Origin of the sequence: Bacillus sp. FSL K6-0042 (genome assembly GCF_038006685.1) — a bacterium.
Taxonomy (GTDB): domain Bacteria; phylum Bacillota; class Bacilli; order Bacillales; family Bacillaceae_G; genus Bacillus_A; species Bacillus_A pseudomycoides.
On record NZ_JBBOVS010000001.1, the window covers coordinates 2,825,901 to 2,883,571 of the forward strand.

General features: G+C 35.8%; 51 protein-coding genes, 1 pseudogene and 1 riboswitch (1 of these 53 only partly in view). Of the genes and pseudogenes, 15 read left to right on the top strand and 37 right to left on the bottom strand.

Translation table 11 applies throughout. The features are described from left to right. From MHH45_RS14450 to MHH45_RS14460, 3 genes are all read left to right on the top strand, one after another. On the top strand, positions 1-648 hold the 3' portion of the coding sequence (locus tag MHH45_RS14450; protein ID WP_016112896.1) for an amino acid ABC transporter ATP-binding protein. It extends 75 nt beyond the left edge of the window; only the last 648 of its 723 coding nucleotides appear in the window; its start codon lies beyond the left edge, outside the window; it ends in the stop codon at positions 646-648. A 146-nt stretch (positions 649-794) separates the two neighbouring features. Further along, positions 795-1,580 (top strand): ABC transporter substrate-binding protein, encoded by a 786-nt coding sequence (locus MHH45_RS14455; RefSeq protein WP_016132515.1) that lies wholly within the window; start codon positions 795-797, stop codon positions 1,578-1,580. A 115-nt stretch (positions 1,581-1,695) separates the two neighbouring features. Continuing rightward, a complete protein-coding gene (locus tag MHH45_RS14460) occupies positions 1,696-2,388 on the top strand; it encodes an amino acid ABC transporter permease (RefSeq protein ID WP_016112894.1) in 693 nt (230 codons plus the stop codon). Positions 2,389-2,552: 164 nt separating this feature from the next. On the opposite strand, the gene MHH45_RS14465 is transcribed toward MHH45_RS14460, so the two are convergent. Further along, positions 2,553-3,638: a fatty acid desaturase family protein gene (locus MHH45_RS14465; RefSeq protein ID WP_016112893.1), complete on the bottom strand. Its 1,086-nt coding sequence runs from the start codon at positions 3,636-3,638 to the stop codon at positions 2,553-2,555. Between the two features lie 623 nt (positions 3,639-4,261). Here MHH45_RS14465 and MHH45_RS14470 point away from each other — a divergent pair. Next, entirely contained in the window at positions 4,262-5,788 is a 1,527-nt protein-coding gene (locus MHH45_RS14470; RefSeq protein ID WP_088093914.1) for an FAD-dependent oxidoreductase, read from the top strand. Between the two features lie 28 nt (positions 5,789-5,816). On the opposite strand, the gene MHH45_RS14475 is transcribed toward MHH45_RS14470, so the two are convergent. The 8 genes and pseudogenes from MHH45_RS14475 to MHH45_RS14510 form a co-directional block, all read right to left on the bottom strand. After that, entirely contained in the window at positions 5,817-6,599 is a 783-nt protein-coding gene (locus MHH45_RS14475) for a nucleotidyltransferase domain-containing protein (protein WP_016112891.1), read from the bottom strand. 173 nt (positions 6,600-6,772) lie between these two features. Next, positions 6,773-7,882: a PRK06851 family protein gene (locus MHH45_RS14480; protein WP_077295020.1), complete on the bottom strand. Its 1,110-nt coding sequence runs from the start codon at positions 7,880-7,882 to the stop codon at positions 6,773-6,775. 106 nt (positions 7,883-7,988) lie between these two features. Beyond that, on the bottom strand, positions 7,989-8,369 hold the full coding sequence (locus MHH45_RS14485; protein ID WP_003194716.1) for a hypothetical protein: 381 nt from the start codon (positions 8,367-8,369) through the stop codon (positions 7,989-7,991). A 266-nt stretch (positions 8,370-8,635) separates the two neighbouring features. Continuing rightward, a pseudogene (locus MHH45_RS14490) lies at positions 8,636-9,216 on the bottom strand (ATP-binding protein); the annotation flags it as partial. A 284-nt stretch (positions 9,217-9,500) separates the two neighbouring features. Then, positions 9,501-10,169, bottom strand: a complete 669-nt coding sequence (locus MHH45_RS14495) for a DUF2642 domain-containing protein (protein ID WP_077295016.1) — start codon at positions 10,167-10,169, stop codon at positions 9,501-9,503. Positions 10,170-10,396: 227 nt separating this feature from the next. Beyond that, positions 10,397-10,852, bottom strand: a complete 456-nt coding sequence (locus tag MHH45_RS14500) for a hypothetical protein (protein ID WP_016112886.1) — start codon at positions 10,850-10,852, stop codon at positions 10,397-10,399. A gap of 22 nt (positions 10,853-10,874) precedes the next feature. Then, the gene (locus MHH45_RS14505; protein WP_088093913.1) at positions 10,875-11,411 is read right to left on the bottom strand and encodes a spore coat protein; all 537 of its coding nucleotides are present in this window, start codon (positions 11,409-11,411) and stop codon (positions 10,875-10,877) included. Positions 11,412-11,896: 485 nt separating this feature from the next. Further along, positions 11,897-12,136, bottom strand: coding sequence for a helix-turn-helix domain-containing protein (locus MHH45_RS14510; RefSeq protein ID WP_077295014.1), 240 nt, complete (start codon positions 12,134-12,136; stop codon positions 11,897-11,899). A 178-nt stretch (positions 12,137-12,314) separates the two neighbouring features. Here MHH45_RS14510 and MHH45_RS14515 point away from each other — a divergent pair, with 178 nt between their 5' ends. Next, on the top strand, positions 12,315-12,683 hold the full coding sequence (locus MHH45_RS14515; protein WP_016112883.1) for a hypothetical protein: 369 nt from the start codon (positions 12,315-12,317) through the stop codon (positions 12,681-12,683). A 307-nt stretch (positions 12,684-12,990) separates the two neighbouring features. Here MHH45_RS14515 and MHH45_RS14520 read toward each other — a convergent pair whose 3' ends face one another. Further along, the gene (locus MHH45_RS14520; protein WP_016112882.1) at positions 12,991-14,040 is read right to left on the bottom strand and encodes an NAD(P)/FAD-dependent oxidoreductase; all 1,050 of its coding nucleotides are present in this window, start codon (positions 14,038-14,040) and stop codon (positions 12,991-12,993) included. A 322-nt stretch (positions 14,041-14,362) separates the two neighbouring features. Here MHH45_RS14520 and MHH45_RS14525 point away from each other — a divergent pair, with 322 nt between their 5' ends. The 3 genes from MHH45_RS14525 to MHH45_RS14535 are packed head-to-tail and all read left to right on the top strand — an operon-like array spanning position 14,363 to position 17,367. Beyond that, positions 14,363-15,286 (top strand): iron-hydroxamate ABC transporter substrate-binding protein, encoded by a 924-nt coding sequence (locus MHH45_RS14525; RefSeq protein ID WP_016112881.1) that lies wholly within the window; start codon positions 14,363-14,365, stop codon positions 15,284-15,286. 48 nt (positions 15,287-15,334) lie between these two features. Beyond that, positions 15,335-16,369, top strand: a complete 1,035-nt coding sequence (locus MHH45_RS14530) for a FecCD family ABC transporter permease (RefSeq protein ID WP_140385999.1) — start codon at positions 15,335-15,337, stop codon at positions 16,367-16,369. Further along, entirely contained in the window at positions 16,366-17,367 is a 1,002-nt protein-coding gene (locus tag MHH45_RS14535; RefSeq protein WP_016112879.1) for a FecCD family ABC transporter permease, read from the top strand. Before MHH45_RS14530 ends, MHH45_RS14535 begins: the two co-directional genes overlap by 4 nt. Positions 17,368-17,424: 57 nt before the next feature. On the opposite strand, the gene MHH45_RS14540 is transcribed toward MHH45_RS14535, so the two are convergent. From MHH45_RS14540 to murQ, 15 genes are all read right to left on the bottom strand, one after another. After that, positions 17,425-18,066: an L-fuculose-phosphate aldolase gene (locus MHH45_RS14540; RefSeq protein ID WP_016112878.1), complete on the bottom strand. Its 642-nt coding sequence runs from the start codon at positions 18,064-18,066 to the stop codon at positions 17,425-17,427. 36 nt (positions 18,067-18,102) lie between these two features. After that, positions 18,103-18,297 carry a hypothetical protein gene (locus tag MHH45_RS14545; protein WP_033670964.1) on the bottom strand — a complete coding sequence of 65 codons (195 nt, stop codon included), beginning with the start codon at positions 18,295-18,297 and terminating at the stop codon, positions 18,103-18,105. Between the two features lie 577 nt (positions 18,298-18,874). After that, positions 18,875-19,915 carry an S-methyl-5-thioribose-1-phosphate isomerase gene (gene mtnA / locus MHH45_RS14550; RefSeq protein WP_033670960.1) on the bottom strand — a complete coding sequence of 347 codons (1,041 nt, stop codon included), beginning with the start codon at positions 19,913-19,915 and terminating at the stop codon, positions 18,875-18,877. 12 nt (positions 19,916-19,927) lie between these two features. Beyond that, positions 19,928-21,157, bottom strand: coding sequence for an S-methyl-5-thioribose kinase (gene mtnK / locus MHH45_RS14555; protein ID WP_016112875.1), 1,230 nt, complete (start codon positions 21,155-21,157; stop codon positions 19,928-19,930). A gap of 366 nt (positions 21,158-21,523) precedes the next feature. Beyond that, a complete protein-coding gene (locus MHH45_RS14560; RefSeq protein ID WP_016112874.1) occupies positions 21,524-22,132 on the bottom strand; it encodes a class I SAM-dependent methyltransferase in 609 nt (202 codons plus the stop codon). 450 nt (positions 22,133-22,582) lie between these two features. Next, a protein-coding gene (locus MHH45_RS14565) for an IS3 family transposase (protein WP_098116938.1) occupies positions 22,583-23,739 on the bottom strand; the annotation gives its coding sequence in 2 pieces (ribosomal slippage) (positions 22,583-23,487 and positions 23,487-23,739; 1,158 coding nt in all). Between the two features lie 173 nt (positions 23,740-23,912). Continuing rightward, complete coding sequence (locus MHH45_RS14570; RefSeq protein WP_016112871.1) at positions 23,913-24,782, bottom strand: MurR/RpiR family transcriptional regulator; 870 nt, start codon at positions 24,780-24,782, stop codon at positions 23,913-23,915. Positions 24,783-24,807: 25 nt separating this feature from the next. Continuing rightward, complete coding sequence (locus MHH45_RS14575; protein ID WP_016112870.1) at positions 24,808-25,704, bottom strand: N-acetylglucosamine kinase; 897 nt, start codon at positions 25,702-25,704, stop codon at positions 24,808-24,810. A gap of 209 nt (positions 25,705-25,913) precedes the next feature. Further along, a complete protein-coding gene (locus MHH45_RS14580) occupies positions 25,914-26,996 on the bottom strand; it encodes a DUF871 domain-containing protein (RefSeq protein ID WP_088094321.1) in 1,083 nt (360 codons plus the stop codon). Between the two features lie 33 nt (positions 26,997-27,029). Further along, the gene (locus MHH45_RS14585) at positions 27,030-27,359 is read right to left on the bottom strand and encodes a PTS lactose/cellobiose transporter subunit IIA (protein WP_016132318.1); all 330 of its coding nucleotides are present in this window, start codon (positions 27,357-27,359) and stop codon (positions 27,030-27,032) included. A gap of 116 nt (positions 27,360-27,475) precedes the next feature. Further along, positions 27,476-28,798 (bottom strand): 6-phospho-beta-glucosidase, encoded by a 1,323-nt coding sequence (locus tag MHH45_RS14590; protein WP_016112867.1) that lies wholly within the window; start codon positions 28,796-28,798, stop codon positions 27,476-27,478. A gap of 39 nt (positions 28,799-28,837) precedes the next feature. Then, the gene (locus MHH45_RS14595; RefSeq protein WP_016132511.1) at positions 28,838-29,122 is read right to left on the bottom strand and encodes a hypothetical protein; all 285 of its coding nucleotides are present in this window, start codon (positions 29,120-29,122) and stop codon (positions 28,838-28,840) included. A 73-nt stretch (positions 29,123-29,195) separates the two neighbouring features. Beyond that, complete coding sequence (locus MHH45_RS14600) at positions 29,196-30,485, bottom strand: PTS sugar transporter subunit IIC (RefSeq protein WP_016132510.1); 1,290 nt, start codon at positions 30,483-30,485, stop codon at positions 29,196-29,198. A 239-nt stretch (positions 30,486-30,724) separates the two neighbouring features. Then, entirely contained in the window at positions 30,725-31,036 is a 312-nt protein-coding gene (locus tag MHH45_RS14605; protein WP_016112864.1) for a PTS sugar transporter subunit IIB, read from the bottom strand. A gap of 36 nt (positions 31,037-31,072) precedes the next feature. Further along, the gene (gene murQ, locus MHH45_RS14610; RefSeq protein ID WP_255255002.1) at positions 31,073-31,966 is read right to left on the bottom strand and encodes an N-acetylmuramic acid 6-phosphate etherase; all 894 of its coding nucleotides are present in this window, start codon (positions 31,964-31,966) and stop codon (positions 31,073-31,075) included. A 378-nt stretch (positions 31,967-32,344) separates the two neighbouring features. Between murQ and anmK the strand changes: the two genes are divergently transcribed. Continuing rightward, on the top strand, positions 32,345-33,517 hold the full coding sequence (anmK, locus tag MHH45_RS14615) for an anhydro-N-acetylmuramic acid kinase AnmK (protein ID WP_016112862.1): 1,173 nt from the start codon (positions 32,345-32,347) through the stop codon (positions 33,515-33,517). 242 nt (positions 33,518-33,759) lie between these two features. On the opposite strand, the gene MHH45_RS14620 is transcribed toward anmK, so the two are convergent. Further along, positions 33,760-34,866: a M20 peptidase aminoacylase family protein gene (locus tag MHH45_RS14620; RefSeq protein WP_016112861.1), complete on the bottom strand. Its 1,107-nt coding sequence runs from the start codon at positions 34,864-34,866 to the stop codon at positions 33,760-33,762. A gap of 237 nt (positions 34,867-35,103) precedes the next feature. Here MHH45_RS14620 and MHH45_RS14625 point away from each other — a divergent pair, with 237 nt between their 5' ends. Further along, positions 35,104-36,213: a mandelate racemase/muconate lactonizing enzyme family protein gene (locus MHH45_RS14625; RefSeq protein ID WP_016112860.1), complete on the top strand. Its 1,110-nt coding sequence runs from the start codon at positions 35,104-35,106 to the stop codon at positions 36,211-36,213. 13 nt (positions 36,214-36,226) lie between these two features. Beyond that, complete coding sequence (locus tag MHH45_RS14630) at positions 36,227-36,922, top strand: hypothetical protein (RefSeq protein ID WP_016112859.1); 696 nt, start codon at positions 36,227-36,229, stop codon at positions 36,920-36,922. Positions 36,923-37,059: 137 nt separating this feature from the next. On the opposite strand, the gene MHH45_RS28080 is transcribed toward MHH45_RS14630, so the two are convergent. The 5 genes from MHH45_RS28080 to rlmD form a co-directional block, all read right to left on the bottom strand. Continuing rightward, positions 37,060-37,266, bottom strand: coding sequence for a CPBP family intramembrane glutamic endopeptidase (locus tag MHH45_RS28080; protein ID WP_077295410.1), 207 nt, complete (start codon positions 37,264-37,266; stop codon positions 37,060-37,062). Next, positions 37,259-37,966 (bottom strand): M48 family metallopeptidase, encoded by a 708-nt coding sequence (locus MHH45_RS14635; protein ID WP_016112858.1) that lies wholly within the window; start codon positions 37,964-37,966, stop codon positions 37,259-37,261. The genes MHH45_RS28080 and MHH45_RS14635 overlap by 8 nt, the downstream gene beginning before the upstream one ends. A 180-nt stretch (positions 37,967-38,146) precedes the next feature. Continuing rightward, a complete protein-coding gene (locus MHH45_RS14640) occupies positions 38,147-38,680 on the bottom strand; it encodes a YehS family protein (RefSeq protein WP_016112857.1) in 534 nt (177 codons plus the stop codon). Positions 38,681-39,425: 745 nt separating this feature from the next. Beyond that, positions 39,426-40,415, bottom strand: coding sequence for a tRNA dihydrouridine synthase (locus MHH45_RS14645; protein WP_016112856.1), 990 nt, complete (start codon positions 40,413-40,415; stop codon positions 39,426-39,428). 261 nt (positions 40,416-40,676) lie between these two features. Then, positions 40,677-42,053 (bottom strand): 23S rRNA (uracil(1939)-C(5))-methyltransferase RlmD, encoded by a 1,377-nt coding sequence (gene rlmD, locus MHH45_RS14650; protein ID WP_016112855.1) that lies wholly within the window; start codon positions 42,051-42,053, stop codon positions 40,677-40,679. 121 nt (positions 42,054-42,174) lie between these two features. Continuing rightward, positions 42,175-42,276, top strand: a riboswitch (purine riboswitch). 546 nt (positions 42,277-42,822) lie between these two features. On the opposite strand from rlmD, the gene MHH45_RS14655 reads away from it, so the two are divergent. From MHH45_RS14655 to MHH45_RS14670, 3 genes are all read left to right on the top strand, one after another. Then, positions 42,823-44,019: a NupC/NupG family nucleoside CNT transporter gene (locus MHH45_RS14655; protein WP_016112854.1), complete on the top strand. Its 1,197-nt coding sequence runs from the start codon at positions 42,823-42,825 to the stop codon at positions 44,017-44,019. 539 nt (positions 44,020-44,558) lie between these two features. Further along, positions 44,559-45,677 (top strand): polysaccharide deacetylase family protein, encoded by a 1,119-nt coding sequence (locus MHH45_RS14660; protein WP_016112853.1) that lies wholly within the window; start codon positions 44,559-44,561, stop codon positions 45,675-45,677. A gap of 484 nt (positions 45,678-46,161) precedes the next feature. Next, the gene (locus MHH45_RS14670; RefSeq protein ID WP_016112851.1) at positions 46,162-47,247 is read left to right on the top strand and encodes a polysaccharide deacetylase family protein; all 1,086 of its coding nucleotides are present in this window, start codon (positions 46,162-46,164) and stop codon (positions 47,245-47,247) included. Between the two features lie 157 nt (positions 47,248-47,404). Here the strand turns inward: MHH45_RS14670 and MHH45_RS14675 are convergent, their stop codons facing one another. Next, positions 47,405-48,976 carry a vanadium-dependent haloperoxidase gene (locus tag MHH45_RS14675; protein WP_088094320.1) on the bottom strand — a complete coding sequence of 524 codons (1,572 nt, stop codon included), beginning with the start codon at positions 48,974-48,976 and terminating at the stop codon, positions 47,405-47,407. A 229-nt stretch (positions 48,977-49,205) separates the two neighbouring features. On the opposite strand from MHH45_RS14675, the gene MHH45_RS14680 reads away from it, so the two are divergent. Beyond that, positions 49,206-50,435, top strand: coding sequence for an aminopeptidase (locus MHH45_RS14680; protein WP_016112849.1), 1,230 nt, complete (start codon positions 49,206-49,208; stop codon positions 50,433-50,435). 293 nt (positions 50,436-50,728) lie between these two features. On the opposite strand, the gene MHH45_RS14685 is transcribed toward MHH45_RS14680, so the two are convergent. The 5 genes from MHH45_RS14685 to MHH45_RS14705 form a co-directional block, all read right to left on the bottom strand. Beyond that, complete coding sequence (locus MHH45_RS14685) at positions 50,729-52,180, bottom strand: NAD-dependent succinate-semialdehyde dehydrogenase (RefSeq protein ID WP_033670947.1); 1,452 nt, start codon at positions 52,178-52,180, stop codon at positions 50,729-50,731. 213 nt (positions 52,181-52,393) lie between these two features. Further along, positions 52,394-53,755 carry a sigma-54 interaction domain-containing protein gene (locus tag MHH45_RS14690; RefSeq protein ID WP_016112847.1) on the bottom strand — a complete coding sequence of 454 codons (1,362 nt, stop codon included), beginning with the start codon at positions 53,753-53,755 and terminating at the stop codon, positions 52,394-52,396. A 333-nt stretch (positions 53,756-54,088) separates the two neighbouring features. Further along, positions 54,089-55,450: a 4-aminobutyrate--2-oxoglutarate transaminase gene (gene gabT / locus MHH45_RS14695; RefSeq protein WP_077295404.1), complete on the bottom strand. Its 1,362-nt coding sequence runs from the start codon at positions 55,448-55,450 to the stop codon at positions 54,089-54,091. Between the two features lie 157 nt (positions 55,451-55,607). After that, positions 55,608-56,354 (bottom strand): HAD family hydrolase, encoded by a 747-nt coding sequence (locus MHH45_RS14700; protein ID WP_016132287.1) that lies wholly within the window; start codon positions 56,352-56,354, stop codon positions 55,608-55,610. A 174-nt stretch (positions 56,355-56,528) separates the two neighbouring features. Further along, a complete protein-coding gene (locus MHH45_RS14705) occupies positions 56,529-57,434 on the bottom strand; it encodes a diacylglycerol kinase (RefSeq protein ID WP_003194652.1) in 906 nt (301 codons plus the stop codon). Positions 57,435-57,671: the final 237 nt, after the last annotated feature.

The following is a 57,671-nucleotide window of genomic DNA, read 5'->3' on the forward strand; positions in this document are numbered from 1 at the left end:
GAAAAAGAAGTTGTTGTTTTAATTGGCGCGAGCGGTTCAGGAAAAAGCACTTTACTTCGTTGTCTCAACTTTTTAGAAATGTACGATGAAGGAGAAATTCACTTACAAGGGAAACGAATTAATCCTAAAAGTACAAACTTAAACAAAGTCCGCGAAAATGTTGGAATGGTATTTCAACATTTTAACCTCTTTCCACATATGACCTCATTAGAAAACATCATAGAAGCACCTATTCATGTAAAAAAAATGGACAAAACAAAAGCGAAAGAAATTGGAACCGACCTATTACAAAAGGTTGGATTACAAGACAAAGCAAACGTGACACCTCACCTTTTATCTGGTGGACAAAAACAACGTGTTGCGATCGCACGCGCACTTGCAATGAATCCTAAAATCATGCTATTTGATGAACCTACATCTGCTCTTGATCCTGAACTTGTTGGAGAAGTACTCCAAGTTATGAAAGAGCTTGCTGGTGAAGGAATGACAATGGTAATCGTCACCCATGAAATGAACTTTGCACGAGATGTAGCAGATCGCGTCATTTTTATGGATGATGGACAAATTGTAGAGGATGCACCACCAGAACAATTTTTTTCAGCACCGTCAAATGAGAGAGCAAAACAGTTTTTACGAAACATTTTATAGAGAGGGATTTTACTCTTCATGCATGTTTAAACACTTAAAACTCATACGGGTAGCATAACCGCCTCATCTATAGAAACTTTCTATAGCATATAAAAAAACGTGGCTATACTGCCCATATGTGTAGGATAAATCATAGGAGGGGTTTTATGAGAAAGAAAATACTTACTGTTTTTGCAGCAATTACACTATGTATATCCTTCGTCCTTGGAGCCTGTAGTAAGGAAACTTCAACAAATGAAGGGAAAGAGTTTCGCTACGCAATGAGCGGCTTATATAAACCTTTTAATTTCAAAGAAAATGACGGAAAACTAGTTGGTTTTGATGTCGAAATTGGTGAGGCACTCGCAAAAAAAATGGGAATGAAGCCTGTTCCAGTTACAAATCCTTGGGAAACATTGATTCAAGGTCTAAAAGCAAAAAAATATGACGTCATATTAGGAAGTATGGCAATTACAGAAGACCGCCTAAAAGCCGTTAATTTTACGAATCCATACTATCGCTCTGGTGCACAAATTTTCGTAGCTAAAAAGAACAATTCCATTTCTTCAGTAGAAGACTTAAAAGGAAAAAAAATCGGTGTTGTAAAAGCTAGTACATTTAAAACACTTGTGGAAAAACATACAGATCAAATCACAGAATACGACAGTGACATTACAGCTCTTATGGATTTAGAACCAGGCCGAGTAGATGCTGTTATTACGGATCAAATGGTTGGTCTTCGCATGATAAAAGAAGGGAAATCAAATATAAAAGAAGCTGGCAAACCATTAAATCTTGAGGAAATGGGAATTGCAATTCGCAAAGATGATAAAGAAATGGTGAAGAAAGTAAACAAAGCATTGGAGGAAATTATTAAAGATGGCACATATGAAAAAATCAGTAAAAAATGGTTTGGAAAAAATATTCTTGGAGAAGAGGAAAAGACAAAATAAAATGATTTACCCTTCTAAAAAACAAATCATTTTTAATCCATAAGCGATGCCCCACCTCAGCCGTGGGGTATTTGCATCTATTTCCTAAAATAAATTCTATATTGAGGTGAAATTAATGTTTGAAATTTTCATATCTACGTACCCTACACTTCTAAAGGCTGTTGGCATAACATTACAATTAACATTAACTTCCTTACTACTCGGTTCATTAATCGGACTACTATTTGCCTTCTTTCGTATTTCTAATAATAAAGTATTAAATAGTATTGCACATGTTTACATTGCTATTATCCGTGGTACACCTTTAATCGTACAAATTGCCATTCTTTACTTCGGGATTACATCTATCATTGTCTTCACACCTTTTTGGGCGGGGGCAATCGCTTTAGCTATTCATAACGGAGCATATATTACAGAAATTTTCCGCGGATCTATTCAATCCGTCGATCGTGGACAATTAGAGGCTGCCCGTTCCCTTGGGATGTCTTATCCACTGGCTATGCGACGCATTATCTTACCACAAGCATTTCGTCTCTCTATTCCGCCCCTAGGAAACCAATTTATTATCGGGTTAAAGGATTCTTCACTTGTTGCCTATGTAGGTATGCCAGAATTATGGGGCTCTGGTCTTTCTATAGCGGCTGGGAATTTCCAACAATTAGAAACATATATTGTTGTTGGTATATATTATCTTGCACTCGTCCTTTTATTTACCTATCTCGTAAACCTCTTAGAAAAAAGACTTCAGCGTAAACAGAGTAATTCTTTACAAGTAAATAAAGAGAAAGAAAAAGCAGTCTCTTTATAGGAAGAATTGTAGCAACCCTTTCATCTATTAGATTGAAAAAGGGATCAATGAAAAGTTACTATTACATGCAAAAAAACAATCAAAATACAAACTAAAAAAAGCAAGCTACTTTTTAGGTAGCTTGCTTTTTTTAGTTAAAGGGTTCTAAATAATCTATTCCAGAATCATGGATTCACTTTTTTGATAGTTTCCTGCTCTTTTATATGCTCCTCACGATATGCAATATTATTAGGGTCTAACCCATTCCCTAAAGAACCATAGAAATGTTCCCTATGAGGATCAACTAATTCACTGCCTTGATAATATACGCGAGGTGTGTTCCAAAGTGCTGCCATTGCTTTCGTCATCGGCATTTCATGATAACGCTCCGGCCACATTTCTTTAATTTTTTCTTTTACTAATGGGTAATACTTAGAACTCATAGCAGGGAACAAATGATGTTCCGTATGATATGAGAAGTTAAAATGCAAAACATCAACCCAGCGCGGCACTGTTACAGATAAACAGTTAGCTAATGGATCATTTACAGGAACAATTGGATTTAAGCGGTGATTGGTTGCAATATAGCCCATTACAATAAAGTTTGCAATTAATAATGGAATCACATAAGCAAACAACCACTTCGTAGGCCCCATAATAAATAGCAAACTAATCCAAACCGTCCATGGCAAAAGAAGTTGAAGCCATACAGACTTCTGATTCGATGACTTAAATTCTTTTATAAAATGAAAGAACATACGAGTTGAATGTATTGTAAATTGAATTGTTAGTGACAGAAAACTGAAGAAAGAACGTACATGCAAGGGCATACGATACACCCATCTTAAAAATTTACTCTTCTTCATCTTTTCAAGTGTTGGCCACGCATCAGGGTCATGTTCTTCATGCTGTGTATGAACATGGTGCGTCGCATTGTGCCATTTTCTCCACAATTTCGGTCCTGTAGATAATGGCATAAATGCAATTGCCCCTAAAAAATCACGAAGCCATGCTTTCCTTACAACTGTTCCGTGCAAAATTTCATGTCCTAAAAACCCAAGTGAAGCAAAACATAATCCTAGAACAATTGCAATTCCAAGATTTGCCCACACATTCAAATCGAATAAACCAATCGCTATTAACCCAGCTACCGCCACAAGTAAATAAGCCAGTCCACCAAACAAACGAGTTGGAACTGGTTTAAATGCTTTTTTTGGCAAATGCGGCGATACACGTGCTGCATACCATCCAAACGTATGAAGCTCCTTCATCCTTTTGCCCCTTTCTTATGCCGCGCTTACGCAACTTGCATAAATCAATTCTTGTTTCCAGATTGATAATACTAGTTAATTACAAAAAGCATTTATAATAAGTAAATCATACTCACTCTATCGTCACTCATTTTCGCTTTTATTATCAATGAAAAACATTTCTCTTTTTACTCTTTATCAACCTTTCCACATGATGAATCATATCAATAGACTTTCTACATTGTCAATAGCTTTTATGACCTAGTAATAAAATGTGGTTATATTTTCATAATAATATTTTATTTCACCAAAGGAAAAGCATAGGTTTTATAAGCTTTTATCCATTATATATATATAAATACTTTCACATATAAGAAAGTCTGCTTCACTCAAGAACAGCTTATATATGAACATCAATAATTCTTTATAGAATCGACTGTCATTTAAAATAACCTTATAAAGGAATACTCATTTTTATTATATTAGAATAATATTTATGTTTTGTAAATATTTAAAACTTATTCTTAATTTCTTCTGTTCACTGTACATTATCTCCTTCTCCTAGATTGAAAATAATCTACATGAATTTTATATAAATTGGAAAAAATAAGTAGTAAATTATTTTAAAACAGGAGGGACATACGATGACAAACAATTCATTTCCCCAATTTCCAGAACCGTACTGGCGTGACTCTACTTCATTCCCTATTTTCCCCAAGCTATCAGAAAATATAAAAGCAGAAGTTGCAATTATCGGTGCTGGAATTACAGGCATCACAACTGCTTATTTACTTGCAAAAGAGGGCATGAAAGTTGTTTTAATCGATTCCGGAAATATTTTAAATGGAACGACAGGCCATACGACCGCAAAAATTACTGCGCAACACGACCTTATTTATGATGAGCTCATTGATCATTTTGGAGCTGATCAAGCACGCCTATACTATGAGGCAAACGAAAAAGCATTGCGATTTATAAAAGAAACAGTCCGAACAAATAACATTGATTGTGACTTTACTGAAGAAGACGCCTACTTATATACAACTTGCAATGACGGATTACGGAAATTAACAAAAGAATATGAAGCTTATAAAAAGCTAAATATTCCTTGTGACTATGTAGATTCCATTCCACTTCCTATCTCAGTTCAGGGAGCACTTGTTATGAAAAAACAAGCACAGTTCCACCCTCTTCATTATTTAAAAAATCTTATTGAACAGTTCATTGAAGCAGGTGGAACAATCTATGAGCAAACCACTGCAATCGATATCGAGAAAGGATTCTATCCGCAAGTCATTACAAAAGATGGCCATCGTATTACATGTGGATATGTCGTCTCCTGTTCTCATTTTCCTTTCTATGATGCAAATAGCTTTTTCTTCACAAGAATGTATGCAGAACGTTCCTACGTTCTAGCTATAAAAGCAAAAAAAGATTATCCCGGAGGCATGTATTTAAGCATAGACACTCCTACACGCTCCTTACGTTACACAACAGTAAATGGAGAAAAAATTATTCTTGTTGGGGGTGAAAGTCATAAAACAGGACAAGGAATCAATACAATGCTTCATTATGAAGCATTGTACTCTTTCGCAGAAGAAACATTTGGAATAGATGCAATCCCTTACAGATGGTCAACACAAGACTTAATTACCCTAGATAAACTACCTTACATCGGCCATATTAATGAAAATAATCCAAATATATTCGTTGCAACAGGTTATCGAAAATGGGGGATGACAACAGGAACTGCTGCAGCCCAGCTACTAAAGGACTCTATTACAAAAATAGATAACCCGTATAAAGAACTCTTTGCCCCATCACGATTCCATGCAGATCCAGATATAAAAACATTTGTTTCTCAAAACCTTGATGTAGCAAAACATCTGATTGAAGGCAAGTTAGAATTTGCTCTGCGTAAACCAGAAGATCTTGAAAATGGTGAAGGGGCCGTTGTAAGAGTACATGGAAAACGTGCAGGCGCTTATAAAGACAACGAAGGAAAATTGCATATTGTTGATACGACCTGTACACACCTTGGCTGTGAAGTAGAATGGAATAGCGGTGATTGTACGTGGGATTGTCCTTGTCATGGATCACGCTTTTCAATTGAAGGGGATGTAATTGAGGGGCCGGCGGATGAACCTTTGAAACGGGTTGATGGAGAATAAAATCTGCTAACAGAAACAGAGCACCAAATTATCGGTGCTCTGTTTCCATTACTTCAAATAACATATCGCGAAATAAACCATTCAACTTCTCAACTTCAATGCCCTTCCCTTTTTCAATTCTTTTCACATATTCTTGATAATAGGCAATCTGCTCTTCCAAAAATTCATTTAATAATGTAATGTTCAGACCAATATCCAGCTCAATACCATCTTTTTTCTTTATTAGTAAATCATTAATCTCAGCTAAAATATTTTGTTTTAACACTAGTTCAGTAATTAACTTCTCAAACTCTACAGGCGGCAATGTCCCTTTCTCTTCTAACCATTTGCAAGCTAAAATAGGACGCAATACATAGAAGTACTTTTTCAACTTCACGCTCTCTCCTTGTAGAAATTCACGATAGTTTTTTGAAGCCATATGTAAGTAGTGATAAATCGTTGCTTTAGGATCAAAATCATTTCCGCTCATTTTCTGTAGACGCTCTGGAAGATCAGAGTTCTTAGAATAAAAGATTGGCGAACGAATCCATTCTAATAATGCAGGATTTGATTTTGCAAATAGCTGCAGAGCTTTTCTAATATCCCAACCACTTATGTCTAAAGCATCACTAATTGGATATTCAATAACATCACATTTTTCACTTATAGATAAATACCAATCTACTGGATGAATGTATACAAATCTAACATCATAATCACTATCTTTCGACGGGAATCCCCATGCACGACTTCCAGATTCCACCGCAAATAAAACCTTCACATTATTCGCTTTCTCAATTCTCCTTAATTCCAATTGAATTTTGTCTCTCATATGTATCATCCTCATTTTCTGATCATTTACCTGGAAATTCGACAAATATAATCTACTTATTATTGGCGTGTTATTCTACTTTCAACATCAATATCTCAGTAACTCTATAGTATGTAACATAACTAAATTTAAAAGGAAGCTGCTAGGCCTTCCCTGGCAGCTCTATAAACATTTCATTTTTGTTGCTCGCTAACAAGCTTTGCAATTCGCTCAAACTCACCCTGAATTTCATTTTTATACATATCTACTTTTGTAAAATCCATCGCAGCAATATAAATCCGTTCTAATTTATCTCGAACTGCTTTTGCCTTCGCTAAGAACGACATTGCTTCACTCATTTTTGTTTTATATTGAATGGAAACATCCCGAATTTCTGTTGCATATTTTTCATCCGTTCCTGGCGTAACAATGAGATCATACATATCAATAATCTCATCACCTTCTCGCTCTGGAAAATATTCATGTGGCGCGGTGCTGTCAAAGATCGCAAAACCTAATTCTCTTACAATAATCATATCTAGGCTATTTGGATCAAAGCCGCAATGATATACTTCAACTTCAAATCCTTTCTCTTCCGCTGCCCCTGCTAATTTTTTTAACATCGTTGATTTTCCTGAACCCGGGCGTCCTTTTATAAAATAACGATGCGGGATATCTTCTGTTAAATTTGGAACGAAATCAACCGCCCCTTTTGGTGTTGCTGCCCCTAAGAAACGGTGCTTTACCACCGCTTGTTTTCCTTTGTTATCTGCAAATAGCTTTTGTATAAGCTGCTTTGTTAATTCATTCGCTTTTTGAAAATCAATATTATCAATATAAATTCTCTCCCAATCATCATGTATAGCTAACGCCTCTTTAAAACAAGCATACGCTGATTGAAATGCACCACTTGCTTCAGAAATATAATGTATAATTTCACCTTTATGTTTTCGTAATTTCTCTGAATCCCATGCAACTCCTAAGTTCACGTATTCCTCTACAACTCCAGGTGTTTTTGGCTCAATGACATGTGGTGCTGTTCCATCTACAATTCCTACTTTTAATTTTGGAATAATAACACCATCGATGGATTTATTATCAGAAGAACAATGCAACAGTTCAATATCATATCCTTTTCCAACCCACTCACGCCCAATTGCTTTCATCAATGAGGATTTCCCTGTCCCTGGACCACCTTTCAAAATGAAAAGTCTTTCCAATCCCCTTACATTTTCCTCATATAAACTATAAAAACCTCTCGCGGTATTTCCTCCAGCATAATAATTTAAAATTTTCCCTGTCACTGCCCTCACTCCTTTATAGCAGTCTACTTACATAAGTTACAATATGCTTGAGGCTTTAATTGGGTGAATACCTAATTTCATTCTTGTAACAAAAAAGCAGAGATCATCATTGACCTCTGCTTCGATATTTTCGATTTAAATTAAGAAAAAACTGTTCAATCCGAGGACGAACCCATGCAAAATAATCTTTATCTTTCTTTTTCTTACAAATAATTTCTTTTCCATCAACCATTCCGACAAGCTCTAGTTCTAACAATTGCCTCGTAAATTCTAGAATATTCACTTCTTCTTTTGGATACTCTTCCTTTAGCTTTTCTTCAATTTCTCCCAATAAAAATCCGTCACGCATCATTGCAAGTGCATCAATCCAAAGTGGCGGCATTTCATATTTTTCTCCTGTAATTGTATCCTTTACAATATAATTCTTTTGATCTTTTCGAAATTGAATCGTGTGTAAACATACGGTCGAATTTAATGTTAGTTCCATCGTACCACCTCTGTCATAATATCAGCATAGAAAAAAGGATGCATGTGCACCCCTCTTTTTTAATTCACATAAAACCCAATTCAATATAAACATTCATACAAGTAAAAACTACAAACCGGTACATGAGTAATAAAACTACATGTCGATATTTTCCTCCATTATAAACTAAGTTTTTTATAAAAAAAAGCATTCTTGAAGCTTTTTATAAAATGTTTATATTTACATAACAAGAGCACTTTTCTGAAAAGTACTCTTGTCTTTAAATTCTATATAGTTGGCAATGTTACTTCTACTTTTGTCCCTGTGCCAATGTTACTTTTGAATTGAATCATCCCTTGATGCTCTTCAATAATTTTATGTGTAATGATTAAACCAAGACCTGTTCCATTCTCCTTTGTCGTGTAAACAACTTTTCCAAGTCTCTCTATTCTTTCGCTATCCATACCGCATCCCTGATCTTGAATACAAATAAACAATTTTTTTCTATTGTTTTATAGACAGTAATTTTCAAACTCCCACCATGCATCATCGATTCAATCCCATTTTTTACAAGGTTTAATAAGACTTGCTTTAATTGTTTTTCATCACCCTTTATATCAGGTAAAGCCTCATCTACTTGCATATGAATTTTCACAGCGTACTGCATTGCATAACTTTCCATCAAATGAACAACATATAACAGAACTTTTCGCATATCACATAATTGATACATTGTTGGTTTCGGTTTTCCAAGTAACATTAACTCACTAACAAATCCATCGATTCTCTCAATTTCCTGCAGCATAATATCATAACTAGCATTATCAGCTAGATTGCGCTCTTTTTGAATTTGAGTAAAGCCCTTTAAAGTCATTCCTATCTAACTTTTACGTCATGTGAAATTTCTAGTAATATTATCCTATATTAAATAGCTATACTATTTTTATTCTAACTCCCTTTCATACCACAACACTAAAAAAGAGAGTGAACAAACTCCCCCTGTTAACAATTACATAAAATGAAACCTTAATTAGTGGCGGCCTCATTCCACACTGATAGTTAGCCCTCACCAATCGGGCTTTTAGGGGATAAAAATAGGCTCGACCTTTTCTTTTACACCCATAAAAGAAAAAGCAAGCCTTCTTAACAAACTTACGGAAAATGAACCGATTTTACATGTTGAATATTTAAATATACTTTTTCATCACGCGCCTTGATCAATTCAATATGACCATCTTCAATTTTCGTCATCTTCCCAATTTTATTTGAATGTTCGCCTAAATCAAACACCATAATTTTTCCTGCCATTTTGATTAGTTGTTCTTCAAATGTTCTAGCTAGTGTAATATTTAATGGATTAACAGGAAGCTCATTTTTATTGAGGGAATACGGAATTTGATTTTCTTGGTAGGGGATTAACCATTTTAGATGTTTTAAAGAAATATATACTGTTTTGTACACAGGGCTATAGAATACTAAATAATCATTCATAACACTTGCAACATAACCATGAATAGGATAACCACCAGCTACATAAATCTCCGTAAAAATCCCTTTAGATGTGCTCAGTACTTTTCGAAGGGAAATTGACGGTGACTCTCTTTTAATAGCAGAATCTGTTTCTGGCTTTTGTATTTCGGTCACAAGACTCGCCATAAATTTATAATGTTGAATATGATATAAGGAAATATAGATGTAGTCTTTCCCATCATAAATAACAACAATATCATTGCCTACATCAATTAATAATCCTTTAAACCTTTTCTCGCCAATTAATTTAACATAGATATATTCTCCAATATTTTTGCTTAGTTCGTTCATCTGTATCCTCCTTTCTCCAAAGCGTAACTTCCTCTTTATCTCTCATTCACATGTAGCTAAAAAAGAATAATAGGGGGCTAAAACATGTATGCAAAGTGATACAATGCTCTCTTTCTATCTGTATGAATAGTAGAGGGGGACATTTAGACTATAGTAAAATAATAGCAATTGAACAAAAAACATTCGCCACTACCTATTCCATACTGCCCCCTCTTATTTATCAAACATTACTCTTCTTCATCTTTATTGGTTTTAACGATTTGATTGACGTTTTTAATGTGAAAGTTAATAACGTAAATTACCTCATCGCGGTTCACTAATGTAACGTATTCTTCATTTACATCACTTAATAAACCTTCTACGCTTTCTGGACCACCGCGATTAATTTTGACCCATTTATACTTAAGACTACCTAGTATCTCTTGAAACGTTGCACCATCCGCATAGGATTGCTCAATAAAATAAGGATTTAACTCTATCTCTTTTGCTTTTTTTACAACACCCTTTACATGCTTCTGTTGATAATAAATGACCTCTCCTGTATTTCCTTGCAGAACGAGATAATCATCACCTACTGCCAGCAACACACCTGTACGGCTTTCTGGTCCACCAAGGTTTACTTTTACACCTTGATAAACCAAGCTTTTTATTTGATTTTCAGGAAATATATTTTCCAATTTCATCCCTCCTTCCCCTCTTTTGTTATTATTTGGATCGATTATATCGACTTGATTGTTTTGTTGCTCTTTCTCTTGAATATTGAACATATGCTGTCTGATCGGATTGTTGGTTATTTGACTGATAGTCATCTTCTTCTAGTGCTTGCAGACCATAATTCATACTTTTAATATGGAAATGTGGAATCTGTACAACTTCCTCTTTTACAATTAATGTCACATATTCATAAGAAACATCTTGTAGAATTCCTTCAATCTTTTCTGGGCCGCCGCGGTTAATTTTCACCCAACGATACTTTAAATTTTGAAGCAAACCTTGAAAATCTTCACCTTGTGCAAATGTTGGTAAAACTCCAATGTCTGCAGCAACATCTTTCGCATTTTTTGTAATACTTTTTAGATGTTGAAACTGATAATAGTAAAACGTTCTGTTTTCACTCAATAAAATAAAATGATCCGAATACACTGCGACCACTGTACCTTTTTGAGACTCTGGTCCACCTCGATTCACTCTAACACTCTCTCCAATCAATCCATACAACAAATCACTACTAATCGTGCTCATGAGAAAACCCCTTTCATTGTTTTATAAGTCGTTTGCACTGATAGTATATGTATCTGTACAGGTTACGTTCTCTATGACTGTCCCATTATATAAAAATATGTTTTTAACACGGGGGTACATCTATCCAATATGTATATCTCTGATGTACAAAAGACTAACATGGCTTCTATCAATACCCAGCATGTCATTAGCCGCCATTTATGCACACAATTTTACTATTTCATCATAAAAAAATACCGCTTCAAGATACTTATCCTACAGATCTTGAAACAGTATTTATAAAGTGAAACTTTACTTAGTAGAGGATTTTTCATCCTCCACTAGTATTAGCCCTCACCAATCGGGCTTTTACGGGCAGTTTATTCTCCACCTAGCTTCTTTACTTTTGTTGAAATTAAAGTGGGAATATTACTGCCCACAAATAGCAGGATAAAAATGATTCTGTATCATTTTTCATAGAGTACTACGCTATAGGCCCATGAGTTTTAATCTTCGTCTTTTACATCCATATCCTCTGGAATTGGCTCATTTAATATTTCTTCTACTAACTGTTTATATTTTTCCATTTGCTCTAAATGCGTATTGAACTGTTCTTTATTCAGCAAATATTGCTCACCGTCATACACGGCACGAATTCGTTTTTGCTGAACCAATTCTTCAATGTAAGATTCCGGAAGATTTAAATATTCTGCTGCTTCTTTTACCGTTATATACAATTGTTTCATTCCCTTATTATTTTTTATGTCTACATTATTATAAAAGATTTTTATAAATAAAATAAAAAGATTTTGTAAATACAAATCAAAAAGCAGGTAGATGCATTCCATATATTGTATAATAATATAGTAAGTATTAAAAAATATAGATGGCATTTATCCATTTACACAAAGGAGAGTTAAACATATGGCTACTCGTCACATCATTACAATGTTAGAGCAATCATTACAAACTGAAACAACAAATACTGCTTCTCAGCTTTCTAAAGCTTTACCAAAAAGAATCATTGAACAAACAAAGGCTGCAAATGAAAGCGTAAACTATAATACAATTGGAGAATGGTATAAACATCATTTCATATTTCAACAAGACGATTTTCTTTGGGCTAAATATGCTTACTATGATGCATACTGTGAAGCGTTACAAAACCAGGGGCATCTTACAAAACGTGTACGTCACATACTAGAATCTTTGGCTAGAAAACACGGGAAACAATATATTGCCTCTGTGCAAAATAAGCACTTTCCTGATCAGTACGCACAAGGAACAGCATAATTTTCCTTGTCTATAAAAAATATAAACCCCCAAAAAAGATTTACAAGTCAAATGTTCACGTCTTTTACATGTATTCTCTTCTCAAAATACATGTAAAAGACGTGAACTGAAGAAACCGGTGTAATACAAATCAGAAAAAAGATAGTAAACAGATAAACACCCAGCCTACTTCCTTACTTAATAAAGATGGGAAAGTAACTGGGTGTTTATCTATTAAAAAGATACTTATTTCAAATCTCTCATAATTCATTTACATATTCTTCTCTATTTATTTCTTTCCACTCTTTAAACTTCTCAACACTACCCATTATTTCATCATTTGCTTAATAAGTTCTCGGTTACGTTGTTTGAAAACATCATTATGAGAAGAGACCATTCCATATTCACTCGCATCTGGTTGGATAAATTGTTTTGCTTTATTTACAGCGTTTCCAGCATCTTGGAAAGCACCAGCTATTAAGTGCAATTTGCCCTCATGCTTTAAAATATCTCCAGCAGCATATAGCCCTTCTATTGAAGATTCACTGTTCGCACTCCCGGCAATAAAATAATTATCAACGATTTCAACATTTAGTTCACTATTTTCCAATAATGTCATATCACGTTCATACCCATGATTAATAATGACTTCGTCAATAGGTAAATGAGAAACTTCACTTGTTTCATGATTCGTTAACTCAATATATTCAATTGCTTCGTGATTATCATCAGCCATCAACTTTGTAATCGACGTATTAAAGAGACAATCCACTGAACTATTCATAAGCTGAGTAACTTGTGCTTCATGACCAGCTAAGGTATCTTTTCTATATGTTAAATAAACCTTTTTCGCAATGGGCTCTAATTCATTTGCCCAATCGATCGCTGAGTTTCCTCCACCTGAAATAATTACAGTCTTATCTTTAAAACTCTTTAAAGATTTGACAGTATAATTTAAATTTGATACTTCAAACCTCTCTGCACCTTCAATTGCTAACTTTTGTGGTTTTAATATTCCACTTCCAGTAGCTACAATAACTGTTTTTGAAAAATGCTTTTGACCAGAGAAAATTGTTAGCACAAAAACTCCCTCTTCATTCCGAGTGATTGACTCTATCTTTTCATTCAACACTACTTCTGGATGAAATGTTAACCCTTGCTCCACAAGCTGCTCAATTAACTGCGCTCCAGTAACTGGCGGCAGTCCCCCGATATCCCAAATCATTTTTTCTGGATAAACGTGTATCTTTCCACCTAACTGTGGTTGAAATTCAATTATTTTTGTTTTCATCTCTCTTAGTCCACTATAAAACGCTGAATAAAGCCCTGCCGGACCTCCTCCAATCACGGTCACATCAAATAATTCTTCTGGATTCATTTATGTTCACTCCCCAGCTATCAAATACAATTGATTATCATTCTCAATAAAATATAACCTTTTTCCTTCAGGTTTTCAATCAAAATAACTATTGACAATAAAAAAATATAAAATTATATTATTAAAGAATCGATATTGATAATCATTATCGTTTTGTAAACTATTAACAAATTTGTAGGGGAAATAGCGGCTCGTTTATTTATAGCTCACTCAAGTATTTTATTATAATAAATCTCGATATCAAGATTTATAAGATTCCTTAACTACTAAGTGCACGACATCTATCCCGTTAGAAAGCTATATAAAAAAGGAGAAAGAAAAAATGAAAAAGTTATTCATTTCACTTACAGTTCTATTCGTACTCGTTATGAGTGCTTGTAGCAACGGTTCGACAGATCAGAAAAACGATTCAAATGCAAAGGGAAGCAAATCAGAAACAATTACATACCAATCTGAGAATGGTAAAGTTGAAGTTCCTGCAAATCCAAAACGCGTTGTTGTACTATCATCATTCGCAGGTAACGTAATGTCTTTAGGTGTAAACCTTGTTGGTGTAGATTCATGGTCTAAAATGAATCCGCGTTTTGAGAATAAATTAAAAGATGTTACAGAAGTATCTGATGAAAATGTTGAAAAAATTATCGAATTAAATCCAGATTTAATCATTGGTTTATCAAACATTAAAAATATCGATAAGTTAAAGAAAATCGCTCCTACTGTAACATTCACATATGGAAAAGTTGACTACTTAACACAACATTTAGAAATCGGTAAACTACTAAATAAAGAAAAAGAAGCAAAAGCTTGGGTTGATGATTTCAAAAAACGTGCTGCTGCTGCAGGAAAAGATATTAAAGCAAAAATTGGTGAAGATACAACCGTTTCTGTTATTGAAAACTTTGACAAACAAATCTATGTATTCGGCGATAACTGGGGCCGTGGAACAGAAATCCTGTATCAAGAAATGAAATTAAAAATGCCGGAAAAAGTAAAAGAAAAAGCGTTAAAAGATGGCTACTATGCATTATCTGCTGAAGTTCTACCTGAGTATGCTGGGGATTACTTAATTATAAGTAAAAACAACGATACGAATAATTCATTCCAAGAAACAGAATCGTACAAAAACATTCCAGCTGTTAAAAACAATAAAGCATTTGAAATAAACGCGAAAGAATTCTATTTTAATGATCCAATCACATTAGATTTCCAACTAGATTTCTTCAAGAAAAGCTTTCTTGGTAAATAACACAACAATGAGGAATTCTTATTTAAAGAATTCCTCTTCCTTTATTCTATGAAAAGAAAAGATGTGAAACTAATGACAAAAGACAATCTACGTTCCACTTCCTTTGTATACAAGCTCATTTTAGGAACCATTGTGTTCTTTATTATATTTATGGCTGCCATGGTATTTGGCGCAGCAGATACCACTATAAAGGATGTATGGATAGCGCTTACTTCTAATGCTAATGGAGAAAAGTTCTCCATTATCCGTGAACTTCGCTTACCACGTGAAATTGCAGCCATTTTTGTTGGAGCTGGGCTCGCTGTTTCTGGTGCGATTATGCAAGGTATAACGCGAAATCCACTCGCTGATCCAGGATTACTCGGGCTAACTGGTGGTGCCAACGCTGCCTTGGCAATTACACTTGCCCTTATTCCTTCTGTAAACTATTTTTATATAATGATTGCTTGTTTTATCGGTGCTGCTATCGGCGCCATTATGGTTTTCGGAATTGGTATGATGAAAAAAGGTGGGCTTTCTCCTCTTCGTATCGTACTTGCTGGTGCCGCGGTTTCAGCATTTTTAGTCGCGATTTCAGAAGGCATCGGGATTTATTTTAAAATCTCACAAGATGTATCCATGTGGACTGCCGGGGGCATAATCGGAACATCATGGAGCCAATTACAGGTCATTGTTCCAGTTATTTCAATCAGTATATTCATTGCAATCTTATTTTCAAAGAAATTGACGATTCTTAGCTTAAGCGAAGAAGTAGCAATAGGACTCGGTCAAAAAATCATCGTCATTAAAATCATTCTTTTTATTGTCATCATTTTACTCGCTGGTGCTTCTGTCGCACTTGTTGGAAACATGGCATTTATCGGTTTAATGATACCTCATATGGTCCGCCCTATTGTCGGACCTGACTATCGATTTGTTATACCGATGTCTGCTATTGCGGGTGCTTCTTTTATGCTATTAGCTGACACACTTGGACGCACAATTAACGCTCCTTATGAAACACCAATAGCTGCCATTGTCGCAATCGCAGGCTTACCATTCTTCCTATTCATCGTACGTAAAGGAGGAAGGTCGTTCTCATGATTCAACAAGCTAAAAAACAACGAGTAATCGTACTTGCCTTACTCCTGCTTATTGCAGCAACCATTACAATTGGAATGGGCTTAGGAGCAGCTTCATTGTCCTATGATAGACTGCTACCTACACTTTTTGGCCAAGGTACATTTAAAGAAGAATTTATTTTATTTTCTCTTCGATTACCACGAATTGTGATTACACTATTAGCTGGTATGGCACTTGCCTTATCAGGAGCTATACTACAAGGTATAACGCGTAATGATCTAGCCGAGCCTGGTATTATCGGTATTAACTCAGGGGCAGGCGTTGCAGTTGCCCTTTTCTTTTTATATTTTCCAATAGACGCAGGCTCATTTGTTTACTTCCTGCCAATTGTGGGATTTATCGGTGCCTTTCTTACAGCTTGTCTCATCTATGTATTTTCATATAGTAAAACTGCTGGGCTTCAGCCAATAAGATTGACACTAACAGGAATTGGATTTGCATTCGCACTTTCTGGAACGATGATTGTTCTCATTTCATCTGCTGAACGTGCAAAAGTAGACTTTATCGCAAAATGGATTGCCGGAAACATTTGGGGAGATGACTGGGTTTTTGTTCTCGCCCTTCTTCCATGGTTAGCTGTACTCATTCCATTTACTCTCTATAAAGCAAATCGCTTAAATCTCCTTGCTTTAAACGAGCATGTAGCAATTGGTGTTGGTGTCGCACTCGAAAAAGAACGCCGCTCACTCCTTATAGTAGCCGTTGCATTAGCAGCTTCTGCCGTTTCAGTCACAGGAGGAATTGCCTTTATCGGACTTATGGCTCCTCACATCGCAAAATCTTTAGTCGGGCCGAGGCATCAATTATTTCTTCCTGTTGCCATTTTAATTGGGGGATGGCTATTGTTACTTGCAGATACAATTGGTCGTCATATTGTAGAGCCAAGTGGAATTCCAGCGGGGATCATGGTTGCTTTGATTGGTGCTCCTTATTTTATGTATTTGTTACTTAAGAAATAAAAATAAAATCCCTTGAGAATCGATTTGTTCTCGAGGGACTTTTTCTATTTATTAATTCTATTGTTGCCCATACCCATCAAACTTCTTCGCCAATCTTGCCATCTCTTCCTCTGGCAACAATTTTGGCTCTCCAATGCACTTCGTTTGATAATAAATTTGCGCGCAAAATTCAATTTCCTCCGCAACAGTAAACGCCATTTTTATATTGTTCCCACCGGCCATTAAGCCGTGATTAGCAAGTAAAACCGCACGGCGATCAATCATTCCTTCAAAAGCCGCTTCTGCTAGTTCCTTTGTTCCGAATGTTTCATACGGCGCACAACGTACATTCGGCCCTGCGAAAGCAATTAAGTAAGATACTGCGGGAAGTTCCCATCCTAATGATGCTATTGTTTTTGCGTAAGGGGAGTGCGTGTGAACAAGTGCGTTGATGTCCTCACGCTTTCTATAATAAATAAGATGCATATCTAGTTCACTAGAAGGCTTTCTATCACCTTCCACAATTTCACCATCTAAATTCAATATAGCTACATCTTCAGGCACTGTTTCAAAATAATCTAAACCACTTGGACTTATTGCAATAAGACCTTGTTCACGATTAAAAATACTAATATTACCCCCAGTCCCCTTTGTTAATCCGCTAGCGATCATTTTCTTTCCATACGCTACAATCTCTTCTCTTTCTTTTTGTAGTAACATATATATACATCCCCCTTGGTGTGAACCTTGTGACGACTAGTTTGCTAGAATAATGGGTGTACCATATTCTTTATAGCTGTTAATACATTCTTGCTGCAGTGGTGTCAACGGTATGAGCTCATCTGTAATAATTTTTGTAATACCCTGTTTATCACAAACCTTATAGAAAGCAACCTTTCCGAGCTTCGTATGATCTGCTAAAACAATGACTTCATTCGATTTACTAAGCATCGCTTAAATATGAAACATCCACGTGCTCCCTTTGTTCAAGCATCTCAATGATTTTATTTCTTCTCTCTACCGGTGAATTAGACATGATAATCGGTCCTCTTTTTAGTTATTTTCTTATATGTCTAATATACATAAGCAATTTTCTATATAAACCCATCCTGATTTTTCAACATATAAGTCGCTACTACGAAGAACAAAAGATGATCGCTACTTGTTTTCTCTCTGTTTTCACTTGGCATGGGGCAGGAAGAGGACCTGACCGCTTCTATGCATGGACAGGCGCTCTCTCCCACCTAAAAAGAAAGGTTTTAAATCGTTTTTCCAATTTGTACTTATATAAAGTGAAATTTCCATTTCCTATCGTGTTTTTTAGGGATAACTCCTTTTTGGTTTTCACATATAAGTTACTGCTATGAAAACAACACATGATCTGCACTCGTTTTCTCTCCCTGTTTTAACTTGGTATGGGGCAGAATGAGGCTCTGGCCGCTTCTATGCATGGACGGACGCTCTCCCCCATCTAAAAAGAAAGGTTTTATATCAGTTTTTCAATTTGTACTTATATATTTCATAATTACTAAAATAACTTTCTTAAATTCTCGGTAAATGGAGCCCTAACAATTCCCTTTTCCGTAATAATTGCTGTTACATTCTCATGCGGTGTTACATCAAACGCTGGATTATATACTTTACTTTCTTTTGGAGCTGAATATTGCCCAAAGCGGTTAATCACTTCAGAAGCATCACGCTCCTCGATTGGAATCTCCTTACCTGTTGGTGTTTTTACATCAATTGTCGGAGTCGGTGCTGCAACATAAAATGGAATGTTATAATATTTCGCTAAAATGGATACACCAAGCGTTCCAATTTTATTTGCCACATCACCGTTTGCCGCTACACGATCGCAGCCAACAATAACTGCATCAATTTTTCCTTGTGACATAACCATTGCCGCCATATTATCCGTAATGACTGTTACATCAATCCCAGCTCGCTGAAGTTCTAGTGCTGTTAACGTAGATCCTTGTAATCTAGGACGTGTCTCATCAGAATAAATCTTTAAATCCCATCCCTTTTCTTTCGCTAGGTACATCGGCGCTGTTGCAGTACCATATTTCGTTGTTGCTAACGCACCTGCATTACAATGCGTTAGTACACCCATGCCATCTTGGAACAATGTTAATGCATATTCCCCAATTTGGCGGTTAATCTCTTCATCTTCTTTATGAATTCCTTTTGCTTCCTCTAATAACCTATTTTTCAAATCAGCGATAGATAAATGGGAATGTTCTTTTGCCGCATTTTCCATTCTCTCAAGTGCCCAAAATAAGTTCACCGCTGTCGGTCGAGATGTCGCTAAGTACGTGCAGACTTTATTTACTTCTTCTATAAATGACTCCACTGAATCTTCGGATGTCTCTTTTACACCTAAATACACACCGTAAGCTGCTGAAACACCAATCGCCGGTGCCCCGCGTACTTTCATTACTTGAATGGCATCCCATACACCCTCAGCTGTTGTAAAAGATTCATAGACTACCTCATTCGGTAATAGAGTTTGATCTAATAAAACTAAAGCATCATCTTTCCACTGAATTGGTATTAATTGCTCTGTCATCATCTTCTCTCCTTACTTTGCACTATGGACAGACTGCTCTTTTAACGTTTGTAAAAAACTAGCGCCTGTTTTATATTCATTTGCTCGTAAAATAAACTTCTTCGCTGCCTGTAAACAAATCCGTTCTGCTCTCGCCCGAGCTTCATCACTTGAAATCGATGTAATATCTTTCACCTTTGCTAATCCAACAATGCGGCGAATCAACTCTAAACCCGTCACAACCGCTGTATCCACTAACACAGATTGCAAATACCAACAATCAAAGCCAGTTTCCTTTGCCATAATCTCTGTTACATGCGTGCTCCACGCTTCTAAAAACTTCTTCTTAAACAAGTCGATTACATCTATAATCGTAGACTCCAGCCAACTCATATAGGTATCTTTTTCCACTCCATCAACCATCGCTACATCTGCATTCACCCAAGCAAATATTAAATTTGCCATCACATTCCCAACGTCATATCCCATCGGACCATAGAAAGCAAATTCTGGATCAATGACCTTTGTAGAATCCTTTCGTACAAACACAGAGCCAGTATGTAAATCACCATGAAGTAGTGCCTGCGCATTCGTCATAAACGAAAACTTAAGCTTCGCTACTTCCATACGAAGTGCTTCATCTCCATATATATGCTCCCGAATCCAACCTTCATTTAACGAAAACAACTCATTGCGCTTGTTATGATCTGTAAATGGCTCCGAGTACACAAGATCCTCTGTAATCTCACATAACTCTGGATTGATATAATTCTTCACAAGTTCCTTTTTCTCCTTATGATTCATCACTACATCAGATGTTAATAAAAGCGTGTTTACCATGAAAGTAGTTAAATCATCCGCAAGCTTTGGAAACATTTGATGGTTAATCAGTGCCGTCCGTAAAATTGTATGGTCTGATAAATCTTCCATCACACAGCAATTCATCATGCTATCAAATAAATATACATCTGGTACAAGCTCAGGTGCCAGCTTCCCCTCTAACTGTAAAACGTTTGATTCAATGCGAATTCGATTCGTAGACAACTTAAACTCATCTGAAATACGCGCCGTATCTCCGGCTTGCTTCACAATGACAGAAGTTCCTTTCCCCTTATCCCAAACACGAAACACATAATTTAAATTGCCATCCCCAATTTCCTTGCACTGCAAATCTTTTGCGTTTTCAAACATTGGTAACTTCTCTTTCACATACTCAATAACATTATTAGCTTCCATTAAAAAATACTCTGTGAACTTAGACATGGTTTCTCCCTCCACACTAAATGTAAGCGTTTTCTAAAAGCCGCAAAAATAATAGATTGAAAGTATTTTTTCAATCTATGTTATATGTTCTTTTTGTATCATATTTTGTTTGAACCGAACATCTAGTTTTTATTATAGCTTGTTGGGGATGGGAGTCAATGTTTTCCTATATGAAAACGAGAAGCTACTTTTGTATTTTAAGAGCTTCTTGCTTCCTTTTTATTTAATACGCTTTATCCCCTATCAATCTTACATAATGAGCAAAGTTCAAATATCCTGTACTTCATTATGTTTTATTTATGATACGATTCACCGTATTTAATTCTAAATACTCACTGACATTTACTATTTATCTTTTTACTCCTTCTAGCTTCTCAATCCATAAATCAAAAACCTCTCGTTCCCATTCCGCTCATACACCCCAGGCAATCTAACTTCCTCTTTCAATTCAAATGCCGTTTGATTCTCTAAGAAAAAGATATAATCTTCCGATGGATAATATAAAATAATCTCTATTTCTCTCTCTACTTCCTCCACCGAAAGCAATATATTATTGATTACATTCATAAACACTTGCACTGAAAATGGATTAAAGAAATAAAATCGATTGTCACGCGGATCAATCTCATATTCTTGCGCTAAGCAGCATTGAAATTGAATTTTATCTTTACTATTTCTCGATTTCTTTGCATAACGTTCTAAATTTCCCATTGCTTCTTTGTAGAACATCTCGTTCATTTCTATTCCAACAGCTGACGCACCACATGCATGATGAATATAGAAATTCAGCCGGCCTTTTCCGCATCCAAAATCAACAACTCGCTCACTGCTGCTTAGTTCATATTGATTAAATAATGTTTCCAATGCGCTATATGGCGTCGGTTCATAACGGTGGTAGTGCAACGACTTGTTGAATCCCTTTTGTTCTCCTACTGTTTTTATATTTAGTACTGCATCATAATATTGTTCGTTCATGTATTCACCCTACTCTCTACAAAAAGAATTTTGATACAATCCAGACTCTTTTCGATTTTCCGTCTTTTATTTTCTACGGAAATGTTCAAAATTACATGCGATCCAATTTTATCATATGAATCAATTTCATAATTTCCAATTCTAATATACCAAGGGTTTTGAGGACACAAAAAGGAGTACCATTCCAAATTCTTGTATAATGCGAATAACGACACCAACCAAAAACAAGAAAAGCAGTTAACTCCCTCTATGCCTATTATATGATTTAGAGCTAATAAGACGATTCCAAACGATTTTTTCTATCTTGACCATCGAACCCCCTATTGAAAGTACTTCAAAATCTTATCTTGATGGCGATGCTATGATCCTTCTAATAGTAAAAGTTATACAAAGAAAAAGCCTTATCTTAAATTGAAGTGAACCCCGAAAACGGGACACATATCAAAACACCTAAACCATCTGTTCCCTATATTCTTTAGGGGATAGGTGGTTTAATTTTTCTTGAATTCGCACACAATTGTAGTAATGAATGTATTCTAGCACAATCTTTCGCACAGTTGTGTTGGATACTTTTGTTATCTTTTGTGAGTAGAAAGCTTCGCTTTTTAAATGACCAAAGAAGCTTTCCATGACGGCATTATCATGGCAATTTCCTCTCCGGGACATGCTGGTGATAATGCCTTTTTCTTTGGCATATGCTTGAAATTCCTTCGCAGTATAAATACTTCCTTGATCCGAGTGAAGGATGACATCTTTTACTTTTCGCCCTCTCATTGCTTGTTTTAATGTCTTCATCGCTAATGTTAAAGTTTGTGATTCACTGATGACATAACTAATAATTTCACGATTAAAGGCATCCATAATCGTTGATAAATACAATGTACGCTCTCCAAATAATAGGTAAGTCACATCCGTAAACCACTTTTCATTTGGGGCTGATGATTCGAATTGACGTTCCAATCGATGAGGAGCTACGACTGGTTCAGCACCATTGATATATTTCTTTTTCTTACGACGAACTTTTGAGAGTATATGATATTGTTTCATGATCCGTAATACTTTTTTATGATTGACACACAGCCCCGTTTTTCGAAGAGTGGCGGTCACTCTTCGATATCCATACCGTAATTTATGCCTAAGGCAGACCTTCTTTACTTTCTCTTCTATCTCGTCTTTAGGGCGTTCGGTTATCTGTAACCAACGATAAAATGTGGAACGTGGTAATTCTAATACTTTACACAGTTCTTGTACGGTTAATTTTGTTTTTAATTCATTCCATAGGGTAATAACGGTATGTGGTTTCAGCTCCTTTCGATTTCCAGATACTTTCCCCATACAAGTAATTTTGTTTTTAAATGTTTATTTTCTAATCGTAGCTGTTCCAATTCACTTAGCTCTTTTGGTCCTTTTCCATAAGAATATTGTTTTCCTACAGGTTGTTGAAAACGATACGTTTGATCTGTACGATACCATTTCATCCATGTCTTAATTTGGGAAACATTTTTAATTCCGAGTGTCTCCATAATGGTACGATTTGAATAACCATCCTTTTTCATCTCAATCACTTTCCACTTTATTTCTTCTGGGTAATGTACTCTTTCTTTCAAATGAAAAACACCTCCGTTGAATTTGCATACTTAGTATGCGAATTCAGGAGGTGTTTTTTTCATGTACCACTATTCGGGTTCACTTCAAATAGACATAGGCTCTTTAAGTAGCAGTTCAATAACTAAGCAGCGAAAATCACAGGTAAATAATTTGTACTGAGATTTATTACGCTTTATATCTTAGAAGGATTTTTTCCTGTGAATCTTAATACCGATTCTCTTGAACGTTCAATTTCTTTAATATTTTCATCATAATATTTTGATGCATATGCATAAAAGATAATGTCAATCGTCAGAAATTGTGCAAATAACGAACTAGTTGCTGCACTACGAAATTTTGCCTCTGGTGCACGAACATGTTGCAAAGACATATCGACTTTGTTAGTTAATCTATTATTACCAAATCGCGATAACCCAATTGTTTGAATACCAGATGCTTTAGCAATATCAACAAGTTGCAGTACTTCTTCAGTTTCTCCACTATTAGATATACTGAAAAAAACACAATTTTTTGTTGATGCAGCAAGTGCTGTCGCCATGATATGTGCGTCTTGATTTGCACTTACAATCTTTCCTAAACGTAACCATTTATGAGTAATATCTTCTGCAACAAGCCATGAAGCTCCTAATCCATAGGCATAAATAACATCAGCATTTCTCATAGTTTCAACAATTTGATTAAGAATAACTTCATCTAAATAAATCGCTGTTTCTTGTATCGCTTGTACAGAGTTGGAAACTATTTTTTCTTTAATTTCCGCTATTGTTTCATTTGGTTCAATATCATAAAAACCTTTCTTCTCTGGTTGTGAGATATACGATGATAGAGATACCTTTAACTCCGAAAAACTAGCAACTTCAATAGAACGGCAAAGTCTAGTGACCGCCGAACTACTCGCATTAGCATGCGCAGCTAATTCATGTATAGTCATTCTAATCACTTCTTGAGGATTATCTAAAATATATTGTGCTATTTTCCCTTCAGATTTTGGCAATTGATGTAACAAACTTTCAATTTTTAACAATATATTTACAACATGCATATTGAATTGCTCCCTTAACTTTTAATTAACTCATATATTTCAGAGCTAAGTAATACCCCCCTAATGTAGATGATACATCTTCTAAAATAAATTGGACTTCCGGTTTTTCTTGTTTAATATTTTCAATAAAGGAGGTTTGTACAGACGGTATATTAATTAATATACCCCCTTTAATAGCAATTGTAACATTGTTATCAAAATTTAGTTTCCTCCAAACAGCAAGCGTAGTCTTGGCAAGGTGATGGCCCGCTTGCTTGAGAATATTCTCTGCAAAATTATCACTTGCTTTTGCTTGTTGAACGATTATTGGAACAAATGACGCGATCTCCGCTTTAGTTGAGGAATAAATAAATGTTTTTAATTCTAGTACACTCTGATAACCAAGTTTTGTTAGTATCAACTTAGTTAGGTCACTATAATTTCCACCCTCATCTTCCTCTTGCGTCATTTTAATAAAAATCTGCATAGCAATCCAATAGCCACTTCCTTCATCTCCAAGAATATGTCCCCAACCACCTGCTAATTTTTCAATACCATTATGAATTCCAATACTAACAGAACCAGTTCCTGAAATTGTTAAAATACCATCTTTCCCTTTTAGTAAAGCAGCGTGTGCAATAATTCCATCATTTACAATCGTAAACGGAATATTAAACGCCTCAGAAAGAGCATCTTTTATACCTTTTGTATTTTTAACCCCTCCATACCCAGCCAACCCTAGGCACATATACTGGCATTCTTCCTTTTTTAAAGGAACTAAGCATTGTTCAATCGCATCAATAATATTATGAATAGCTTGTTTTTCATCTAAAAGTAAATTCCCGTACCCTGCTTTACCTTCACTTATTTTTTCACCATTTAAATTATAAGCTACCGCTTCCGTTTTAGTACCTCCACCGTCTACTCCAATAATATAACTCATATAGGTTCCTCCTTTTGTATAAAGTGAAAATTTAATTAACCCTCACTAATCGGACTTTTACGGGCATCCTATCACCACCTACCTTCTTTGCTATTGTTGAATTTTGAGGTGAGGATCTTACTGCTCGTAAATAACAAGATAAATAAAAAGGGAAGGATCGTTCTGTCCCTTCCCTTTCCCTTACTTTGAGGTTGTTCTCGATAAAATTACTAAATTGAAAATTGGAATTTCTCCCAAGGATTGAGATAATCAAGGAGAAAAATTTCTTCTTCAACTATCCGGCCAACCACATTCGTTTTACCTGAATTCTCCATGTCTTTCAACGCAATCTGTAATTCACCTTTGTATTGTCCATAGAGCTCATTCTCAATTAAAATGTCTCCTCTTCTAATATCAGGGGTATAGGTTGGTTTAAATTCTTCTCGTTTATATTTTACACGTGATTGAGTCGAGCGAATAAGGTATTCAGAAACGTCTCCACGATAAAAATGAAATTCTTCCAGCACAATCTTTTTCTCTAACTCTGTAATTGTGTCATATAGTTCTATATTAAACGTTAGCAATTCACTGTTTAATGTACTCAGGGCTTCTAATTCAATCTCTGATGCATATGCGTTAGCAATAATCACATCATCGATTACTCTAGTTGCAAATAAGTGTTTGGCTTGCGTTACAATTGGTAATTCACGATGCATTTCTAATGTACATAAACCTTCTGTTACTGACCAAGGTCCGTAAGTTGCTGCGTGTGAACTAATGAACGCTGCTGTACGAATATTATGGTGTTTAAATTGCTCACAGCATTTTAGAAAATGAGCATAGCTTAACCCCGCATAACGATGAGGATAGAAATTATGTGAGCCTACTAAATTCTCTTTATTAGGCTTATAAGCAATGAGATTATCTAAATAATGCGTTGCATTACTTATATTAATTTCAATTTTCAAATTATAAGGATTATATGTCATGATGGACTCTTCATTTCCTGTAAACCCCATATCTAGACGGATTCCGTACGCTCCTAAATCAGCAAAGACTGATAAGTCATTATAGGAAATATCTAAATCTCCAAATACACGAGGAGAGATATCAACCATTACTTCCATACCTAATTGATTTGCAAATGCAATTGTTTCTTTAAATTCCCTCATAATTTGTTCTTTATCACCTTCTACTGACAACAAGCAAGTAAAGATTTTTTTAAATCCATATTTGTGTGCAAGTGCAATATACTCCATATCTTTTTCTAAAGTTGAATGTTCTGGATAAATGGAGATACCTAATTTTCTCATCTTTACATCACCTTTACCTTCCTACATCCCCAATTATTGTTGTGGCGCCAGTTTTTTTATGATACGAATCATATGTTCAATCAATTTTTGTTCGCTTATCGCGGTCATTAAGTGATCTTGAGCATGAATCATTAGCAATGTTTTTTCACTTGGAATTCCGTTCAATTCAGCTTGAATTAACTTTGTTTGTGTCTTATGAGCCAAGCTAAGTTCTTCTGCAGCTTGGTTAATAAGATCCGTTGCCCTTTCAAAGTCAAATTCCTCTGCAGCTGTTAATGCTTCATAAGCTAAACCTCTTGCATTTCCACCATGAGAAATAATTTCAAAAATTTCCATTTCATTATTATTGATTTCCGTTGACATATCATAACACTCCAAATCGTAGTAAAGTATGGGCATGACATTCTCTAACTGAATTTATGTTTCAGAGAATCTCAGGTCTCAATTTTTCTTTAATGTTAAATTTATTATTCTCCTAATCATCTAAAAAAATGAGGCAAATACTCTTTATGGGCTTCTAATAGTTTCTGTAATACAGCTTCAGCCAAATCATCACTTGGAATAAGTGGATTAATCGTTAAAGCTAATAAAGCCTTATCATAAGAACCCGTTACTGCTGCCTCAGCACCTACTCTTTCAAATGATTTGATTTGCTGAATTAATCCTTGAACTTGAACTGGCAATTTCCCCATTGTCATAGGAACCGGTCCATTTTTTGTCACAATACAACTTACTTCAACCGCTGAATCATAATCGATCTCATTAATTGCGCCTTTGTTTTGGATATTTAATACTTGAATGTCTTTTTTGTCATTATAGATAGAAGAAATAACATTACATGCTGCATCACTGTAGTATGCACCACCCCGCTTCTCTAATTGTGGAGGTTTAATGTCTAGTTTTTCATCTTTATACAAATCAAACAGATCTTCTTCTAGTTTCTTGACAATTTCAGCACGCGTTCTCCCTGATTTAAATGCTTCTAATTCTTCATCTAAAATATCTTTTGTTTTGTAATAATAACGATGATACGGGCAAGGTACTACACCTAATGATTTCAAAAATCTTGGATTCCAAGGAAGTGGGGCAATATTCTTCATTGTCATTTGTATCTCTGGATTTCCTAGCATTTCAAGCACTTTCTCTGTTACTTCTTGATCATCAACATATACGTGTATTCCGAATACCATATGGTTTAGTCCAGCGAAATCAATGTGTACCCTCTCCATTTCAACACCTAACATTTTTGAAATAGACATGTGCATATTAAACGGTACATTACATACACCGATTACTTTTTTATGCTTGCTGTAACGAAGAAGGGCTTCTGTTACCATTCCAGCTGGATTTGTAAAGTTAATTAACCATGCATTTGGGCAAAGTTTTTGCATTTCTTCTGCGATTTCTAGAAGAACGGGAATCGTTCGTAACGCTTTAAATAAGCCTCCTGCACCATTTGTTTCTTGCCCAATTAACCCTAGTTGCAAAGGAATACGCTCGTCTTTAATTCGGGCGTCTAGTAAACCAACTCTCATCTGCGTTGTCACAAAATCAGCATCCTGTAAAGCTTGACGACGATCTAGCGTCAAATGAATTTCCATAGGAACTCCTGCTTTTTCTACCATTCTTCTTGCTAGATTTCCTACAATCTCAAGCTTTTCTCTTCCTGCCTCAATATCCACTAGCCAAAGTTCTCTAACTGGTAACTCATCATAACGTTTAATAAAGCCTTCAATTAATTCTGGCGTGTAACTAGATCCACCACCAATTGTGGCAATTTTTATTCCGTTTCGCTTTCCCATTTCACTAACACCTCATTTTAGATAACTTACTTTTTTCATTTACGCATAAACAATTGGGTAACAAATCAGTGCACTCGCTACTAATAGAGACAAGAACAAAATTAATGCTTGTTTCTTGTTTTTAAACTTACCTTCAACAAAAATAAGAACAAGAGTTAACCCTGCGCTGATTGCAAAGATATTATCTAGGTACAGTGACAAACGTTTATCTACTCCAACTGCATTCATTAAAGGATTAAAGATAAGATTAAAAACAAGAATAAAACTAAAAAATAGAAACGCACTTTTGTAACTAAAAAAGTGAATTCTGGATGTTGAATTCATTTTTATCTCCCTTCTCTCTTTTATATGAAAGGAAGTTTGGAGCAATTAGTCCCAACCCCCCTTTCATATATTTTTATAAGGCTACGTTTGTGCCCTCTGTTGTTTCTGTTGGACTTTCTTGTGCTAAAAGCTTTTGATCATACATTTTAAAGAATGGTAGATAAACAAGAACTGAAATCGTAATATTAACTAACACAAGAATAATTGCTCTCCAATCGCCACCTGTCGACAGATAGGCACCTATTGGAGCTGGTAATGTCCATGGAACCATTACATATGTTGGATTTACTAATCCGATTGACGTTGCGATATATGCAACTGTTGCACCAATTAATGGTGTCACGATAAATGGAATAATTAAAATTGGGTTTAGCACAATTGGCATCCCAAAAATAACAGGTTCATTGATGTTAAATATACTTGGAACAATTGTTGCTCTCGCCATCGTCTTACTATAAGTAGATCTTGCTGTTAATAACATCGCAATTACTAATCCTAATGTTGCACCAGATCCACCAATCCAAATAAACCATTGAAAGAATGTTTCAGGAGCTACGTGAGGGATTGCCGTACCAGCTGCAACTGCCGATGAATTATTAGCTAAGTAAACTTCCCAAACTGGACGAGCAACAGCACCTACAACTGATACACCATGAATACCGAATGACCAGAAAAATGTTATTAAAAAGACTGGAATTAATACGCCTGGTAATGTATCCCCTGCTTTAATAAGTGGTGCAACAGCTTTATCAACAAGTGAATGTAGATCAACACCTGCAACTACTGTAATTAATGTCATAATAAAGAGTACCATTGTAACTGGTATTAACGCTTCAAATGAACGAGATACGGACGTTGGAACAGAATCTGGCATTTTTATTGTAATATTTTTAGTCTTACATAAACGTATCATTTCAACCGAAAATATAGAAACAATCATCGCTACAAAGAGCCCATGTCCACCAAGGTTTGTCATTGGCAATACAAAACCTATATCTTTCACCATTTTTACGCCTATTGTGAATAAGAAGGCAGCTACCGATAATAATCCCCCTGATAAAGGGTCTAACTTATAGCTTTGAGACAGACTATGACCTATTCCGAAAGTAATATATAGGGTCATAATAAACATTGTTAATCGATAAGGTATTAAAATCTCCGCGATATGTTTTGCTGCCCATTGACCTATTGCGGAATCTGCTGCTACGGGTGGGAAAGCAATGATAAGAAATATGCTCCCAAAGATGATGAATGGCAAAGCAGAAACTACACCATCACGTATTGCACGTAAATGTTTCTGCTCAGACAATTTAGCCATAGGTGTCGATAAATTATTTTCTAAAAAAGCTACAAATTTGTTCATTTGTATTTTCCCCTTTAGATTGATTAGTAGTTAAGATTTCTTGCTAGATTATGTTTTTACTATTCACAAACGAATAAAGTGAAACTTCCATCAGTTGTTTTTTCTCATCCCCCAATGATGGTTAGTCCGCACCAATCGGGATTTTACGGGTAGGTAATCTCCCACCTATCTTCCTCGTTCCTCTCTGATTCTTGAGGCAGGAGTCTTACTACCCACGAATAACAAGATAAATAACAACTTTAATTTGATTGTCTTATTTCATTAATTAAATTTAATAGAGCAGGTCCACCAAGGGGACTATATGATTGAGCAGGAATCATTAAACATGGGACTCCGGCTTCATCTGCAGAAGCTTTAAAACCATCAAATCGATGTTTTACTTGTGGGGCAACCATAGCAACGTCCCAACCGTTTCGAACCTCTGAATCAAATTCTTGCGTACCAACAGCTAATACTTCTAAATTTTGACCATGCTTTTCCCCTTCTTTTTTCAACGCATTTACAACAATCGCACTCGACATTCCACCTGAACATACAAATAATACTTTCATTTTTACTCCCCCTCATAATATTTTTATATAGAAGCTTTAAATTGCTTTTCTTATAAATCCCTCTGCTGCGTTTAAGCGTTCTACGGCTTCTTCATAAGAAACATTTGTTAAAATCATAACAATGGCAACCTTAGGTTGATTATTTGCTTTTACTAAGTATTTTTCTGCCACTTCATAGCTGCATTCAGTGGCATCCATAATAATACGTTTTGCACGTTCAACCAACTTTTCATTTGTTAACTGCAAATCTACCATTAAATTCCCATAAACTTTTCCAATCCCAACCATTGAAGCTGTTGAGAGCATGTTACATACTAATTTTTGAGCAGTTCCAGCTTTTAAGCGGGTAGATCCCGTAAGTACTTCAGCTCCATTTACAACTTCAATGGCAATTGCAGCAATTTTTCCAATCTCTGATTCCCTATTGCAACTTATCGCTACTGTGCCTGCCCCAAGTTGATTTGCATAATTTAACCCTGCAATAACATAAGGTGTACGTCCACTGGCAGCAATACCTACTACAACATCGTTACTCGTTAATTGGATTTTCTCTAAATCTTGACGACCTAATGTAAAACTATCCTCTGCTCCCTCAACCGCCTTAATAAATGCACTTTCTCCACCTGCGATTAAACCTACTACTTTACTAGGATCAGTATTAAACGTTGGCGGACATTCTACAGCATCCAACAATCCAATGCGCCCACTTGTTCCCGCGCCCATATAGATTAATCTACCGCCGCGTTTCATCGCCGCAACAATCATCTCTACAGCTTTTGCAATTTGAGGAAGTTCTTTTTGAACACAATAAGCAACTTTCATATCTTCTTCATTCATCACCTCCAATAAATTAAGCGTTTTCATTTCATCTAAAAATACAGTCTTTTCATTACGACCTTCCGTTGTTAAATGTTCTAGCATATAAATCATCCTTCTATCATTCGTAATCTAAAAGCTTCCTTTGAAATCGCTTTCTTCAACAAAACTATAGCACTATTAAAAATAAATTTCAATAATTAAAAATAATTTTAAAATAAAATTTCAAAAAATCTACACAATTAGAAAACTAGCGAGTATAATAACCAATTGTCAGCGCTTACATTTTTTTTATAAACTAAAAAGATAAGAAAAGGATGTATACCATTGAGTACAGAAAGCGTTCCCAAAAAAAGTAGGTTCATTGGCAATGTCAATTTTTTAGGTGAATCACTACTACTTCCACCTAAAGTTTCATCATGGTTTTATAAGAATCGACATTGCTGCTTAGCAAGGAATTAAAAAAATCTATGTAAAGTAGGTGTTATGATAATGTACATTGTTGGATTAATGTCTGGAACATCATTGGATGGTATTGATGCTGTGCTTGTACGTGTGAATAATAGCAAACGAAACACCGAGTTAGAAATGATTGAATTGATAACACATCCTTTTTCAAAAGATGTTAAAGAAGAAATTATACAGTCATTGTCTGTAGATACATCTAATGTGCAGCTAATTTGTAGTTTAAACTTTAAACTAGGAAAATTATTTGCAGATGCTACCAAGGAAGTTTGCAAAAAAGCTGGATTTCCTTTAGAGCAGTTGGATCTTATAGGATCTCATGGACAAACGATTTACCATCAGCCCTTGCAAGAACAAAACTTGGTCCCCTCAACTCTGCAAATTGGAGAACCTTCGGTAATTGCTTACGAAACAAATACAACCGTAATATCTAATTTTCGTACTATGGACATAGCAGCAGGTGGACAGGGTGCTCCTTTGGTACCTTATACTGAATATATTCTTTACCGGAGTGAAACAAAGGGCCGGTTGTTACAAAACATCGGGGGCATCGGAAATGTAACTGTTTTACCTAAGCAATCTTCACTAGATGACATGTATGCCTTTGATACAGGACCTGGAAATATGATTATTGATGAGGTATGTCGCCAATTGTTTAACATAGGATACGATGAAAGTGGTAATTTAGCTAAACAAGGGAAAATAAATGAACAGCTCTTATCATACTGCATAAATCATCCTTATATTATGAGCCCTCCTCCCAAAACAACAGGCAGAGAATTGTTTGGTAAGCAATATGTTGAAAAACTATTAGATAAGTTCAATAATCTTTCAAGCCACGATATAGTAGCAACTGTAACAATGTTTACAGCGAAATCTATTGTAGAGAACTATCGCAAATTTATCCTTCCACAAGTTAAAATCGATGAAGTCATTATTGGAGGCGGTGGCAGCTATAATAAAACATTACTAAAAATGATTCAATCACTACTCGGGGAGTCAATTCAAATTTACACCCAAGAGGAATTAGGATACTCTTCGGAGGCTAAAGAGGCTATAGCGTTTGCTCTTCTTGCAAATGAAACCTACCATGGTAACGCAAGTAACGTTCCAAATGCTACAGGTGCAAAAAACGCTGTCGTTCTTGGGAACGTATCCTTCCCAACATCAGATCATTGGATTAAGATAAGAAATTCTTAAGAAGAAAGTAAAGGTTTCATCAGCTGATGATTAACTCTAACCAATCGGGTTATTCCTACCTCTCTATTGAGGTAGGAATAGCTCGATAAAGTAAGGGAATTATCATGTTCAAAAAGCTTTCTACTAGGGATACCGAGAACTATTTGTGTTAGTTTGTATCTCTATCTATTGAAATTCTACTCTCCAACAAAGAAAAAGAATCAATTATGAAATTGATTCAAATATAAAAAATAAGAACAATACTAGTTTAAAGCTTTCAACACAGTTTGCTTCATTATTTCTACTCCATCGATTATACAAGCGTGATCAAACTTCATATAAGGGTGGTGTAATCCGGGCTTTAAATTTGCCCCTAATCCTAACATAGCAGCTTTTAAATGCGGCCTTTTGACCGTATAGTAATGAAAATCATCACTTCCTGTAGTAAAAAGTGGTGGTGTGCATCCATCTTCTCCGTATATTTCAAGAATTCCTTTCCGCATGAGTTGTTCTGCCTCTTCCGATACCTCTGCCCCAGGTGCAATATCAACCCATTCGTAAGAAATCTTCGTTCCCATTGATTCAGCTGATTGAATGACATGTTCTATCTTGTTCGTTAACTCTTCTAACAATACATTACTCTCTGCCCTTACATCTAAACCGAATTGCCCATTTCCTGGAATGATATTCAAATTATCTCCACCAGCTTGGCATTTCGTCATTTTGACAGAGTATGATTTTTGCGGTGAGAGCCAGATGTTTTTTAATCCGATATTAATCATAGAAATAACATCAATTGCGTTCACACCTTGATGTGGTCGTGCCCCATGCGCATCATCCCCGTGTATATTCGCTTCTAAAAATCCCGCTGTCCCATGCCGAATAGATGGTGCTGCTTTTTTTAAAGGTAATTCTTCAATTGGTCGTAAATGAACACCGAATAAGAAATCAGCGTCGTCAACAGCACCCTTCTCCACCATCTTTAAAGCACCATTTCCTTTTTCTTCTGCAGGCTGGAAAATAAATCTAATTGTTCCGCTTTCCCAACTGGCATTTTTTAATTGTAAAATAAGCCCCATCGCAATCGTCATATGAGCATCGTGACCGCAGGAATGATTCGCTTTGAACTTCCCATCTACCTCTTGCCACAATGCATCCATATCAGCACGAATCGCGATAACCGGTTTTCCATTCCCCATTTCTGCTATAACTCCAGGACAATCATCAAATACTTTATAGGAAGTCCCTTCTTTTTCTAGAAATTTAGTAATATAAGCCGTTGTATTATATTCTTTCCAACTTACTTCAGGATTCTCATGTAAATACTGAAAAATTCCGTTTAAACGATCTTGAAGCCCTATTGTTTTCAAATTCTCTTTCCCCTTCCTAAATTAGAAGCAGTTTGTTCAATTATAAAAAATCCTATTTCGAAAAACATATTGAATATTCATACAAATGTCAAGAGATTGTCCCTTCATTTCTTTTGAAATATAATAAGGTAATTAAGATCAGAATTCTGAAAATTCTTTTTAAAAATTGCTCGTCATTAATCTAATTAAGAATATATGCAACTTTACATTTATGATACAAAGGACGTGGATTATACAATGAAAATTACAGCAATCCATCTCTACGCAATTCGTTTACCACTACGCGATCCATTTATTATTAGCTACGGTACTTATTATGATATGCCTTCTATCATTGTAAAAATCGAAACAGATGAAGGTATTGTCGGTTACGGTGAAGGAGTGGCCGATGATCACGTTACAGGCGAAACATGGGAAAGTACCCTTCAAGTTTTAAAACATACATTAGCTCCTGCCTTGCTAGGTGTGAATCCAATGAATATAGAGAAGATACATGACATCATGAATCAAACTATTTATGGTGTTCCTACCGCAAAAGCTGCGATTGATATTGCTTGTTTTGATGTAATAGGAAAAAAGTTAAGTCAGCCTGTTTATCAATTGATTGGTGGCCGTTACCATGAAGAGTTTCCAATTACTCATGTTTTAAGTATGGCCTCCCCAGGAGCTATGGCAGAAGAAGCTGCTTCCATGATCAATAAAGGCTATCGCTCTTTTAAAATGAAAGTCGGAACAGATGTCAAAAAAGATGTGGAAAGAATTGAATCTGTACGTGAGCGAGTAGGAAACGATATCGCCATTCGTGTAGATGTAAACCAAGGTTGGAAAAACAGTGCGAATACATTAACTGCTCTACGCTCACTAGGTCACTTAAACATCGATTGGATTGAACAACCTGTTGTAGCTGACGATATTGATGCGATGGCTTATATTCGTTCCAAAACTGACATACCACTTATGATTGACGAAGGATTAAAAAGTTCTCGTGAAATGCGACAAATTATCAGGGTGCAAGCAGCTGATAAAGTAAACATCAAACTAATGAAATGCGGCGGCATCTATCCCGCTGTTAAACTCGCTCACCAAGCTGAAATGTCTGGAATTGAATGTCAAGTTGGTTCCATGGTCGAATCATCTGTTGCATCTTCTGCTGGATTCCATGTAGCCTTTTCTAAAAAAATCATTACAAGTGTTGAACTAACAGGACCGTTAAAATTCACGAAAGATATCGGTAACCTCTCCTATGATGTGCCTTTTATTCGCTTAACAGAAAAGCCTGGATTAGGAATTGCTGTTAATGAAGATATACTAAATGAATTGACTGTTTTTCAAGACATCGTTCGCTAAAGGAGGCACTGAGATGAATATTATTTATGAAGGAACATTGAAACAAAACGAGCAAAGGTTTCAGATCGCACCATTATCTTTAGAGCACATCCAACAAATTTTATCCTTACAACATGTTGTAATTGAAACATTAGAAAATAAAGATAGCTTGCAACCTCTTACGTTAGAAGAGTATCAATATATATTAGATGGAAATGGCCTAATAATTGGTGCATTTGTCGCTCAAGAACTGATTGCATTTCGTGCTCTCTTAGCTCCCCCTATCGATGACGAACATTTAGGGTTTGATATTGGTTTAACTGAGGACGATTTAGATCGTGTTATTTATCAAGAAATTTCAAACGTCCATCCAAAGTGCCGTGGAAACGGAATGCAGAAAATATTAGCAAAAGTGCTTATGGAACAATTAACGCGAACAGATAGCAAATACGATTATGTTTGTTGTACCGTTGCGCCGTTTAATATTCCAAGCTTAAAGGATAAGTTTGCGCAGGGGATGGAGATTGCAGCGTTGAAGGAGAAGTATGGTGGGAATATGCGGTATGTTTTTGTGAAGGAACTGCGTGAGAATGAAAAGAAAGAGCGGAAAGATATTAAGAGTATTGCGATGAGTGATATTGCCGGACAGCAAGTGTTGCTTGTGGAAGGTTATCGTGGATATGAGATGGAGCAACATGATGTGGAGTATTGTGTTCGGTTCGGGAAGTAAGATAGTAGATATCCTCCCCAATATTTAATAATTTTTTCGTTATAGATAACAAAAAGGTGAGACACTATTGATAATAAGTGCTCACCTTTTTTAAACAAGATAACCTTGACGTACCTAATATAAACTTCATCATCTTCTCAATTAATGAAGAGTAGATAAGAAGGCCATTCCTTTATTGTCCAGTCATTTAATACATGGACAATAAAGGATACCCAAATATTTTTTGTTTTCACATATGAATAGGTCAAAATTACTCTGGCAATCCCGATTCCTATAATAGCTTGTGTAAAATTCCAATTATATGTTGGTAAATGTATCGCTCCAACGATGTCATTGTTAAACAGTCATTTTCCAGCTTGATAATGCTAACCAGTCTTCCATTTCCTTATAATCAGGCATTATCTTCCCAACAAGGCGCCAAAAGGATCGATCATGATTTAGATGGACCATATGACACATTTCATGAACGACTACATAGTCGATTACCCTCGGCGGTGCCATTGCCAGCTTCCAATTAAATGTTAACTGTAGCTTTGAATCACAGGTTCCCCATGTACGGTTACTATCTGAAATACGGATTGAACGCGGCTTTGTTTTAAAGTTACTTTGATAGGATTTGATACTCTTCTCTACTAACGCTTTACACTGCTGGTAGTAAAATCGTTTTAAAGCTTGTTTTATTTTCTCATCCTCAAGCTCTTTCACATATATATGTAGCTTATCTCCTTCAAACACTGCATCATCTTGCCCAATACTTGCATCTTGAGAGATTTGTATCGGATATGTGTTCCCTAAATATAGAAAGCTCTCGCCTTGATTATAAACCTTCTCCTGCGGCCCAAGCACTCGCTCCTTCATTTCCTTGCGTGTTTTCTGAATCCAATCCCACTTCTCCTCTAACAATTGGAGTACGTATTCAACAGGTGTTCCTTTAGGAGCCTGAACTTCAACATTTCCGTAAGAATCTATGTAAATACGTACGGATTTTTTCTTCTTATAATTTATATGAAAATTAATTGTCTTACCTGAATATGTATGTATCATTTCATCACCTAGAATATTCGTTCATGTTATTTTTGCATGATATATTAAACTACAAATGATTAAAAAATAAGAGTAGGATACAAACTTCCTACTCCATCCATCGTATCATCTACTTTCTTAACATGAATACACATGCGATGTTAAGAAGTTACAACGCTTGTTACTTTAGGATAAAATCCCTTATCCTCTATATTTAACAGCTAGTCCCTTTAAGAAATTCCTTGCGTATCTATCACCGCACTCTTTGTAATTCTTATGACCTTTTTTTCTTAATAGAGCGCCTAACTCTCCTTTTGTTACCTTAACTCCCACTCCGTCTAATATATCAAGCACATCCTCGCTTGTTAATGATAGTGCTATTTTCATTTTCTTTAGAAGAAGATTATTGGCACTTTCATTACTCTGTAAAGGCATCGCTTGTCCCTCCGGTTGCCCCGGTTTTGGATCTTGTTTGCCTCTTTTAAAAGTAATAAAGCCATTTAAAAATGACTCTAACATCATATTCTCACATGTTAATACGTAATCACTTTCAACTACATCACCATCATTGTCAGCTTCATTCTGGGGACTTTTCTTTAATTTTGTAAGCATCTCAACCACTTCTTCTTTCGTTACTTCAATGCCACCAAATTTAAATATCTCCACCATATCTGTATCTTTTATATCCATAGCATATCTTACTCTCTTTAATATATCATTATTGCTCATACTCATCGTTAATCCTCCTAAAATATTGACTATTTATCCAGCAGTCAAAGCGTATCCTCTAACATGCTCTAAATTCCAAATTATCATGTTAAATATAGTAGTATCACCAAGAATCGTCCTTAAGATTGTATCCCCTAGCACTTTTAAGCTAATGCCCACTAAATTAATACTTTAACACTTTAAAGACATGTTTTATAGTCTTACCCGAATTAATACTTGTGAAGGTTATACTAAAAACCTCAAGAAGACCTTGAGCTGAGGAAAGATTCAAATGATTTTTTGATTCATTCTTGTCTCTTTCATTGCGTCTGTGGATCTATCCCGTATTTGTTAAACCTGGAAGTACGCTTATAAAACTCCTTCCCCCGCAGCGTTGACTAACAGAAAAAGCAGTGCTTTGATTTCTCAAAAACACTGCCCGTTTCCTGCTCCAAACTTATTTTATGAAAGACGGTTTTCACGCCGATCCATCAGTGATAATATCTAGATTGTATAACTACGCTCTTGTGATACTCCGCGCTGTTATTTGTCTTCTTTTAAACTAAGCTAAGCCAAGCTACACACTCCACATGTGCAGAGTGTATGTGGCAACACAAGGGTACTGGTGGGTTTATTACATTTTTAAGACCTTTTTCTTTCAGAAAACAGACATTATCAAAACAAAAGTTGCCGTCTGCAAAGGAACTCGAAACTGAATAAAACAAATACACATAAGTTGATGTGATTCATTTTCCCTCTAACTTTTTAAGAGTTACATCATTTCACTGTCCTCTGTCTCATCAACACTCTTTTCAAAGTTATCAAGCAATGCACGCACTTCATCTGTTGATTTCGTGCTCATCAATTGATTTCTTAATTCAGCAGCTCCATGAAATCCTTTGACATAAATTTTGAAAAAGCGATGAAGCCCTGTGATTGAACGTGGCAGTACTTCCGCATATTGATCTTGAAGATCAAGCTGCAGTCTTAAAAGATCAAGGTGTTCTTTACTGGTATGCTCTTTTGGCTCTTTTTCAAAAGCAAAAGGATTTTTAAAAATACCTCGCCCGATCATAACGCCATCAATACCATATTGTTCAGCAAGCTGCAGCCCAGTTTGACGGTCAGGAATGTCTCCGTTGATTGTTAGTAGTGTATTTGGTGCGATACGGTCACGTAATTTTTTGATTTCCGGAATTAGCTCCCAATGCGCATCTACTTGGCTCATTTCCTCTCTTGTCCGTAAATGAATAGAAAGGTTCGCAATATCCTGTTTTAAAATATGCGTTAACCACTCCTCCCACTCATTTACATTCTTATAGCCAAGTCGTGTTTTCACGCTGACAGGCAGTCCGCCCGCTTTTGCTGCTTGAATAAGTTCTGCCGCAACGTCTGGACGTAGAATAAGGCCACTACCTTTCCCTCTCGATGCCACATTCGGTACAGGGCAGCCCATATTAATATCGATGCCTTTAAATCCTAGCTCTGCCATGCCAATACTCATTTGACGGAAATATTCGGGATTATCCCCCCAAATATGTGCCACCATTGGCTGTTCATCTTCTGTAAAAATCAAACGGCCACGCACACTTTTCATACCCTCTGGATGACAATAGCTATCAGAGTTTGTAAACTCTGTGAAAAATACATCCGGTCGACCGGCTTCACTTACTACGTGACGAAAAACAACATCTGTCACATCTTCCATTGGTGCAAGTACAAAAAATGGTCGTGGTAAATCACGCCAAAAATTATCTATCATTTCAAACTCAAATCCTCTCACTATGGATACAACTTCAAACTCTCGGTCAAAAAATATAAAGCCAAATGTTCCACTTCTTTTACACTTATATCATGCTTAATAACTTATTATCAAACACAAGTACATTTGGACATTTATAATTTGTGAAAAACTATTGTGAAAATCGGCAATGTTTATTTTAACTAAAATCGGTCCTGAATGGTATTTTTATAAACAAAAAAGCAGATGGTATAGATTTTTTCTATATCAACTGCTTTTCTATTATACCAACTCCAACCACGCGACCGCTTCACAATGAGTAGTATGCGGGAACATATCCACAGGTTGTACTTCCTGCGTTTTATATCCGCCTTCTTCTAATACTTTTAAGTCACGTGCTAGTGTTGCAGGGTTACATGATACGTATACGACGCGCTTTGGCTTCATGTCGATGATTGTGTTTAGTAATGCCTCATCACAACCTTTACGCGGCGGATCAACGACGATTGTGTCGGCAATTACGCCTTCTTTGTACCAGTTTGGAATGACTACTTCTGCTTCTCCTACACCAAATTCAACGTTTGTCATGTTGTTTAATGCAGCGTTTCGGTTTGCGTCTTCGATTGCTTCTGGGACGATTTCAACGCCGTATACTTTTTTCGCTTTTTGCGCTAGGAATAGGGAGATTGATCCGATTCCGCAGTATGCGTCGATTACTGTTTCGTTTCCATCTAGTTTTGCGTATTCTAATGCTTTGTCATATAGCACTTTCGTTTGTTCTGGGTTTACTTGATAGAAAGAACGTGCTGAGATGGCAAATTTGATGTCACCGATAAAGTCATAAATATATTCTGATCCGTATAGGACTGTTGTTGTGTCTCCGAAAATTACGTTTGTACGTTTCGTGTTTACGTTTTGAACGATTGATTTTACATTTGGAAACTTCGCTGTGATTTCTTCGATGATCGCCTTTTTATTTGGAAGTTCTGCCGTACGTGTAATGAAGACAAGCATAATTTCCCCTGTTACTTGTCCGTATCGAGCCATCACGTGGCGAAGTGTTCCTTTATGACGTTCTTCGTTGTACGCTGTGATGCCTTTGTTTTCACAAATACGTTTTACTTCTTGAATTAATACATCATTTTCTTCCGCTTGAATTAAGCATGTTTCCATATTAATGATGTCATGCGTTCCTTGACGATAAAACCCCGCTACAAGTCCGCCTTCACGTTCTCCAATCGGTACTTGTGCTTTGTTTCGATAAACCCACGGATTTTCCATACCAAGAACAGGATGAACTGGTACGTCGTGCAATCCACCGATGCGTTGCATTACGTCACGCACTTGTTTTTCTTTCGCCCTTAGTTGTCCTTCATATGTTAAGTGCTGAAGCTGACAACCGCCGCACTGGTTGTAAACTGGACATTCTGCATCTTTACGATATGGGCTTTCTGTATGAAGTTTCATTAAACGACCAAATGCAAAGTTCTTCTTTACTTTAATAATTTTAATTTGTGCTTCTTCACCTGGTAATCCGTTTTTTACGAAAATAGGATATCCCTTTACTTTCGCAACACCGGCACCATCATGTGTTAAATCTTCGAATACTACATCTATAAACTCGTTTTTTTCAACTGGTGGCGTCATTTTATTACTCATTTTCCGACCTCTCTTTTTCATAACACTGCGTTACATTTTATCATACTTATGTGGTCTTTATCTATTGGAAGAAAAAAAGCTATTGACGCTGCTTCTTTATTAATGTTACGCTACTAATAATTTAATACGGACGATGTTACCTCATATATACTTGATAATATGGATCGAGAGTTTCTACCCGGCAACCGAAAATTGCTGGACTATGGGGAAAACTAATGAATATTGGCTTGTTTGTGTATACAAAGACTCATATTGATTAGCTTTCTCTCATAGATGAAAGTGAATCAATATGAGTCTTTTTTATTTTTTACTTTTCTAAAAGGTCAGACATCTTACGTATGACATAAAACCTCTTCTGTTTGAATTATATCTATCTATTTTGATTTTCCAGCATATCATTTGCGGCTATGAAGTACAAAAGGTGACCTGCTCTTATTTTTTCTTTTTGGTTTCACTTGGCATGGGATTGAAAAAGCTCTGACCGCTTGTATACTTGGCCGAATGCTCTCTCTCACCTAAACAGAACTGGTTCGGGTTTTCAAGCGCATCAATCGCGGCTATGAAGAATAAAAAAGACCTGTTCTCATTTTCTCTCTTTTGTTTTACTTGGCATGGGGCTAAAAAGGGATCTGACCGCTTCTATGCATGAGCGGATCCTCTATTCAACCTAAAAAAAATGGTTTGTCGGTTTTTCAATTTGTATTTATATAGTTATATAACAAGTGTTTTATGTAAAAACTTTATACGAACTTCTGAAAGGGGCAACTACATGCAATATGTAATGAGCGTTATCGGCATTCTTGTCGTGTTAGGTTTATGTTTTGCTTTGTCAAACAACAAAAGTAAAATCAACTTCCGTGCAATTGCTATTATGATTGGCTTCCAAATTTTAATTGGTTGGTTTATGTTTGGCACAAAAATTGGTCAACAGATCATTATTTTCATTAGTAAAGTGTTCAACAAACTGATTAAACTTGGTACAACAGGTGTCGATTTTCTCTTTAACGGTATTCAAAGAGACTTTGTCTTTTTCTTAAATGTATTACTAATTATCGTCTTTTTCTCAGCACTACTTTCTATTTTTAGTTATTTAGGTGTTTTACCATTCATCGTTCGAATTTTCGGCGGTGCAATTTCCAAAATTACTGGTTTACCACGCGTTGAATCATTCCATGCGGTAAACTCTGTATTCTTTGGTTCAAGCGAAGCATTAATCGTTATTAAAAATGACTTAAAGAACTTTAATAAAAACCGTATGTTCATCATTTGCTGTTCGGCAATGAGCTCAGTTTCAGCTTCTGTTACAGCATCATACGTTATGATGCTAGATGCGAAATACGTACTAGCAGCTTTGCCACTGAACTTATTCTCTAGCTTAATTGTTTGTTCTTTATTAACACCGGTTGATACAAAGAAAGAAGAAGAAACAGTTCAGAAATTCGATAGAAGTCTATTTGGAGACAGCTTTATCGGTGCAATGATTAACGGTGCATTAGATGGTTTAAAAGTAGCCGGTATCGTTGCTGCTTTAATGATCGCCTTTATCGGTGTGATGGAAGTTGTAAACTATGTAATTAGCGCAGCTTCAGGCGCAATGGGATATGCCGTTACATTACAACAAATATTCGGTTATATTCTCGCTCCATTTGCATTCCTAATGGGTATTCCAGCTCACGATATTATCCCAGCTGGCGGAATCATGGGAACAAAAATTGTTTTAAATGAATTTGTGGCTATTCTTGATTTAAAAGAAGTTGCAAAAACATTATCTCCACGTACAGTTGGAATCGTTACCGTATTCTTAATTAGCTTCGCAAGTATTAGCCAAATCGGTGCGATCGTTGGTACAATCCGTGCCCTTTCCGAAAAACAAGGAAGTGTCGTATCTAAGTTTGGTTGGAAAATGCTATTTGCATCAACACTTGCTTCTATTTTATCCGCTACGATTGCTGGATTATTTATTTAACAATGAATTACCCTATCCTTCCTTTCATTTTGGAATGTTGGGGTGATTTTTTTATGAGCAAAGGTAACCAATCTGAAAATGAAATGTAATCATATGCAATATTGCATACATTTTTCAATACGATTTTTCTTTTTTATATTAAGAAATATATATATACTAGTATTGGCCAGAAGATGTATTCTGTCTGTTTACAGTGAAAGAAATATCCAACAACAGAAACCCAAAAGTAAAAAAAAGCGTTTTTAAAGATACCTCCGAAATCAGCTATTTTTCGGAGGTATCTTTTTTCATAAGGCAATCTATAACTACAATAGTTTTTATTTACAAAATTTTATATAAGACAAATTCCATGCAATTGAACTGCATTTTTGTCGAATTCTCCCAAAAGAGATATTCCCCTCTATATTTCATAGTGATATGATAGACAAGGGTATAATTCAAATAGAAATATTTGAATCAATAATCTCTTATAACAAGACAAATAGAGAAATTATTACATATAAGAGACAAAACTAAAAACACAATAGAAGGATGATATTATGAAGAAATATGCATGTATCGCTTTGCTTTCTTCTGCTATTCTCGTAGGTTGTAACACTAGCACTGTTAGTGAAAAACAGACAAAAGAAGCAACTTACAAGAGCCAAAAGGAGACGAAAGAAGTACAAGCCAAAGTAGTAGAAATACCTGTAACTCAAGGACTCATTTCATGGGATCCATTTGAATACAATGCAAAGAATACGACACTTTATACAAAGAACTTAAGAGATTCATTTAAGGAAGTGCGTTACAATATTTGGCGTACAGCTGATGGACCTACAAGTAAACAAACCTTTGTATCACAAGAAAAAGCTCGTGATTTTGCTCTCCCATTTCATTTACAATCATTTCATTTAAAACGTGGAGAATTTCAAATTGAAGCAGTGGGATTAAAAAATGACAACACTGAAGTTCCTCTAGTGAAATCTACGATTACATTCCAGCAATATGCACCTTTCCTTATGTACCATGCTATTGAAAAATACCCTGGACCAGGTGATGGCGATTTAGGTTTATATGTACCACCAGAACAATTTGAAAAACATATGCAGTATTTAAAAGATAACGGTTATACAATGTTAACGTTTGAACGTTGGGGCGAGGTAAATCGTGTCAATAAACCTGTCTTTGTGACAATGGATGATGGCCGAAAAAATAATATGAACGCTCTTCATATTTTACAAAAATTAAAAGATGATAAATTCCAACCAGCAGCAACCGAATTCCTCGTTTCAAGTACTATTGATACACCAAATCGTCTTACAACCGATGATATAAAACAGATGCTTGATTCAGGTATTTTTTCTATTCAATCTCATACTGCTAATCATGCAATGATGGCTTATACGAGCAATTATGATGAAGAATTACGTGTATCTAAAGAAAAAATTGAAAATCTTACAGGCAAAAAAGTGATCGCCCTTGCCTATCCAGTAGGTTCTTATAATGACCCAGCTGTGGAAGAAACAAAGAAACATTATGAATTTGCGGTAACTACCGATCATGGAACTCATATTACAAAAGGCACACCGAACGAACAATACTTAATTAAGCGACATTTTGTTGGCCCTAATACAACAATGGCGCAGTTTACATCACTTGTGAAAGAAAAATATTAATCGTTTTTTAGGCTGCTTTCATGAAAAAGTAGCCTTTTCTTTTATTTATTTTTCCAACTTTAAAATTAGCTTAAATTTTAGCCTTGAACATTTAGCTCCACTCTTGAAAATGTTATAATTTGTAAAAAGATTGATGGAGGTACAAATGAAATTACATGCTCTTTTTGATTTCCTACATTTATTATTTTTCAGCATAAAAAGTCATTATGTTTTCGGCATCCCTAGTTATGTATTTTTAATTCCTTTCATTTTTGTTGTTGGCTACATGATCATAACGCTGAACAAGCCTGCAAAAAGAAAAAGACTTCGAAGTAGAGAAACATCTTAACTATTTGTTTCTTTGAACTACCATCACTTTACTATAACGACATAAAGTGAAACTTTAATCAGCCCGACCTCTTCATTTCTCTCTGAATCTTAAGGTGAGGGTCTTACTGCCCGTTCATACGGGGAAAAAGCGAATATACAATAGAAGGTGATCGTTATGAAAAAATATGCAGCTATTGCTTTATGTACATCTGCCATTCTAGCAGGGTGTAACTCTAACAATACAAATAATGAACCTAAAAAAGAGAAAACGGTTCAAGAACAGCCAAAAAAGCAAGTAGAAAAAGTGCAACCACAAGGTACAATATCTTGGAGTTCTATTACACATGAATCCACAAATACAGCTATACATATAACGGATATAAAAGATTCTTTAACCGAGGTACAATATAAAGTTTGGCGAACTGCTGATGGAAAAGAAAGTGCAAAATTATTTTCATCCAAAGATAAAAACAAACAGTTTGCAATTCCTTTTGATATTAAAGAATTTGACGGAAAACGTGGTGAATATCAAATTGAAGCATCTGGTTTAAAAGAAGATGGAAAAAGTATTCTGCTCACAACATCCACCATCACGTTTCAGCAATATGTTCCTGTCTTAATGTATCACGCGATTGAGGATTATTATGGTCAAGGAATAAAAGACTTATTTGTCTCACCCGCGAACTTCGAAGCGCAAATGAAATATTTAAAAGAAAACGGCTATACATTATTAACGTTCGAACATTGGGATGATATGAATAAAGTAAATAAACCAATTCTTGTTACGTTTGATGATGGTATGAAAAATAATATGAATGCATTTCATATTCTACAAAAGTTAAAAGACGATACATTTAAGCCGACAGCAACCGAATATATGATTGTTGATAACATCGATGCAGAAGGTTCCTTATCTACCGCGGATATAAAAGAAATGGTTGATTCGGGTATTTTCTCTGTCCAATCTCATACAGCAACACATGCTGATTTACCGAAAATCACAAACTATGAGGGAGAGTTAAAGGGTTCAAAAGAAAAGCTTGAAAAGATCACTGGTAAACCTGTCATTGCAATTGCATACCCGTTTGGTCATGTAAATGATAAAGTTGTAGAAGAAACAAAGAAATATTATCAATTTGCGACAACGACAAAACCAGGGAAGTTTATTACAAAAAGTGAAACAGATGAACTATTAAAAATAAAGCGCGTTCGTATACATAATTCCACAACGGTTGAACAGCTTGGACTTTCTATTAAATAAAGTTGGGTTTACTACCCATAAATAATCGAGTAAGAATAAAGATTATTGTAACTAGAAAAATGAGTACGATACTTTTCATATCGCACTCATTTTTTTTAATAACTCTTAACAATATGGGGTAATTTCAATAAACAGATAAGGAAATCGTTTACTACTATTAAATTGTTATAACCTCACCATTGAATTTAGTAAAAGAAAAGCCATTAAATTTTTCGTTATAGGTTGCTTTATGATCTTTCAGAATTCCAATCGCTACTGCTTCCCCGAGCTTTAAGCCTTCTATCGTGTCAGAACGCCAATGAACACCAGCTGTACTACGGCCAAGCCCAATATTGGTAGCAAGCTTATTCAATTCCCCTTCGACTTTCAAAGGTTGTCCTGAGTAAGAAAGCAAAGAAAGACCATCAGAACTTGCTACAACTGGTTTTGGAATGACAAACGATTCATTAAAAAAGGCTTTCAATACAGTGACACCAGCTCCCATAAGAGTTGCATGTCCCGCAGGGTATGCAGGATGAGTCGGACAGCCTTCAGGATACGCTAACGGAAGTAAATACGTTCCAAACTTGCTAAATACTTCGGAAATAACTTGCGAATTTAATAATTCTGGATGAATCGGATAATGAGTATCACCTGTTAACTGATTATGAACACGTCCTCCAAACTCTTCAGGGCGGATTCTGCGATGAACTAAAAACTTTTGAAACCATGCCGCTTCAAGTGCTGCCTTTGCCGTCTTACCCACTAAATCCAAAATATGAGGGGCACCGAAGGTAACAAAACCATTCTGAGTTTTTGAATGTAAGTAAGGGTTATTGGATGATAATGCTCCTTTTCCAAAGCTAAGTAATATCAAACACGCAGAAAGACAAGCTTGGTAGGAAAAATCTTGATGAACAAATTCAGCTAGGTCACGACCACTACGAATATAACGAGTGACTGTATCAAATATAATTTCCTTCGGAGATAAACCATTTTGGATATCAAGCCATTCTTGGTAAGCAGTCATATAATCTTTATCAGATACAGTAGTACGATATTTTTGAATCATTGTTGTAGCTCCATAAGGAACATCTTGCCATAAAAATTGAGAAATATAAGGTCCTACCAGATCACCAGATATTCCACCACGAAACAAAGTCTCTGTAGTAACGCTACCATTAACTTTAGGCCCACGGAAATCCGACAAACTTGATAATTCAGAAGCCGCTGCTAAAGTAAGAGAATTACTATTATATTCAGCAAAAGGCACATCACGTGTCAATGCCTGCCAGTACAGTTCAGTCATTTCACTTGCTTCCCAGGCACTACTAAAAGCTGGAGGTACCGCGATACTTAAATGGTGAGAGTCCGGCCCTTCTAGCCCATAAGCATAAGCTGCTTGTGGATTGGCAAGCTTCACTACACCACCAAGCGTTAAACATTCAAAAGCATCTGGTTTTCCCTTCTTAAGTGCCTCAATCCATTTTTTATAAGCATAAATATCAACTTCCCCTAAAGAATTATGTGGTAAAGCCTTAGAGAAGCTAGCAATTTTATTATCAAACAATTTTTCATCCCCGTTACAGAATTGAATTGGAAGAGGAAGATCTTTTTGATAATCTGCAGCTTGAAAACGAATTCGGAATGCCTTATCACAACGTTCATATGGGGACATAGGTCCTATCTCACAATTCTTTTCTATATATGGATAACAATCTTTTCTTTTTCGATTCGGATTTCGTCCCATTTTATCACCCTTTCATACTACATATTCATAACCATTTTCTTTTAAATTTTATTTAATATATGCTTATGCTTGTTTACCTGATTATTCTACTCAATCAATTGCCCATTTTCTCACAATACATCGTGAAAATACGAAATTAAGATTGATATAATTGAGGTATCGTTTATATTTTTGAATATTTCGTGTATTATATTTATAACAAATTCTTTCACACAAAGGAGATTATCATATGTCATTTGAACAAACATTAGAAAAGTATGCTGCTCTTGCAGTAAATGTCGGTGTTAATATTCAGCCTGGACAAACACTATCTATTAATGCGCCACTTGAGGCAGCTCCATTTGTCCGTCTTGTTACAAAAAAAGCATACAAATCAGGTGCAAAGCATGTATATGTAGATTGGAACGATGAGGTATTAACACGTTTAAAATTTGATTTAGCTCCTGAAGAAGCATTCTCAGAATTCCCTGCTTGGAAGGCACATGCACGTGAAGAATTGGCAAAAGAAGGCGCTGCATTTATGTCTATCTATGCAGAAAATCCAGATTTATTAAAAGGTGTAGATGCAAAACGAATTGCAAATTCTCATAAGGTTGCTGGAGAAGCAATGAAGGTATACCGTGATTATGTACAAGCAGATAAAGTAAGCTGGTGCGTAATCTCTGTTCCTACGAAAGAATGGGCTGCAAAAGTATTCCCTGATGTAGCACCAGAAGAGCAACAAGAAAAGCTATGGGCTGCAATTTTCCAAGCAACTCGTGCAGATTTAGAAAATCCTGTTGAAGCATGGAAAGAACATGATGCAATATTACATACAAAAGTAGACTACTTAAACGAAAAACATTATAAAGCGCTTCACTATACAGGTCCTGGAACAGATTTAACAATTGAACTTCCAGAAAAACATGTATGGGCTGGCGCTGGTAGCTTAAATGAAAAAAATATACCATTTATGGCTAACATTCCGACAGAAGAAGTCTTTACTATGCCATTAAAAACAGGTGTAAACGGTCAAGTATCAAGTACAAAACCATTAGTATTTGCAGGTAACATCATCGATAACTTTACATTAACATTCGAAAATGGTCGCATTATTGACTACAAAGCTGATGTTGGCGAAGAAGCACTAAAACATTTAGTAGAAACGGATGAAGGCTCTCACTTCTTAGGAGAAGTCGCATTAGTACCTCATGATTCACCGATTTCTAATACAAACATTTTATTCTATAATACGCTATTTGATGAAAATGCATCTTGCCATTTAGCAATTGGAAATGCTTATGCATTTAACTTAGATGGTGGTAAAACGATGACAAAAGAAGAGCTTGCAGAAAATGGAGCAAACTCTAGTATTACACACGAAGACTTTATGATTGGTTCAGCAGAGCTTGATATTGATGGTATTACAGCTGACGGAACACATGAACCAATTTTCCGTAAAGGTAACTGGGCATTCTAAGAATACAAATTATTTAATGAAAAGAGCCATTTTCCTAGAAAAAGGCTCTTTTCACTTTTTAGTATACTGCCTTAATATAATCAATGTATAAAGTTTTATTATTATAATATTAAAAATAAAGGGAGGAGTTTTCATGACAACAGCAAATGCGATTTTAACATTCGTTGGTAAAGTGATTCCATTAGTAACAGATCTATTGAAAGCACTCATGTAAACTTATTCTTTTATATTAATTTACCCTCACATAATAAAAAGGTTGTTTTCATTTTAGAAAACAACCTTTTTTTACTTTATTATAATCCTAAAGAAATGTATTTAATTTCTAAATATTCGTCAATTCCAAAATGACCACCTTCACGGCCAATACCACTTTCTTTATATCCGCCAAACGGAGCTTGTGCAACTGATGGAAGGCCATCATTTAAGCCGATAATGCCATATTCTAATGCTTCACTAATTTGAAATGCTTGACTAATATCTTTTGTAAATACATATGCAGCTAGACCATACGGAGTATTATTAGCTCGTTCAATTACTTCTTCAACCGTTTCAAATTTTGCAACAGGCGCAACCGGTCCGAATGTTTCCTCATTCATACATAACATTGTATCGTTTGCTCCTCCAATTACAGTTGGTTCAATAAAGTGACCATTTAATTCTGCAATTGTTTGTCCTCCATAAAGGATTTCGCCGCCTTTTTGGATAGCATCTTCTATATGTTCCTTTACTTTTTCTACTGCATTCGCATCAATAAGCGGCCCTACAGTCGTACCTTCTCCAAATCCATCTCCTACCTTAAGCTGACCTACTGCTTTTTGAAACTTCTCTGCAAATTCTCCATATACCGCTTCTTGTACAAATACGCGATTTGTACATATGCATGTTTGACCAGCATTACGGAATTTCGAACCAATTACCGCTTCTACAGCTTTATCTAAATCTGCATCATTCATCACAATAAACGGAGCATGCCCCCCTAATTCAAGTGACACTTTTTTCATTGTTTTCGCTGCACCACACATTAATTCTTTTCCGATTTCAGTTGATCCCGTAAACGAAACCTTTCTCACACGTCCATCATTCATCCACGTATCAGCAATAGCCTTTGCACTACCTGTTACAATGTTTAAAACGCCTTTTGGAATATCAGCCTCATGTGCAAGTTTGGCTAATTTTAACGCCGTTAACGGCGTTTGACTTGCAGGCTTTACAACTGCTGTGCAACCTGCTGCAAGCGCTGGAGCTACTTTTCTTGTAATCATAGCAGCTGGAAAATTCCACGGTGTAATTGCTGCAATAACACCAACAGGCTGTTTTATTACTAAGATGCGTTTATCTGGATGAGAAGCTGGAATCATCTCACCATATACTCGCTTTCCTTCTTCTGCATACCATTCTACAAAACTATTCGCATAATTCACTTCACCAAGTGCTTCTGCAAATGGCTTCCCTTGTTCTTTCGTCATAATTGCTGCGATTTCTTCTTTATTTTCATCAATTAGTGCAAACCACTTTTTTAATTTTTGCGCACGGTCAGCTGCAGTTAATTTTGACCAAGATTTAAAGGCTTCATGTGCAGCATCTACCGCTTGCTTCGCCTCAGTGACTCCGCCTTTTGGAACAGTTGCAAATACTTCCTGCGTCGCAGGATTATTAATTTCAATTTGTTCCTGTAGCCCGATCCATTCCCCATTTATATACATTGCTTTCTGTTCTAAATTTATATAAGTCGCTTTCTTATCCAACATTTTCTTCCTCCTTTATATTCACTTCATTTTCTTCTATATTTCTATCATACTTTCAAAAAAGCATTCGAACAAAGAAATAGCCTTCACTCGTATTCTCTCTTTATTTTCACTTGGAATGGGACAGTTTCTATGCATGAACGGATGCTCTCTCCCCCCTAAAAAGAAAGGTTCTATATCATTTTTTCAATTTGTATTTATATAAATTTGTATTTATATAAATTCCTCTCCTATAAACCTCTTAATTTTCCTCGTCGCTGCAGACTGGCTTATTTTCAAAAACTCTGCTACTTTATAGCTTGATCCATATGTTTTATACGCTTTAAGGATAATATTCCGTTCTACTTCTTCCAACATTTTATAGAGGCTTTGACCGGACTGTTCAACTGTTGATCCATGCATAGATAATGGTAAGTCTTCAATCGTTACAATGTTATCTGCAGTAATGACAATTCTTTCAATCACATTTTCTATTTCTCTATTATTCCCTTCCCAAGGGTACCCTACAAATATTTGTAGAGTACTAGGGGCCAATTTTACATCACGTCCATACTTCTCGTTAAAGTGATGTAAGTAATGATAGACTAAAGGTAAAATATCTTCCGTTCTTTCACGAAGTGGAGGGATATGAATCGGTATTACATTTAAACGATAGTATAAATCTTTTCGGAAAGTACCTTGTTTCACCATTTCAGCCAAATCTCTATTCGTAGCTGCTACAATACGAACATCTACTTTTTTTAGTTCCCTACCTCCTACTGAGCGGAATGTTTTTTCTTGTAATACTTGTAACAGTTTCGCCTGAATTTCAAGTGGCATTTCACCAATCTCGTCTAAGAAAAGAGTTCCTTTATGAGCTAGCTCTAAAATTCCTTTTTTTCCTTCGCGGTTTGCACCTGTAAATGAACCACCTGAATAGCCAAACAGTTCCGATTCGATTAAATTTGTCGGCAATGCCGCACAATTAATTTCATAAAACATTTCATTTTTACGATAACTCACTTCATGCAAATGGCGTACTAATCTACTTTTCCCTACACCAGTCTCGCCTAAAATAAGAACCGTACTATCTACCACAGAGACTTTTTTGATTGTTGTAACTATTTTTTGCATAGCTACACTTTTAAAAATAAGCCCCTCATATTCATACGTTTCTCTTAACTCTTTTTTATATGTCTTTAACTGATTATCCATCTCTTCGACCTTTTTTCGTAATTGGTAGAGTTCAGTGAGGTCACGAGAATAACTAATTACCCTTCGCAAATTCCCTTGTTCATCAAACACAGGCCTTGTACGAACGTGTAAATACTCTCCTGATTTTGTTGTCTGAACAAGTTCAATTGGCTTTTTCTTCTCAATTACTTCTAATGTTGCAGATGGATAAAAGATCCCTTCTTTTTGTAGTTCTTTTACATGCTTACCTACTAACTCCTCAGCAGATAATTGATAGTGTCTTTCGCATGTACTATTTACACGGACAACCGTTCCTTCCTCATCCGTGACAAAAATCTCATCAAATGCATATTCAAATACATCTTTTAAATCCATAAATGCTCGTTCCTTTTCTGCAACCATTCCAGCCACTCCTCAAATTCAAGTACATTGCTTCACTTTATTATCTCTTACATTTCATTATAAAATGAAACCTGTATTTAAGGGAATTTTCTGTATATTAAACAAAGTAAACTAGAATGGTCACAAATATGTTATATATATATCCATTTTGATTTTCCGACATATAAGGCGCTACTATAAAGAACAAACGGTAATCTACGGTCGTTTTCTCTCTTTGTTTTAACTTTGCATGAGGCTGTAGGAGAGTCTGACCGCTTCTATACATGAATGGATGCTCTCTCCACCTAAAAAAAGAAAGATTTTATGTCGTTTTTTCAATTTGCATTCTATTATTTATACACGAGCTATATCTGCTTGCTCATAACAAGCTTGCAGGGAATCTTCAATAATTGTAAGCCCCTCTTCTAGCTGTTCATCTGTAATGACAAGTGGCATTAATACACGAACTACATTCCCATACGTTCCAGCAGATAATAAGAGCAATCCACGTTTATTTGCTTCAGCACATAAATTTGCTGTTAATGCTTTATCCACTTCTTTCGTTGTACGATCTTTAACAAGTTCGAACGCACACATTGCTCCTAAGCCACGCACATCACCAATACAATTATATTTTTTCTTCATTGCTTCAAATCGATCCATCACAACTTTTCCTACATGTACAGCTCGATCATTTAATTTTTCTTTCTCTATAATATCCAAAACAGCTAATGCCGCAGCGCAGCCTAATGGACTTCCAGCGTATGTTCCACCAAGTTCCCCTGGTGCTGATTCATTCATAACTTCTTTTCGGCCAATAACGCCACTAATCGGTACTCCTGCCCCTAATGATTTTGAAACAGTAATTAAATCTGGAACTACATCATAATGATCAATTGCAAAGTATTTTCCTGTACGACTAAATCCTGTTTGAATTTCATCAGCTACAAATAAAATACCATGTTCAGAGCAAAGACGACGTACTTCTTGGACAAACTTTTTACTTGGAATGATAAAACCACCTTCACCTTGGACTGGTTCCATCACAACAGCTGCTATACTTTCTGGTGCAACTTCTGATATTAAAAAATTCTTAAATTCTTCAATAATAAAGTTATCGTATTGTTCGTCTGTTAAACCTTCTGGACGACGATATTCATATGGAAATGGTGCTTTATATACTTCCGGTGCAAATGGACCAAATCCGAATTTATATGGCTTTACTTTACTTGTCATCGTCATTGTCATCAATGTACGACCATGAAACCCTTTTGAAAACGCAATAATGCCAGGTCTTTTCGTATATTTACGAGCAATTTTCACAGCATTTTCAACTGCTTCAGCACCACTATTTAAAAATAATACTTGTTTTTCAAATTTTCCAGGAGCTAATGCCGCAAGCTTCTCTGCTAATTCAATATATGGCTCATACATCATTACATTAAATCCAGTATGAATATATTGATCTACTTGTTTATGAAGCGCCTCTTTCACAACAGGGTGACAATGTCCTACGTTAATCGTTCCAATTGCTCCTGCAAAATCGATAAATTGATTTCCATCTACATCTGTTACAAGCGCACCATCGGCTGACTGTACGAATGTTGAAATCCCATTACTCACGCCCCTTGGTACGATATTTTGACGGCGTTCTAATAAAGAAGCTGCCTTTGGTCCTGGAATTTGTTCATTTACTTTAGCGAATTTTGTATTCATCGTTTCTCCCATCCTTTTCTATGCTATGATTTTCTTTTTCTATATTGCAAGATGTATGCCAACTTACAAATGTAGTGTTGTTCTAACATTCCTAGTATTTCGACATAAAAAATAAGTCTATAAAGACTTGTTATGAGTCTCTATAGACTTATTTTATTTATACATTAGACTTCCTTTGTTCCCAAATAAATTCACCAGAGCCAGAAATAAGATCTCCTACAGAATCTAGTACAACATCGGCAAGTGGTGCTAATGTTTGTCGATCCCCCGTCCCAGAAAGAACACCAATTGCATAACAAGCGCCACTATTTTTCGCTAAATGTAAATCGGTCGGTGTATCGCCAACTACCGCTACTTCCGATGAATCCAAGCTAAACTTCTCGCAAAATGCTTCTACAATTTGTTTATCTGGTTTTTGTGCCGGAAATGTATCTGCAGCTACAATACAATCAAAGAAAGATTCCAATCGATACTGCTTTAAAAATAATTCTGTCGGTGCAAAATCATCAGCTGTCACCACCCCTAAAACGAAACCTTTATCTTTCAATGTTTGTAAAACCCTTGGTAAATCTGCTGTCATCCTCATATGTGAACGATGTTCGTACATAAGAGTAAATAGTTTTCCACTTATCCAGTGATGCATATCACTCTCTTTAACAGACGGTATATACTTACAACATATTTTCGCTATATCGAGGCTTGTTCCTGCTGCTAATACACTACTTGGATGAACAACCGCCCCTTTAACACCAATTTCTTCTAAAATCGTTAACTGTAATGATTGAGGTAATTGATGTAGTTCTATAAGTTTAGCTACAAGTTCTTCTGCAACTTTAATCCAAATCGAATGAAAATCCATTAATGTTCCATCTTTATCAAAGAGTATTGCCTTTATCTTCTCCATAACAGACCCTACCTTTCTGCCCTTCTCACATTCAGTGTAGCAAGTAAATGTGGATGTAAGATGAACGCATTGTAAAAATACAATGAAAATCAAACCAACTCCCAATTTACAAAAGGAATTAATGACACGATTCCATCGACACGTTCCTATATAAATAAATAAAAAAGGATACCTTTATAAGGTATCCTCTTTATGTTCTGGAACAAATAGTTCAAGACAATGATATATATTTTCAAATTCCATTGGCGCATCTCCGCCATATTCACCATCTAAATTAATCATTAATTTATCCGGCGAATGAACCTTAATACGATTTGCCTGCGTATATAAAACTTTTGGATTATTAATATGCTCACCGCGCTGTGCTTGTGTTGCTGCTTTAATCAAATCAGCAATAGAACCCTTCTTCAGCACTAATAAGTCAAATAAACCATCGTTAATAGATGCATATGGTGCAACTTTTTCAAAGCCACCAACTGAGCGGGTATTCGTAATTAAAAACATCGTAATCTCTTCTTGCAATAGCTTTCCATCATACTCGATTTCAACGTATGTTGGATGTAATGATGGCAGCATTTCGATACCTTTTAAATAATAGGCAAGCTGTCCTAGTACTGTTTTCAGCTTACTTGGTACTTCGTATGTTAATTCTGTAATACGTCCGCCGCCAGCAATGTTAATAAAATATGTATCGTTCGCTCTACCAAGGTCTAATGGAACAGTCTTACCTTCGCAAATAATATCTGCCGCCTCTTCAATAGAACGCGGTACACCGATTGCACGTGCAAAATCATTTGTCGTCCCAACTGGAATGATTCCGAATTTTGGACGATATTCATTTCCTACTAAACCATTCACCACTTCATTTAACGTCCCGTCACCACCCGCTGCAATGACAACATCAAATTTACGATTTGCCGCTTGCCTCGCTGCCACAGTCGCATCTCCAGGACCCGTTGTCGCATGACAAGATGTTTCATATCCAGCTTGTTCTAATTTTTGTAATACTTCTGGTAAGCTCTTTTTAAATAACTCACGGCCAGAAGTAGGGTTATAAATTATTCTTGCTCGCTTCATCATTCATTAGCACAGGAAATTTCTCATTCACCATTCACAGAAAAAGAATATACCGAATCTTTATTCAGCGTTCCTATGCCTACCTCCTCTCATCTCCATATCCTTCTTTTAGCCCATTTAAAAGGACAAATAAGGACCCAGGTTCATACCGCTTTACATCAGCAAAATATAAAGAACAACCTACTAATGAAAGCTTTACTTTATTGAACTAAGCAATATATATCATTTCACCATTCATAG

Excerpts from the sequence above, each read along its gene's own strand:
- MHH45_RS14455 (WP_016132515.1), top strand. The coding sequence starts at position 795 with ATGAGAAAGAAAATACTTACTGTTTTTGCAGCAATTACACTATGTATA.
- MHH45_RS14460 (WP_016112894.1), top strand. The coding sequence starts at position 1,696 with ATGTTTGAAATTTTCATATCTACGTACCCTACACTTCTAAAGGCTGTT.
- MHH45_RS14465 (WP_016112893.1), bottom strand. The coding sequence starts at position 3,638 with ATGAAGGAGCTTCATACGTTTGGATGGTATGCAGCACGTGTATCGCCG.
- MHH45_RS14470 (WP_088093914.1), top strand. The coding sequence starts at position 4,262 with ATGACAAACAATTCATTTCCCCAATTTCCAGAACCGTACTGGCGTGAC.
- MHH45_RS14475 (WP_016112891.1), bottom strand. The coding sequence starts at position 6,599 with ATGAGAGACAAAATTCAATTGGAATTAAGGAGAATTGAGAAAGCGAAT.
- MHH45_RS14485 (WP_003194716.1), bottom strand. The coding sequence starts at position 8,369 with ATGGAACTAACATTAAATTCGACCGTATGTTTACACACGATTCAATTT.
- MHH45_RS14495 (WP_077295016.1), bottom strand. The coding sequence starts at position 10,169 with ATGAACGAACTAAGCAAAAATATTGGAGAATATATCTATGTTAAATTA.
- MHH45_RS14500 (WP_016112886.1), bottom strand. The coding sequence starts at position 10,852 with ATGAAATTGGAAAATATATTTCCTGAAAATCAAATAAAAAGCTTGGTT.
- MHH45_RS14505 (WP_088093913.1), bottom strand. The coding sequence starts at position 11,411 with ATGAGCACGATTAGTAGTGATTTGTTGTATGGATTGATTGGAGAGAGT.
- MHH45_RS14510 (WP_077295014.1), bottom strand. The coding sequence starts at position 12,136 with ATGAAACAATTGTATATAACGGTAAAAGAAGCAGCAGAATATTTAAAT.
- MHH45_RS14515 (WP_016112883.1), top strand. The coding sequence starts at position 12,315 with ATGGCTACTCGTCACATCATTACAATGTTAGAGCAATCATTACAAACT.
- MHH45_RS14520 (WP_016112882.1), bottom strand. The coding sequence starts at position 14,040 with ATGAATCCAGAAGAATTATTTGATGTGACCGTGATTGGAGGAGGTCCG.
- MHH45_RS14525 (WP_016112881.1), top strand. The coding sequence starts at position 14,363 with ATGAAAAAGTTATTCATTTCACTTACAGTTCTATTCGTACTCGTTATG.
- MHH45_RS14530 (WP_140385999.1), top strand. The coding sequence starts at position 15,335 with ATGAAAAGAAAAGATGTGAAACTAATGACAAAAGACAATCTACGTTCC.
- MHH45_RS14535 (WP_016112879.1), top strand. The coding sequence starts at position 16,366 with ATGATTCAACAAGCTAAAAAACAACGAGTAATCGTACTTGCCTTACTC.
- MHH45_RS14540 (WP_016112878.1), bottom strand. The coding sequence starts at position 18,066 with ATGTTACTACAAAAAGAAAGAGAAGAGATTGTAGCGTATGGAAAGAAA.
- MHH45_RS14545 (WP_033670964.1), bottom strand. The coding sequence starts at position 18,297 with ATGCTTAGTAAATCGAATGAAGTCATTGTTTTAGCAGATCATACGAAG.
- mtnA (WP_033670960.1), bottom strand. The coding sequence starts at position 19,915 with ATGACAGAGCAATTAATACCAATTCAGTGGAAAGATGATGCTTTAGTT.
- mtnK (WP_016112875.1), bottom strand. The coding sequence starts at position 21,157 with ATGTCTAAGTTCACAGAGTATTTTTTAATGGAAGCTAATAATGTTATT.
- MHH45_RS14560 (WP_016112874.1), bottom strand. The coding sequence starts at position 22,132 with ATGAACGAACAATATTATGATGCAGTACTAAATATAAAAACAGTAGGA.
- MHH45_RS14570 (WP_016112871.1), bottom strand. The coding sequence starts at position 24,782 with ATGCATGTTGTAAATATATTGTTAAAAATTGAAAGTTTGTTACATCAA.
- MHH45_RS14575 (WP_016112870.1), bottom strand. The coding sequence starts at position 25,704 with ATGAGTTATATTATTGGAGTAGACGGTGGAGGTACTAAAACGGAAGCG.
- MHH45_RS14580 (WP_088094321.1), bottom strand. The coding sequence starts at position 26,996 with ATGAGAAAATTAGGTATCTCCATTTATCCAGAACATTCAACTTTAGAA.
- MHH45_RS14585 (WP_016132318.1), bottom strand. The coding sequence starts at position 27,359 with ATGTCAACGGAAATCAATAATAATGAAATGGAAATTTTTGAAATTATT.
- MHH45_RS14590 (WP_016112867.1), bottom strand. The coding sequence starts at position 28,798 with ATGGGAAAGCGAAACGGAATAAAAATTGCCACAATTGGTGGTGGATCT.
- MHH45_RS14595 (WP_016132511.1), bottom strand. The coding sequence starts at position 29,122 with ATGAATTCAACATCCAGAATTCACTTTTTTAGTTACAAAAGTGCGTTT.
- MHH45_RS14600 (WP_016132510.1), bottom strand. The coding sequence starts at position 30,485 with ATGAACAAATTTGTAGCTTTTTTAGAAAATAATTTATCGACACCTATG.
- MHH45_RS14605 (WP_016112864.1), bottom strand. The coding sequence starts at position 31,036 with ATGAAAGTATTATTTGTATGTTCAGGTGGAATGTCGAGTGCGATTGTT.
- murQ (WP_255255002.1), bottom strand. The coding sequence starts at position 31,966 with ATGATTTATATGCTAGAACATTTAACAACGGAAGGTCGTAATGAAAAG.
- anmK (WP_016112862.1), top strand. The coding sequence starts at position 32,345 with ATGTACATTGTTGGATTAATGTCTGGAACATCATTGGATGGTATTGAT.
- MHH45_RS14625 (WP_016112860.1), top strand. The coding sequence starts at position 35,104 with ATGAAAATTACAGCAATCCATCTCTACGCAATTCGTTTACCACTACGC.
- MHH45_RS14630 (WP_016112859.1), top strand. The coding sequence starts at position 36,227 with ATGAATATTATTTATGAAGGAACATTGAAACAAAACGAGCAAAGGTTT.
- MHH45_RS14635 (WP_016112858.1), bottom strand. The coding sequence starts at position 37,966 with ATGATACATACATATTCAGGTAAGACAATTAATTTTCATATAAATTAT.
- MHH45_RS14640 (WP_016112857.1), bottom strand. The coding sequence starts at position 38,680 with ATGAGTATGAGCAATAATGATATATTAAAGAGAGTAAGATATGCTATG.
- MHH45_RS14645 (WP_016112856.1), bottom strand. The coding sequence starts at position 40,415 with ATGATAGATAATTTTTGGCGTGATTTACCACGACCATTTTTTGTACTT.
- rlmD (WP_016112855.1), bottom strand. The coding sequence starts at position 42,053 with ATGAGTAATAAAATGACGCCACCAGTTGAAAAAAACGAGTTTATAGAT.
- MHH45_RS14655 (WP_016112854.1), top strand. The coding sequence starts at position 42,823 with ATGCAATATGTAATGAGCGTTATCGGCATTCTTGTCGTGTTAGGTTTA.
- MHH45_RS14660 (WP_016112853.1), top strand. The coding sequence starts at position 44,559 with ATGAAGAAATATGCATGTATCGCTTTGCTTTCTTCTGCTATTCTCGTA.
- MHH45_RS14670 (WP_016112851.1), top strand. The coding sequence starts at position 46,162 with ATGAAAAAATATGCAGCTATTGCTTTATGTACATCTGCCATTCTAGCA.
- MHH45_RS14675 (WP_088094320.1), bottom strand. The coding sequence starts at position 48,976 with ATGGGACGAAATCCGAATCGAAAAAGAAAAGATTGTTATCCATATATA.
- MHH45_RS14680 (WP_016112849.1), top strand. The coding sequence starts at position 49,206 with ATGTCATTTGAACAAACATTAGAAAAGTATGCTGCTCTTGCAGTAAAT.
- MHH45_RS14690 (WP_016112847.1), bottom strand. The coding sequence starts at position 53,755 with ATGGTTGCAGAAAAGGAACGAGCATTTATGGATTTAAAAGATGTATTT.
- gabT (WP_077295404.1), bottom strand. The coding sequence starts at position 55,450 with ATGAATACAAAATTCGCTAAAGTAAATGAACAAATTCCAGGACCAAAG.
- MHH45_RS14700 (WP_016132287.1), bottom strand. The coding sequence starts at position 56,354 with ATGGAGAAGATAAAGGCAATACTCTTTGATAAAGATGGAACATTAATG.
- MHH45_RS14705 (WP_003194652.1), bottom strand. The coding sequence starts at position 57,434 with ATGATGAAGCGAGCAAGAATAATTTATAACCCTACTTCTGGCCGTGAG.